The organism is Actinoplanes sp. NPDC023714, from assembly GCF_040639855.1.
Lineage (GTDB): Bacteria > Actinomycetota > Actinomycetes > Mycobacteriales > Micromonosporaceae > Actinoplanes.
Map to the genome: position 1 here is coordinate 1 of NZ_JBFAAR010000014.1, position 56,826 is coordinate 56,826.

A 56,826-nucleotide genomic window follows, 5' to 3' on the forward strand; every position below is an offset into this window, starting at 1 on the left:
GCGAGGTCACCCGCAGTCTCAAACGCTACATAACCCGCCAAATCTGGCGCATCCTCGAAGCCACCGCTTGACACCAAACCTCACAGATCTTGTGAAACCCCAGAGGACCGGGTCCGCGGAACTTCACAAGATCGCGGGGAGAGCGAGGGCAGAGGGCCGCGAATCAACAAGATCGCGGGAAGAGGGCGCCGCGAAATCACTTCACGCAGGCGCTGCGCTTCAGGCCGGGGACCTCGATCGGCGACCTGCCCGGCGCCTTGGCCTTGCCGGCGATCACCGCGGCGAGGGCGGTGAGCGAGAGTTTGCTCGACGAGTACGTCGCGATCAGCGTAGGCGACCGGGACAGGCCGAGCAGCGACGGCGCGTCCATCATCACGGTGATCGCCGCGGAGTCGTCCAGGTCGACCTGCGAGTCCCCGTACCCGACGAGTCTGATCTTGGCGCCGTTGTCGGCCTGCACCTTCACGCCGGCGTCCTGCAGGGCCCGGACCAGGTTCACCCGGGCGAGCTCGCGCGAGGCGGGCGCCGTGACGGTGACCCCACCGTTGATCAGCGGACCGGAGCACTTGCCGCGGAGCACCGTGATGGAGGCGGCGTCCAGCGCGCCCACCGACCGGGCGTGCGCGGCCGAACCGATCACGTCGAGGCCCGGCTGGTTGCGGATCTCCGTACGGAACTTGAGGGTGAGGATCCGGGTGACCGCCTCGACGAGGCGTTCCCGCTTGAGGCTGCCGCTCTTCAGGCCGGCGACGATGCCGTCCCGGGCGCCCGCGATGTCCGGCGGCATCAGCAGCATGTCGTTGCCGGCGTTCAGCGCCCGCACCGCGGCCTCCCCGGCCGGCCACTTCTTCGCCGGGGCCATGTTCATGGCGTCGCTGATCGCGACGCCGGTGAACTTGAGCTGCTTGCGCAGCACGTCCGTCATGATCTTGTGGGAGAACGTGGCGGCCGTGCCCTTGTCGACCGCCTCGAGGTCGAGGTGCCCGGACATCACCACGCCGGCGCCGGCCTCGATCCCGGACCGGAACGGCGGCAGGTCCTGCGACTCCCAGTCCTTCCGGCTCTGCTTGATCACCGGAAGCTCGTCGTGGCTGTCCCCGCTGGTGTGCCCGTGCCCCGGGAAGTGCTTGAGGGTGGCCGTCACGCCGGCGCCCTGCAGGCCGCGCACCGCGGCGGTGACCTGGGTGGCGTTCGCCTTCGCGTCGGAGCCGAACGAGCGCGAGCCGATCAGCCCGCCGCCCTTGGCCGACAGCGTGTCGGCGACCGGGGCGAAGTCGACGGTGATGCCCATGGCGGCCAGTTCCTCGCCGGCCGCGCGCCAGGCCACCTCGGTGAGGCTGGGCTGGCCGGCCGCGCCCGCCGCCATCGCCGACGGCAGCAGCGTGACGCCCTCGGTGATCCGGGTGACCACGCCGTACTCCTGGTCGGTGCCGATCATCAGCGGCGCCGCGGCGGGCAGTTTGAGGGCGGCCTGCTGGAGGCCGCGGGTGAGCTCGCGGACCTGCTTCGGGTTCTCCACGTTGGTCGTGGGGTTGGTGTCGCCGGTCGGGTCGTCCGGGGTGAAGCCGACCAGGATGAGGCCGCCCAGCCGGTACTTCTCGATCATCTCGGCCGGGGTGTTCACGCCGGCGAGGGTCTGGTTGCCGGACGCGGCGGCCTTGTCCACCGAGGTGGCGTAGCTGCCGTAGGCGTAGGGCATGAGCACCTGCCCGGCCAGGTCCTCGTCGCTGAGCCGGGTCACCACCTCGGCCGCGCGCGCCTCCGGATCGGCGTTGATCACCAGACCGGCACTGGCCGACGGCTCGGCGAGCGAGGGCGACGCCGCGGGCGCCGACGTCGCGGTGGTTGCCGTCGGCGCCGGCTCATCGTTCCCGCACGCTCCGGTCAAGAGCAGCAAGGGTACGGCCACAGCGGCGCGGAGCAGGTTTTTCACGCCCGCCATCGAACCAGCTCATGGCGAGCGTCGCCACTTTATCCCCGAGAACCACCGGTAGCCGGTGTGTCACCAGTCGCGGTATTCGCCCGTTTACCCAGATCGCAGCGCGGGTCCGGCCCGCCCGGGCCGTCCCAGATCGCGGCGGGGTCCGGCCCGCTCGGGCCGTCCCAGATCGCAGCGCGGGTCCGGCCCGCCCGGGCCGTCCCGCGGGCCGCGGTCAGCCGACCCGGGTGAGCAGTGTCACTGGGGCACCGTCGCCGGCGTAGCGGTAGGGCTCGAGCTCGGCGTCCCACGCCGTGCCGAGCGCCTTGTCCAGGGCATGCGCCAGCGCCTCGGGCGCCCGCACCGAGGTCATGATGGAGCGCAGCCGGTCCTCGCCGATCTGGATGTCTCCGGAAGCGCCCATCACCCCATGGAAGAGGCCACGGCCGGGGACGTGCATGAACCGCTCGCCGTCGACGCCCGCGCTGGGCTCCTCGGTGACCTCGAAACGGATCATTGGCCACTGCCGGAGGGCAGCAGCCAGCTCGGCGCCAGTACCGGCCCGACCGGTCCAGCTGCACTCGGCTCGGCGCATGCTCGGATCGACCGGTTGCACGGTCCATTGCAGGTTGACCGGCGCGGTCAGGACGCGCGCGATCGCCCACTCGACATGCTGGCACACGGCGAGTGGAGTCGAGTGGACGTATACGACGCCACACGTTGGCACGGTGACCTCCCGGAGACCGAGGTGCGTCTTCCCCTACGACCTCGACCGCGGTTGATCGTGTCCCATGATGCCGGGTGGTACGGATGGTGCGCCAGAGAATCCGCAACATCGACTATGGGACTCGCCGTAGTGGCATACCCAGTGCAACGCCCGTACCTGCTCTGACGGTATGGTCCACCAGCCGTCGTGTAGAGTTGCCACGGCATTTTTTCTGCTCTTTCAGCTTTCCTCCAAGGAGTTCCGCCGTGGCGAGCAACACCTCAAAGACCGCCCGCGCATCAGTCCGCGCCGGCCAGGGATCGGGCGGCGCCCTCAGCGTTCTCGGTGAGTACAAGTACCTCATCCCGCTCGCCGGCGGCCGCTTCGCGTACGTGCGCAACCTGACCAACGGCAAGACCACCCACCTCGCGACCGACTCCGACGCCTTCGTCGAGGAGATCCGGGTGCTGGCCGCCGCGGGTCACGGCGCCAAGATCCGTGCCGAGATCAACTCGCTGCACGCCGTCAGCCCGGAGCACGGCTGGGACGCCACCGAGAAGCGTCTCGCCGACGCCGGCGTCTTCGAGGGCTGAGCACCACACGCTGAAAGGCGCCTCCCGGTTTCGACCGGGAGGCGCCTTTTCGCACTTACTGAAGATCGGGACAGGCTGATTCAGGACAGGCTGAGCCTCCCGAAGATCAGGACAAGAATTCCACCCAGCCACTGTCAAGGTCGTAGATCGCGCCGACCACGTTGAGCTTGCCGGCCGCGATCGGCTCGGCGATCGTCTCCACCTTCCGCAGCCGCTCGGTGGTCCGGATCACGTGGGCGCGGATCGCCTTCTCGGCGGCGTCCTCGTCGTCCAGCCCGACCTCGCGGACCGCCGGCGCCAGCTGCTCGACCAGGTATCCCACCTCGTCGTCGGAGACGGTCCCCTCGCGCAGGGCCTGCACGGTGGCGTTCACGGCCCCGCAGCGCTTGTGCCCCACCACGACCACCAGCGAGACGCCGAGCGACGCCACGGCGAAGCCGGCCGAGCCGATCAGCGAGCGGTCCAGCACGTGCGCGCCGGAGCGGGCCACGCAGATCGAGCCGAACGACTGGTCGAAGATCGCCTCGAGCGGCACCCGGGAGTCGATGCAGCCGAGAACCAGCGAGTGCGGCTGCTGTCCGCTCGCGGTCGCCGCCGCCAGGTTCACATCGTGACCGTAGCGGGGGTTCCCGTACACGAAACGCTTGTTGCCGGTGATGAGCTTGCTGTAAGCCTCGGCGGGGGTGATGACCTGGGCTTCTCGGATCGCAGCCATGTACAGATTTTCGCTGTTGACGGCCGCCGGGAAAGTGATTGCGAGGTAACTCACTGTCCAGCCGGGAAGAGCCGAAAGTCTTGACGAAACATGCTGGTAATACCCGTGATCGGGGGTGATGATTATTACCCGTGGGTACTACGGGGCCGTGACATCCACGGAGGTGCCCATGTCCGAGCGCTCGGAGATCACCCTCGCCGACGGCGTCAGGTTGCACGTGACCGTTTCCGGCCCTGCCGACGCGGCGGTTACCGTCGTGCTGCTGCACGGCTGGTGCCTGGACCGCCGGATCTGGCGTGACCAGATCGCGGCGCTCGGCGAGATGGGCCACAAGGCTCCCCGGGTGATCGCCTACGACACCCGCGGGCACGGCCGCTCCGGCCACACCCGGCTCGACTCGGCCACCCTCGACCAGCTCGGCGACGACCTCGCCGAGGTGCTGCGGCGGTTCGCGCCGACCGGCCCGGTGGTCCTCGCCGGTCACTCCATGGGCGGCATGACGATCATGGAGTACGCCCACCGGCACCCGGACGACTTCGCCTCCCGGGTGGCCGGCCTGCTCTTCGTCTCCACCACGGCGGAGGGCCACACCCACACCCGGTACGGCCTGCCCGATCGCGTCGCCACGCTGCTGCGCGCCGGGGAGACGATCGGCGCCGGGGTGCTGGCCCGCTCCGGCGCGTGGCGCCCGCACCGGGTGATGCTGCCCGCCCTGCGCCCGGCCATCCAGTGGCTGCTCTTCGGCGACGACTGCGCCGGCGAGGCGCTCCAGGTGACGCTCGGCGGCATCGGCCGGGCTTCGCTGCGCTCGATCGGCGGCTTCCGCGAGTCGGTCGGCGCCCAGCAGCGCCTGGACACGCTCGCGGCCCTCCCCGACGTGCCGACCACGATCCTGGTCGGCGACCGGGACCGGCTCACCCCGGCGGCCTGCGCCGAGTCGATCGCCGGCGCGCTGCCCGGCGCCCGGCTGGAGGTGCTGCCCGGCGCCGGCCACATGCTGCCGCTGGAGCGGCCGGATCAGGTCTCCGGCGCGCTCGTCACGATCGTCCGGCGGGCCGCCCGGGAGGCGAAGCGGGCGCAGCGCGCCGTGCGGAAGACCACAGCCCGCTGCCGCGAGGCGGCTTAGTCGTTTCCCGTTTCGGCCGAAATGCCTGCCCGGCGACGCTCCGGCGGCAATCCTGGGAGATTCGGTGCCCGGGGCCGTTCGACGCGATCCGGCGCGCAGGAGTAAGTTCGATTGCCCCCTTCGCGCGAGCGCTGGTGGTGCGCGGAGGTTTGCCCCTTGGCGCGGGCATGAGAGGGAGAACAGCCGACTTGAGCGACGCCACCGTCCTGCAACAGGAGATCGCGGTCGAGCAGCAGCACGTCGACCGGGTCTACGCCCGGCTCGGCGAGCTGCGCCGGGACGCCTCCCGGGCCGAGAAGGAGGGCTACCAGCTGGCCGGCGTGGGCACCTTCGGCGCCCTCGTCGAGCGCGACGCGATGGTCTTCCACGCGGCCCGGCGCCGGCACGCCCTCGACACCGAGTACGAGGGGCTCGTCTTCGGCCGGCTCGACCTGAAGACCGAGGCGACCCACTACGTCGGCCGGATGGGCATCCGCGACGCCGACTCGAAGCCGCTCGTCGTGGACTGGCGCGCCCCGGCCGCCGCGGCGTTCTACCGGGCCACCCCGGCCGACCCGCTCGGCGTGGTCCGCCGCCGCATGATCCAGTCGAGCCGCGAGCGGGTCACCGGGATCGAGGACGACCTGCTCGACCCGGACGCCGCGCCGGACGGCATGCGGGTGGTCGGCGACGGCGCGCTGATGGCGAGCCTCGCGAAGGCGACCGGCCGAGGCATGCGCGACATCGTCGCCACCATCCAGCGCGAGCAGGACGAGGCGATCCGCTCCCCCGCCTCCGGCATCACGATCGTCACCGGCGGCCCGGGCACCGGCAAGACCGCGGTGGCGCTGCACCGGGCGGCCTACCTGCTCTACTCGGACCGCAGCCGGTTCGCCGGCGGCGGCATCCTGGTGATCGGCCCGTCCGGCGTCTTCGTGGACTACATCGCGACCGTGCTGCCCTCGCTCGGCGAGGACACCGCGACGCTGCGCTCGCTCGGCTCGCTGGTGCCCGGCTACGACGCCACCCGCGTCGACCCCGGCGAGGTCGCCGCGGTCAAGGGCTCGCTGCGGATGCGGCGGGTGCTGGAGCGCGCCTCGCACGACGCGGTGCCCGGAGCGCCCACCGAGCTGCGCCTGCTCTACCGCGGCACCCTGCTGCGGCTCGACGCCGCGGCGCTCGACAAGATCCGCCGGCAGGCGCTGCCCCGGGGCGCGCGCCGCAACGAGGTCCGCGGCACCGGCTTCGACCGGATCTTCGACGCGCTCTGGGCCCAAGCCCGCGACCACAAGGTGACCGGGCTGCCGGAGAAGCGCGAGTTCGAGGCCGAGCTGGCCGACCGCACCGACTTCCGCGAGTTCCTGAAGGCCTGGTGGCCGCGCTTCACCCCGATGCGGGTGCTGCGCTGGCTCGCCGACCGGGGACGGCTCCGGGCGTACGCGAACGGCCTCCTCTCCCGGGACGAGATCGCCACTCTCCAGGGGTCGTTCGACGCCCTGGAGGCCGAGGGCCCGACCATCGCCGACGTGGCGCTCCTGGACGAGCTGGACGACCTGATGGGCCGCCCCCGCAAGCCGGCCCGGAAGACCAAGAACCCGTTCCACGTCCGGGACGGGATCCAGGAGGTCAGCACGTACGCGGACCGGCAGGCGGCGGCCCGCGCTCAGCAGGTCCAGCGCGAGGAGGACTACCGGGAATACGCGCACATCGTCGTGGACGAGTCGCAGGACGTGTCCCCGATGCAGTGGCGGATGATCGGTCGCCGGGGTCAGTACGCGTCCTGGACCATCGTCGGCGACCCGGCACAGACCGCGTGGGCCGGCGACCCGGCCGAGCTGGACCGCTCCCGCGACCGCGCGCTCGGCACCCGCAAGCGCAACAGCTACGCGCTGACCACGAACTACCGGAACTCGTCGGAGATCTTCGCGGTGGCCGCCTCGGTGATCCGCACGATCATGCCGGACCTGCCGCTGCCCTCGGCCGTACGCAGCACCGGCGTCGAACCGGCCGACGTGGTGACCTCCGCCGCGGCGCTGCCGGAGGCGGTCCGCGAACTGGCCGAAAAGCAGCTCGCCGAGGTGGACGGCACGATCGGCGTGATCATGCCGGTACCCCGGCAGCCCGAGGTGGCCGGCTGGGTGGCCGGCCTGCCCGAGCGGGTCCAGGTGGTGACCGCGCTGGAGGCCAAGGGCATGGAGTACGACGCCGTCGTCCTGGTGGAGCCGGCCCAGATCGCGATCGACCCGGCCGGCGTCCGGACCCTCTACGTGGCGCTCTCCCGAGCAACCCAACGCCTCACCACGGTAGGCACCACCCCCGACTGGCTGTAGCCGCCCAGCCCCTCCCCCGCGATCTTGTGAAGTTCCGCAGGCCCGTTCCTGCCGAACTCCACAAGATCGCCGCAAGGAGGGCGCCGCAAACCGGGGCGCCGCAAGCCCCTGCCGGCTGGAGCCGCGCGCCCCTCGCCGCGATCTTGTGAAGTTGTGCAGGACCGTTCCCGCGGAAATCCACAAGATCGCGGAACAAGTGGGGCGGCAGACGAGTGGGGCGGCAGACGAGCGGTGCGGGGTGCGGGCTGAGGCCGGTTACGGGATGGGGACGGCCACCGCGTTGTAGGGCGTCTCCGGCGTCGGCGGGGTGGTGAAGCGGGCGTTCGGCAGGTAGAAGCGCTTGCCGTACTCGGCGATCGTGGTCGGCACGTCGAAAGCGGGGTTGCCGGTCCGGGACACCACGGTGCCCGCGGTCCCTGCGCGGTCCAGCTCGACCTTGGCGATCACGTTGGCACGGTTCTGCACGGCGTACAGAATCCTGCCCTTGATCCATAGCCCGTCGCCGTTCACGAGCGTCTCGGTGGCGCCCAGATCGATCTTGCGGGCCACCCCGGAGTACGACACCCGGAACAGCGAGCCGGTGTTGGACTGCACGATGATGAGCGCTCGTCCGTCCGGCGTCGTGGTGATGCCGTTGGCGTTGTTCCCCTCGGCCAGCGTGAAGTCGCCGGTGAGCGGCACCGCGACCGCCCGCTCGGGGAGTTTGCCGTGCCGGCCGAACGGCAGCTTGAAGAGCACCGCGTTGCGCGAGTCGGTGAACCAGGCCGCGTCCCGGGTGACGATCACGTCGTTGATGAAGGCCGTCGTCCCGGCCGGCTGGAGCTGGTAGGACTTCAGCACCTCACCGGTGCGCAGGTCCAGGACGCGGGCGTCGCCGCCGGCGCCACCGGCCACGAAGAGCCGGTCGCCGGCGACCTTGAGGCCGAGCGACGCGGTCCCCGGGCCCTCGCTGAACGTGCGGCCCTTCCCGGTGCGCAGGTCGACCCGGTAGATGTCGCCGTCGACGCGGGAGCCGAAGTACGCGAACGGCTTCGAGCCGATCGCGATGCCCTCCGGCTGGAAACCGCTCGGCAGGGTGATTGTGCTGGGAAACGGGTGGTGCGATGGCTTGGAGTGGGCCGCCGCGGCGGGCGTGGCGGCTACGGTCACCGCGAGAGCGGTGCCGAGGAGGGCGTTCGCAAAGGTACGGCGAAGCACGAAACTTCCTTTCCGTTGCGGACGGAGTCATAGAGATTCCAACCCGGCGAACCGGCGGGCACAACCGGTTGCAGTCAGTTGCAATGTGAACATCTTTTAGCGACGGGCCGCCGGACGACGGAAGGTGAACGACATGGGAGCCGGTCACGACCACGGCGCCCGGGCCCGGCACAGCGGCGCCCGGCACCGCCGATCCCTGTGGTGGGCGGCGGTCGTGCTGACCGCCGTCATGATCGTCGAGGCGGTCGCGGCCGGGCTCACCGGTTCCCTGGCGCTGCTCTCCGACGCCGGGCACATGTTCACCGACGTCCTCGCCATCGCCATGACGCTCGCCGCGATCACCGCGGCCGGCCGGGCCGGCCGGCACTCGGGCCGGACGTTCGGCCTCTACCGCCTCGAGGTGCTCGCCGCGCTCGCCAACGCGGCGCTGCTCACCCTGGTCGCCGGGTACGTGCTGGTGCAGGCGGCGCGCCGGTTCACCGACCCGCCCGAGGTGCCCGGCGGCTGGATGCTGCTGGTCGCGGCCGGTGGCCTGGTCGCGAACCTGGCCGCGTTCCGGCTGCTGCACGCGGGCGCCCGGGAGAACATCGGGGTGCGTGGCGCATACCTGGAGGTGCTCGGCGACCTGCTCGGCTCGGCCGGCGTCATCGTGGCGGCGCTGGTCATCTGGCTCACCGGCTGGCAGTACGCGGACCCGATCGTCGCCGTGATCGTGGCCCTGATGATCCTGCCGCGCACGTTCGCCCTCGGCCGGTCGGCGATCCGGATCCTGGTCCAGGCCGCCCCGGAGCACGTGGACGTCGGCGCGGTCCGCGAGCGGCTCGCCTCGCTGCCCGGCGTCACCGACGTGCACGACCTGCACGTCTGGACGCTCACCTCGGGCATGGACGTCGCCTCCGCGCACCTGCGGCTGGAACCGGCCGCCGAACTCGGCACGGTGCTGAACGTGGCCCGGGAGGCGCTGCACGAGGACTTCGCCATCGACCACGCCACGCTCCAGATCGAGCCGGCCGGCGTGGGCGGGCACTGTACCCCGACCGGCTGGTGAGGGGTGGCGATCATCACACCCGGCGCGCGATGATCGACGTATGTCAACGACGGTCGTCCACCAGCCCCGCGTGATCTGGGATGCCGCCCGGGCCTTCGTCCAGGCCGCCGCCGGTCCGCGCCACCACGAGTTCGCCTCCGAGGTCCACCACCTGCTCGGCCCGGAGCTCTACGACCCCCTGATGCGGACCCACGACGTCCTGGCCGGCCAGCTCGACCGGACGCCGTACGACCTCGAGGCGGGCAAGTGGCGGGTCCGGCTCGAGGAGTTCCTCCGCGTGCATCCCGAGCTGACCGATCGGGTCCGGGATCTGACCAGCCGGAGCCTGGAGTCGTAAAGCGGGACAACTGTTTCTTTTGCGATCAGCCACGGCGGATGCGCAAAAAGATAACAATGCGAGACATGAGTGACGGCCGGGTCATGGTCTTCGCGCCGGCCCCCCAGCTGACGGTGACCATCGAACAACACCACGATGAGCCCGAACTGCACGTCCATCCGGGTGGCCAGGGCATCTGGCAGACCCGGATGATCACGTCGCTGGGCGCGCACGTGACGCTCTGCGCCGCCGCCGGCGGCGAGGTCGGCCGCGTGCTCAGTCCCCTGCTCGCGGAACTGCCCGGCGTGACCCTGCGCCTGGTGATGCGCGAGCACGGCAGCGGCTGGTACGTGCACGACCGCCGCGGCGGCACGCGTCAGGAGATCGCCGAGCGGCCGGGCACCCCGCTGTCCCGGCACGAGCTCGACGAGCTCTACAACCTGACGCTCGCCGAGGGCCTGCGCGCCGGGATCGCGATCCTGAGCGGGCCGGCACACCCCTCGGTGATCAAGCCGGAGGTCTACGGGCGGCTCGCGGCCGACCTGCGGGCCAACGGCTGCCGGGTGATCGCCGACCTGTGCAGCAACCACCTCGCCGCGGTCCTGAAGGCCGGCATCTCGGTCCTGAAGATCAGCCATGAGGAGCTGATCGCGGACGGGACCGCGCCGGACGGGTCCACCGCCTCGCTGGTCAAGGCGCTCCAGCACCTGCACGACGAGGGCGCCGAGACGGTGCTGGTCTCCCGGGCCGACGAGGGCGCGCTCGCGCTGATCGAGGGCGAGATCTACTCGGTGGCGCTGCCCCGGCTCACCCCGGCCGAGCACCGGGGGGCCGGCGACTCGATGACGGCCGGCGTCGCTGCGACCCTCGCCAACGGCGGCCCGATGGAGGAGGCGGTGCGCACCGGCGCGGCGGCGGGCGCCCTGAACGTCACCCGGCACGGGCTCGGCACCGGGCACGTCGACGCGGTACGGGTCCTCACCGAACGAGTCGAACTGACTCCGATGAAGAAGGCATCATGAGCTCGAACCCGGGTAGGCAGCCCTCGATGAGAATTCTGATCACCAACGACGACGGCATCGAGGCGCCGGGCATCCGCTGGCTGGCCCGCGCCGTCGCCCACGAGGGCTACGACGTGGTCGTGGCGGCCCCGCTCAGCGAGGCGAGCGGCAGCAGCGCCGCGATGACCGCGGTCGTGCACGAGGGCAAGATCGTGTCCGAGCCGCGCGAGCTCAACGGGGCGAAGCACGTCCCGGCGTACGGCGTGGCCGCGTCCCCGGCCTACATCGTGCTGCTCGCGCTCCGGGAGGCCTTCGGCCCGCCGCCGGACCTGGTCATCTCCGGCATCAACCGGGGCGCCAACGCCGGCGCCGCGGTGGTGCACTCCGGCACCGTGGGCGCCACGCTCACGGCCTCGCACGCCGGGCTGCGCGGGCTGGCCGTCTCGCTGGACGTGCTCACCCCGGCGGCCGCGTCGGCGGAGAGCGGCGGCGCGGCCATCGCGGCGCTCGACCGGATCGACGACGAGCAGCACCACTGGGGCAGCGGGGCCGACCTCGCGGTGCGGATGATCCCGTCGCTGCTGCACACCCCGCCCGGGACGGTCTTCAACCTGAACGTGCCGGACCTGCACGTGGACGGCATCCGAGGGCTGCGGCAGGCGCACCTGGCGCGGTTCGGCCAGGTGCAGATGAGCATCGCCGAGGCCGGCGAGGGGTTCGTCCGGACGGCCGTGCAGGCCGCCGAGGAGGAGTTGGAACCGGGCAGTGACCTGGCCGCTCTCGCCGAGAACTTCGCCGTGGTCACGCCCATCCGGGCCCCGCACGAGGACACCGACATCAGGATCAACGTCGATTCGGTCCGCGTGCACGGCCCGGCCATCTGATCGGCGGGGGCGTCACGCCCCCGCGGCGGTCACCGCGTCTTCGTGGGGCTGCGGGTTGCCGAAGAGGCCCAGCAGGCCGGTGACCCACAGCTGCCGGTGCGCGAAGCGGCTGGGCCGCGTGACGACGAGCTTGACGCCACTGACCCCGGCGAGCTGGAACGCGGCCACCAGGGCGCTGATCCCCACGGAGTCGATGAAGGTCACATGCTGCATGTTGAGTTCGATCCGGCCCGGGCTGGCGTCGGCGAGTTGCGCGCCCACCGCCTCACGGATCTCGTACGCGTTCTCGACGTCGATCTCGCCGCGCGGCGAGACCTCAACGGCACCGTCGGCCAGCGTCGACGTCGTTATCGACAGCGTCACGCCTCTTCCCTCCACCCGCCCGGCTCCTCCGGGCGTTGTTCCTCTGTTCGCAGGTCATCCAGGCCGGTTGACGAGAACCGCAGGACTTCCCCCGGAAGGTTCGGTGAATCCGAACGAAAGGTTAGGCCCCGAACCTGTCAGTCGCCTGAGTGGCCCGTGTGAACGTGGTCAACAGTACTGCGCCCCGTCAAATCGTTTTCGAACCGTGATGACGTCCACACCGGACGTTTGTCCCGCCCCGACCTGGGGCACCATGGCCCTCAGGCCGACGCAGGAGGTTACCGATGTCGTGGAACAGGAAGAATCGGGCGGAACGTACCGCCGAGCAGGCCTGGGAGTACCTCACCTCGGCGATGACCGCCGCCGAGTCGGGCGCCGGGAAGGCCGGGCGCAAGGGCCGCAAGCTGGCCGGACGCGCCGCGAGCCAGGCGGGTGACCGGGTGAGCTCGGTCACAGACGAGGCCTGGGCCCGGGCGAACGCCGCCGCGAGCGCGCTGGCCGGCAACAGGCCGTCCCGGCCGTGGGGGCTGATCGTCGCGGTCGGCCTCGCCGGCCTCGCCGCAGGCTGGGCAGCCGCGAGCACGGCGCGGGCCGCCCAGGAGCGGCAGGCCGAGAACGAGGAGCTCGAACTGGCCGAGACGGCAGTCGTCGTCACCCCTACGTACGACGAGCGCTGACCAGCGGAAGTGTCCTCCGGCACACGGGCGCGAAGCCGACTGTCGCCACCTCCCACGAAGTGGCGTTGATCTGTACAGTTGAGCGGCATTCGGCTTCCTCCCGCGGCACCCTGGCTGGGCCGCCCGATCAGATAAGGTCCCACTGGTGCTCAGTGCCGGAGATCTCCTGGACAACCGGTACCGGTTGGACGATCGCATCGCGACCGGCGGGATGGGTGACGTCTGGCGCGGCACCGACGTGGTGCTCGGCCGCACGGTCGCCGTGAAGGTGCTCCGCACCGCGATGCTCGAGGACCCGGAGTTCGCCACCCGGTTCTACGGCGAGGCCCGGATGATGGCCACCTTCCGGCACCCGGGCGTCGTCGAGGTCTACGACTACGCGAGCGACGGCGACTACGCCGGCCCGGAGAAGGTCGCCTACCTCGTGATGGCGTTCGTCGAGGGCGAGCCGCTGTCGAGCCGGGTGAAAGAGGGGCCGATCCCGGTCACCGAGACCCTGTCGATCGTGGCGCAGGCCGCCGACGCGCTGCACGCCGCGCACGAGGCCGGGATCGTCCACCGCGACATCAAGCCCGGCAACCTGATCGTGAAGCCGACCGGCGCGGTCATCCTGATCGACTTCGGGGTCGCCCGGTCCAACGCCCTGACCAGCGTCACCGGCCTCAACGCGATCGTCGGCACCGCCCTCTACATGGCTCCCGAGCAGGTCGCCAAGGGTGACCTCACGCCGGCCACCGACGTCTACGCGCTGGGCGCCGTGGCCTACCACTGCATCGCCGGGCACCCGCCGTTCGACGGGGAGAACGCTCTTCAGGTCGCCCTGCGCCACCTGGAGGACGAGCCGCCGCCGCTGCCCGAGCACGTGCCGGTCGAGGTGCGTCACCTGATCGCCCGGGCCATGGCGAAGCAGCCGGCCGACCGGTTCCAGAGCGCCGCCGAGTTCGCCGAGGCGGCGTTCGCGGCGGCCGGCCCGATGGACTGGAAACGGCTCACCGGCACCGCCATGGTGGCGCCGCTCAGCCCGGCCGCGCCGACCCGGCAGGTGCCGAGGCCGCGCAACTTCCCGCCGCAGATGCCGGTCTCCCCGGCGCCCGCCCCGGTTCCGATGACCGCGGCCCGGTCGTCGCAGCCGCTCGCCCAGCGCGGGCTGATGTTCGCGATCCTGGCGCTGTTCGCGCTGGCCGGCACGCTCGGCGTGGTCTTCCTGCTCAACCAGGGCGACGACAAGTCGCCGGTGACCTCGCCGACGAAGCAGAACGAGAACGTGATCGAGGAGACCCTGCCGCCGGAGGCGAGCGAGGAGGCCGAGCCGTCCGAGGTGGCCACCAGCTACCGGCCGTCGCGGCGGCCGCAGCGGTCCGCGTCGGCGAGCCCGTCGCCGTCCCCGTCGTCCGCGTCCCCCTCGCCGGAGCCGAGCGAGGCCGAGACGACCAAGCCCACCACGGCGCCGACCACGACGCCCGCGACGCCGACCACGACGCCGGCGACGCAGCCGACCACCGACGACCCGGAAGAGCCGGAAGAGCCGGAGCCCACGAACACCACCACTACGCCGCCCGGCGGGGCCGAGCCGACGTCGTAATCCTCATGTCGTGAGGGCCCGGGCCGATGGATCGGGGCGCGGCTGCAACCGTGCCGCTACCGGGGAAGGCCTTCACATGACAGAAGCTCCACCGTGGGCTCAGCATCATCCCGCCGACGCGCGGCCACCGGAGGTGCGGCAGCCCTTCGACGGCCTGGTCCCGCCCTACGGCTCGCCCGCGAACAAGCACGGCCAGCTGCTGGTCCGGTTCCCCGGTGAGGTGCACCTCTCCGGCCGGCCGCCGGCGCCCTCCTGGCGTCCCGTGGCGGCCTGGACGTTCTTCCTGAGCGTGCTCGGCGTCATCCCGGCGATGCGCCGAGCCGGCCGGGCCCGCCGGTTCGGCCACGAGCGGTCCCGCTACTGGATCGCGTTCGGCGCCACCCTGGTGATCGGGGCGGCGTTCTGGTCGGCGGTGGCCTACGGCGTGGCGTGGCCAGCCTACCGGCACTTCGAGGAGAAGTCGCTGACCGCCTCCCTGGAGGAGACGATCCTCGGCGACGGGCGGATCGCGAAGTCGGTGGGCGCCACCGTGGCCGACCCGTCGTGCACGCCCGAGGGCGACCGGAACGCCGACGGGCTGCGCACCTACGTCTGCTCGTTCACGAAGGTCGACGGAGCGAAGACTTCCGTCTTCGTCTCCGCCGACACGAACGGGAACTGGGAGCTGGACGACTGAGCTGGACGACTGAGCTGGACGACCGAGCGTCAGAACGTGATCGGCACGCCGTTCCGGACGAGCTGCCAGTTCTTGACGAAGAAGTCGGCCGGGTCGATCGAACCCTTCGCCTGCGCCCAGTCGATCAGGAGCTGGCGGATCTCCTGCTGCGCGTTGTAGACCTGGGTCTTCACGATGCCGGGGAAGCTGCCGCCGCCGGAGCGCCGGTAGTTGTTCACCGCCACCACGAACTGGGCGTCGGCCGCCACGTCGGCGCCGCCGATCTGCAGGCGGGTGATCCGGCTGCCGACCGGCCTGCTGATGTCGATGTCGTAGTCGACGCCGGAGAACACGTCGTAGTTGTAGTCCGGCACCGCCGGGTCGCTGATCGTCTCGGTGTTCACCGGGGCGTCCGGCGCCAGCGTCACGAAGAACTTGGCCGAGTACTCCAGGTAGGCCTTCACCTCGGCGCCGGTCATCACGACGGCTTCCAGGGTGTTGTCGTAGATGTAGAGCCCGGCCACGTCCTTGATCTTGACGTCGCCCTGTGGGAAGACCGCGGTCCGGCTGAACGGCGCGGCGATCGACAGGACCGGCAGGTTCGCGTACTGGCCGCCCGCGAGCGCCGCCGTGACGGTGTCGGTCTGCACCTTGTTGATGTAGTCGAGGATCGGGGTGTCCTCGTACCGGGAGGAGGCCGCGGAGAGCGTCTCGGTCGAGGTGGCGACGACCTGGTTGACGTACTTCACGGTCTTCTCGTGCTGCTTGCGCACGGCCGCGAGCACCTTCGGGTCGGCCTCGACCGTGTTGGTGTTCAGCGACGCGGCCGCGGCCTTGGTGATCTTCCACCCGCCGCGGTCGCGGACCAGGTCGAAGTCCATCCTGGTGAGGCGCTGGCCCCACTTCGACGGCTCGGAGAGCAGCACCTGCTTGCCGGTCTTCAGGTTGGTGACGAACCGCTCCGGCACCTCGCGGTGGGCGTGCCCGAAGAGGATCGCGTCGATGCCTGGGACCTGCTCGGCGATGAGCGCGGTCGGGTTCTCGTTGGGCAGCTCGTCGCCGTAGCTCGAGGTGCCGCTGTCGCCGCCGTGCGCCGAGATCAGCACGATGTCCGCGCCGCGGGCCCGCATGATCGGCACCCACTTCGCCGCCGTGGCGATCATGTCGAGGAACTCGATCTTCCCCTCGACGTTGGCCCGGTCCCAGATGGCCGAGCCCGGGTTGGTCAGGCCCAGGATGCCGACGCGCAGGGTCGGCGCGTGCCGGCCGAGCGAGACCTTCTTGATCACGTACGGGGTGAAGGCCGGCCGGCCGGACTTCGCGCTGACCGCGTTCGCGGCGAGGGCCGGGAAGCCGAGCTGGCGGATCCAGAGGTTCAGCAGCGGCAGGCCGTAGTTGAACTCGTGGTTGCCGAGCGTCACGGCGTCGTAGTGCAGGACGTTCATGGCGCGGGCCATCGGGTGCTTCTCACCGGTCGTGGTGATCGGCTCCTGCTTGGCGTAGTAGGTCGCGAGCGGCGTGCCCTGGATCGTGTCGCCGGCGTCGAGGACCAGGACCGGGCCGGTCGCCTCGTCGCGCAGTTTGTTCACGAGCGCGGCGAGCTTCGCCACGCCGACGTCGTTGTGGGCGCTGTCGTCGTACTCCTTATCGGAGTAGTAGTCCCAGTTGTAGACGTTGCCGTGGGTGTCGGAGGTGCCGAGCACGGTGAGCCGGAACGTCGGCGACGCGGGGGGCTTGCGTCCACCGGCCTGTGCCGCGTCGGAGAAGACGAGCGGCGCGGCGACGGACGCCGCCGAGGCGGCGAGCACGCTACGGCGCGATACGCCGGAGAGAAGGGTCATTCCCCGGACCCTAAACGTTCGATAGGGCTCCGGTCGATCGATGCCGTGTTGCATGAAGATCAAATCTGCTCCAACGACGGGATACCGAGCAGGGACATGCCGATGTGGAGCGCCCGGGCGGTCCGGTCGGCGAGCGCGAGCCGGCTCGCCCGCACGGCCGGCTCCGCCCTCAGCACCGGGCACCTCTCGTAGAAGACCGAGAACGTCGCGGCGAGGTCGTGCAGCCAGGACGCGAGGCGATGGGGTTCCCGCAGCTCCGCCGCGCTGCGCACGGCGGGTTCCAGCCCGAGCAGCGCGAGACCGAGGGCACGTTCCGCCGGGTGCGAGATCAAGACCTTTCCGGGTACGTCGTCCGTCCGCTTGAAGATCGACCTCACCCGGGCGTACGCGTACTGGAGGTAGGGCCCGGTGTTGCCGCTGGACGCCAGCATCCGGTCCACGTCGTACACATAATCGCCGCGCCGGTCGCCGGAGAGGTCGGCGTACTTGATCGCGGCGAGGCCGATCTCCGGCGCCGAGGCCCGCGCCACCGCCTCGTCGAGCAGGCCGGCCAGCTTGATCGTCTCGCCGGACCGGCTCTTCAGCATCTTCCCGTCGGCGCCGAGCACCGACCCGAACCCGATGTGCTCGGCGCTGACCGATTCCGGCAGCCAGCCGGCCATCCGGGCCACCGCGAACACCATCCGGAAGTGCTCCCGCTGCGGCGCGCCGACGACGTAGAGCAGGTCGGTCGCGCCGAGGTCCCGGACCCGATGCCGGATCGCGGCCAGGTCGGTCGCCGCGTAGCCGTAGCCGCCGTCGGACTTCCGTACGATCAAGGGGGTTGACCCTCCCGGCGGGAAGACGCAGAGCGCGCCGCCGCTCTCCACCAGCAGACCCCGGGCGCGGAGATCGGCGACCACCCCGGCCAGGGCGTCCTGATAGCCGCTCTCACCCGCGAAGTCGTCCGGCCCCAGGGTGATCCCGAGCCGGTCGTAGACGGCCAGGAACGCCCGCTCGGACCGCTCGACCAGCCGCCGCCACAGCTCCCGGGTCCGCGGATCGCCGGACTGCAGCGCGACCACCCGCAGCCGGGCCCGGTTCCGGAACTCCTCACTCGCGTCGAACTTCGCCCGCGCCCGCTGATAGAAAGCGGTCAGGTCGTAGTCGTCCTCCCCCTCGCCGACGAGGTGCTCGATCAGCATGCCCATCGGCGTGCCCCAGTCGCCGAGGTGGTTGACCCGCAGCACCTCGTGCCCCTGCCACTCGAGGATCCGGGCCAGGGCGTCGCCGATGACCGTGGAGCGCAGGTGCCCGACGTGCATCTCCTTCGCGACGTTCGGGCCGGAGTAGTCGACGACGATCCTCTTCGGAGCGCCCACCGGCTGGACGCCCATCCGCTCGTCGTCGATCGCGTCGAGCGCCTCGGTGAGAGCCTGATCGGAAACGGTCAGGTTGAGGAATCCCGGCCCGGAGACGACGATCTCGGCCAGGTCGGCGAGATCCGCTTTGGCGGCCACCTCGGCGGCGATCTCCCGGGGCGGCCGGCCCAGGGTCAGGGTGCCAGGCGTGCGGGCCAGCGCGAGCGGCGCCCCGGACTGGAAGTCGGCGTGCGGGGAGGCCCGGACGGCCGGGTCCACGGGGGTACCGGCGACCGCTTCGAGGGCGGGCGCCAGCCGGTCGGACAGGAGTTGTTCGAGATTCACGGTCGGCCTCATCGGTTCGCGGGAACGAGGAGGCGGGTCGATCGACCGGCGCGCGGACTCCCACCGGCGGGATGACCCGCCGGGGAATGCGCATGGCTTCAGCGGCGGTCCGGGGAACGCCGGCGTCGCACGCTGAAGCAGAACATGCGGCGACTATAACGACTGCCCGCCGAGCCCGCCCGCGAGTTCCCGCCACCCGAATCGCGTGTTGACTTCAGGTCCGCATCGCACCCCCACTCAACACGCGTTGGCGGCACCCCCGGTGCGTGTTGAGTTCGGGTCCGGATCACACCCCAACTCAACACACAGCGGCCGCCCAGACCTCGCGTGTTGAGTTGAGGTTCGATTCGCACCCGAACTCAACACACAGCGACCGCCCAGACCTCGCGTGTTGAGTTGAGGTTCGATTCGCACCCGAACTCAACACGCACGGACGCCCCAGACCTCGCGTGTTGAGTTGAGGTTCGAATCGCGCCCGGACCTAACACGCAACGGCGGCACCCCGGGTGCGTGTTGAGTGGGGGTTCGGATTGCACCTGAAGTCAACACGCGGGAGGGGGCGTCAGTGGTCCTGGTGGGCGATACGGGTTAACTGCGGCCACAGCAGGATCAGGAAGACGATCGAGCCGGCGAAGGCCACCCAGAACGGCGCGGCGATGCCGTAGTGGGTGGCCAGCACGCCGCCGAAGGCCGAGCCGATCACCAGGCCGCCGTAGACGCAGATGGTGTTCACGCTGCCGACCCGGCCCTGGAGGTGGGACGGGACGGCCCGCTGGCGGACCGTGGTGGAGGTGGTCCCCCAGACGAACGCGTGCGCGCCGAAGACGAAGAAGACCGGCAGCGCCACCCAGGGCGACGTGGTGAGGGCCAGCGCCAGGTGCACAAGCGTCTCGATGGTGAGGCCGATGCGCATCAGGTTGCCGAGGCTGATCCGGGCGGTCAGCCAGCCGTAGCAGGCCGTGCCGAGCATGCCGCCGACCGCGCCGACCGTGGTGATCAGGCCGAACCCGACAGCGCCGAGTCCCAGCCGCTCACTCGCGTAGAGCACCAGCACCGACCAGGCCGCCCCGAACGTCAGGTTGAAGATCAAGATCGTGAGGCAGAGGGTACGGACGGCCGGATGCCGGACCACCCAGCGGACGCCCTCGGCGATCTCGTGGCGGACGCTCCCGACGGTCCCGGCGGCGTCCGCGTGCCGGCCGTGCGGCGGCAGCGCGACCCGGGACACCAGCAGCATCCCGGCCATGACCAGCACCACCTCGGTGACCAGCGGCCAGACCCGGCCGGCCGCGAAGAGCGCCGCGCCGATCGGCGGGCCGGCCAGCTGGTTGAGCGTGATGAAACCGGTCTGCAGCCGGGCGTTGGCGATCACCAGGTCGTCGCGGCGGACCAGCATCGGGGTGAGCGTCGAGGTGGTGTTGTCGGCGAAGACCTCGGCCGTCGAGATGAGACCGAGACCGATCAGCGCGCCCGGCACCGTGAGCTGCCCGGCGCCGAGCAGGGCGATCAGTGCCGCCAGCACGACGAGCCGCAGCGCGTTGGCGGTCAGCACGATCCGGCGGCGGTTGTGCCGGTCCGAGAGCACCCCGGCGTACAGGCCGAAGAGGAGCGGCGGCGCCCAGTTCAGCAGCGCGGCCATCGAGATCAGGATCGGGTCGGCGGTGAGCGACGCGACGAGCAGCGGGCCGGCCGCCGCGGCTATGCCGTCGCCCAGGTTGGTGGTCCAGGAGGACGCGAGGAGCCACCGGAATCCGATGCCGAGCCGGGCGGGGAGGAAGGTCTGGACGAGCGTGCTCACAAGGGGAGCACCTTACGTGCCGGGAGGCGTGACTACGATCGAGATATGTGGGACCTGACCGGCGCCGGGGTGCTGCGGCTGCCGTCGGGGCGGCTCGTCCGGGGCCGTGGCCTGCGCGACGCCATGCCGTCCGGGCATCCGCCCCAGCTCGGAATCTATCTGCTCGGCGCGGCGCCGCCCGAGTTCGGCTGGGAGAGCCACTGGGTGCGATGGCCCGACTTCCGGTTGCCGGCCGATCCCTCGTACCTGAGAGAGGTTTTGATCGAAAGCCTGCGCCGCAGTGAGGATGAGCGGGTCGAGGTGGCCTGCGGCGGCGGCCGGGGACGGACCGGGACCGCGCTGGCCTGCCTCGCGGTGCTGGACGGAATCCAGCCCCGCGAGGCGGTGACGTTCGTGCGGGGCAACTACCATCCCCGCGCCGTCGAGACGCCCTGGCAGCGGAGATTCGTCGAGCGCTTCGGCTAGGGGTGGGGTCAGCCCTCCTCGGAGAGGACCTTCTGGACCTCGGTTCGGAGGTCCTCCACCTCATCGAGGATGTTGTGGTGCTCGCTCGAGGTGTACCGCAGGATCGATCCGGCCTCCTGCAGGCTCGGCTTCGCGCCCGGCTGCACGGCGATGTTCAGCTTCGTCTTCCACACCCGCTCGGCGGCCTTGGTGGCCGCCGCGTCGATCTGGGCGGAGAGCCACTTCTTGTCGGCGTCGGTGAGTGCCACGGGGATGTCCTCCAGATGCCAGGAAGCCGTCGAGGCTTCGTGCTTGGTCTCGTACGAGGCGCTGAAGTGCGCGTGCTCGGTGTGCGGGCTGGCGCCGGAGTACGAACGCTGCCGCCAGCCGTTCGACGCCTCCCAGATCCGGCGGTTGTAGATGATGTAGCGCAGCCGCTTCTCGGCGCCGCTGCGGCAACGGCGCAGGATGTGCTGGACGACCATCTCCATGGTCAGATTCGGCGTACGCAGATCATCGTCCGCGTCGAACGCGTGCACCTCGTGCTTGGCGTCCGCGTCCCGGATCGGCACCCGGCCGACCTCGTCGTCGTTGTGATCGGACACGCTGGCCTGATGTGCCCGGTCGCCGATGGTGCCGTCGCTGGTCTTGTCCCGGCCGGGGGCTATCTCGTTCAGCTCGGTGCGCAACCGCACCAGGCAGGGCACCAGAACCCAATCAGCCATCGGGGGGTCCTCTCTCCTCAGTGACCGATCCCCCGCGTGCGCACCCATACTTACCGCTGGAACGCCCTCGCAAAACGCTCTAATAGGTGAATCGGCCCGGATACACCACGTCGGCGAGCTCGTTCTGGCCCTCGGCGTTCGGGTGGAAGTAGTCGATCTCGTTCACCAGGTCGAGGGTGAATCGCACCTCGTGCGCCCGGCCGCCGTCCCAGCGGCACCGTTTCCCGTACGCCTTGCAGGCCTTGCGCAACTGCTCGTTGTAGGCGTCGATCCGGTCCCGGACGGCCCGCCGGCGCTCCTCGTCGGCGGCCGCCTTCGAGGTGGGGGCGGCGAGCATGGACGGGCAGATCCGGCCGTCGCTCCAGACCCGCGCGGCGTCCTCGTCCCGGCTGCCGACCTCCCAGAGCCGGTAGAGGTCCGGGATGCTGACCATCAGCACCCGGCTCTTCGGCAGGCCCTTCTTCAGCCTGCTGAGCCCCCGGTCGATCTCCTGGCGGAACGTGCGGACCGCCGTCATGTTCTCCACCCGGCCGGCGCAGGCGTCGTTCGCTCCGATCAGGATCGTCACGTACTGCGCCTTCGCGTCCACGGCCCGGTCGGCCTGCCCGGCCAGGGCGTCCGCCTCGGCCCCCGGCTCGGCGAAGTTGTCCGCATTCCCCTTGATCTTCGGGTTCTCGTCGAGGATCCGCCGGTAGTGGCTCTCCACGGCCCTGCCCGCGCCGGTCGACCAGGAGTTGCGGCCGCAGGCCACGAAGGCGAGACAACTGCCGAGCCCCGCGGTGATCGAGTCGCCGAGAGCGGCCATCGAGGACGGATAGCGGCTGCTCGCCGGCGAGGACCGGGCGCTCTTCGAGGGCTCCGGGGCGGCCTCGCCCGCGCCCTCACAGGCGATCGCGACGGCGGCGAGAACCGCCAGGACCGGGACCTGCCAGCGACGAAGCATAGTTCCCGAACGATATGACAGCCCTGCCGCCGATGCCCAGATCCCACCGATTTATGGCACGACGCCGGGAGCGATGCAACAAAGACGCACATCGCCCTTTCAACCGGCCTGAGCCGGACAAAATCAAGTTGTTGACATCGACGCTGAATGTTGCGAGTGTGCGAACACCACGTTTCGTGTGTGTTCTTGTGAACAAAGCTTCCAGGAGAGGCTCGATGTCACCATCCGCGCACCGTTCCCGTCGTTCGTTCACCGCCCTGCTGGGCACCCTAGTCCTTTCGCTGACGTGTGTGAACGTTCCCACATCGGCCTCAGCAGGCCCTAAGCACTCCCCCGACACCTCCTGCGCGACCACCGGCTCGGTCGACTTCGGCGTGGATCTGGCCGGCTCCGGCTGGAAGTTCACGACCGGCGACGACACGGCCTGGTCGGATCCGGCGTTCGCCGACTCCGGCTGGCGGGACTGGAGCGTCCCGGACAACTGGGGCGACCACACCGACCTGTCCGGGTACGACGGATTCGCCTGGTACCGCAAGACCTTCACGCTGCCGGCCCGCCCGACCGGCGTCGCCGACGCGAACATCATCGCGGCGCTCGGCAAGATCGACGACGCCGACCAGGTGTTCCTGAACGGCACCGAGATCGGCCGGACCGGCGGCTTCCCGCCCAAGTTCGACTCGACGTGGGAGGTGCCGCGGGAGTACTACCCGGCGGACGGCCTGCTGCGCTGGGGCACGACGAACACCATCGCGGTCCGGGTCTACGACGGCACCGGTGGCGGCGGCTTCTACCAGGGACCGGTCGGCCTCTACTCGAAGGCGCGGCTGCGCACGCTCGCCGGCATCACCGGGACGGCTGCCACCCGTACCCAATTGGCCCATGCATGCGCCGTGCTGAACAAACAGCACCGCGCCGTCGCCGCAGGCGACTGGCGCGCCTACTCCTCGACGCTGGCGTCCGGATTCTTCCACCAGGGCGACACCGCCGACCGCCGGATCACCGAGCTGAAGGCGCTGCTCAAGAACGGCAGGGTCACGCTCACCGACAGCCAGGCCGAGGTGTTCGTGGACGGTCAGGGCCGGCTCGTGGTCGACACGATCCGCACCTGGACCGGCCTGCCCACCACCCGTGAGCTGCTCTACCTCGACCCCCGCAAGGACGTCGAGCTGGGCGACCACGCCCGGTTCTTCCGGGACGACTACGCCTCCGCGGCGATGCAGCGGCGCGTGCAGTTCAACGTCTACCTGCCGAAGAACTACACCCGAACCACGGCCGAGCGGTTCCCGGTCGTCTACATGCTGAACGGCTTCAACGGCAGCAACATCGAATGGGAGGCCCGGGACATCGACGCCGTCCTGGACAAGCTCGGCGTCAACGCCATCGTGGTCTTCCCGGACGGGCAGAGCGGCTGGTACGTCGACACCTCCGAGGGCAACTTCAAGTCGATGATCGTCAAGGAGATCGTGCCGATGGTCGACCGGGTCTACCGGACGATCCCGGACCGCGAGCACCGCGGCATCAGCGGCGTCTCGATGGGCGGGCAGGGCGCGTTCACGATCGGCCTCACCAACCCCGGCCTGTTCAGCTCGATCGCCAGCCACATGGGCGCGCTCAGCTTCGCACCGCTCATCGGCACCACCGAGGAGCGGGCCGCGAACGCCGGCCTGCGCCCGCTGACCCTGGTCGCCGGGATGTCCGCGGCCGACCTCAACCGGCACCGGTTCTACCTCGACGGCGGCGACTCCGACGAGTACCGGTTCGGCGTGGCCGCCCAGCAGATGAGCACGCTGCTGGCGGGCAAGGGCGTGAAGCACGACTACCAGCTCGGCGCCGGCAACCACAGCGACGCCTACTGGATGCCGAAGCTGGACCGGTCGTTCGGGCTGCACGCCGAGCAGTTCGCGGCCCACCCGGTGAAGCAGCCGAAGGAGCCGAAGAAGCACAGGGACGCCTACCGCTGGCCGTGACGGCCGCGCTCGCCCCGCCCTCCCCGCCCTCCCCGCTCTCCCCCGATCTTGTGGATCCGCACAGCACCGGGCCTGCCGGAATCAACAAGATCGGGGAGGAGAGGGCCCAGCGACGCAGCGGACCGCCCCTCCACCCCCGATCTTGTGAATCCGCACAGCACCGGGCCTGCCCGAATCAACAAGATCGGGGACGAGAGAGCCCAGCAACCCAGCCAACCGCTCCCCCACCCCCGATCTTGTAAAACCACACAACACCGGGCCTGCCGGAATCAACAAGATCGGGGAGCAGGAGAGGGAGAGGGAGGGGATGGGGGCTCAGCGGTGCAGGAGGTCGTGGGTCGCGGAGATCGTGGCCCACGACTTCGGCGCTACCGGTGCTCCGCGAAGAGCCGCGACCGACGCGATCACCGGCTTCGACGGGGTGTAGAGCCACGCCGAGAAGAGCGCGTCCAGATCCTGCCCCGAGATCTTCTCGGCGAGGGCGGTGAACTCCGGGGTGGTGGCGTTGCCGTACCGATGGGTCGCCGCCCAGGTCCGCAGGATCTCGAAGAAGTCGTCGTCGCCGACAGCGACCCGCAGCTGGTGCAGGGTCATCGCGCCGCGGTCGTAGACGGCGTCGCCGAACAGCTGGGCCGTTCCCGGGTCGGCCGGCGCGGTGGTCCAGATGTCGGCGTCGGCGGGGTAGGTCGCGTACAGATAATCGAAGATCTCCTGCGCGGTGCCTTCGTCGTTCTTCTCGGACCAGAGCCATTCGGCGTAGCTCGCGAAGCCCTCGTTGAGCCAGATGTGCTTCCACTCCTCGACGGACACCGAGTCACCGAACCACTGGTGGGCGTTCTCGTGCACCACGACCGAGGTGTTGGAGCCGCGGCGGAAGAAGGCCGACGAGTAGTTCGGCCGGGTCTGGGTCTCCAGGGCGAAGCCCAGCGTGCCGGGCGGCGTGACGACGCCGCCGCGCGCCTCGAAGGGGTACGGCCCGAACACCTCGCTCTCCCAGTCGGTGATCTCGGCGGTGCGTTCCACACTGGCCTGTGCCGCGTTCCGGAAGTCGGGTTCGAGCAGCTGCGAGTAGGCGTTGTAGATCAGCTGGCCGGACGAGGTGGTGTCGGTCGTGATGTCGTACTGGCCGACCGCGAGGAACGTCAGGTAGGTGGCCTGCGGCTTGAGCGACCGCCAGCTCCACCGGGTGTAGCCGAGCGTCTCGCGTACGGGCGGGCGCGGCTGGACGCCGTTGCTGATCGCTTCGAGGCCGTCCGGCACCGAGACCGAGACGTCGAAGGTCGCCTTGTCCGACGGGTGGTCGTTGCTCGGGTACCACCACCAGGCGATCTCCGGCTCACCGACGGCGAGGGCGCCGTCCGGGGTCCGGATCCAGGCGGTGTACCCGGCGCCGACCTCGGTGGACGGGACGCCGGCGTACTGCACGACGATCGTGAGGTCGCCGCCGTTGGCGACCGGGCGGGCCGGGGTGACGACGAGTTCGTGCTCGCCCTGTGTCGTGAACGCGGCGGGCCGGTTGTTGACCCGCACCGACGAGACGTCGAGCAGGAAGTCGAGGTTGAACCGGCTCAGATCCTGGGTGGCCTTCGCCAGGATCGTGGTGGTGCCGGTCAGCCGGTCGGTGGATGGGGTGTAGCGGAGCCGGATGTCGTAGTGGGAGACGTCGTATCCGCTGTTGCCGTAGTCGGGGTAGTAGTCGTCTCCGAGGCCGGGGCCGCCCGGCGCCTTGGCGTGGGCCGCCGCCGGGGCGCCCACGAAGATGATCATGGTGGCGACGAAAGCCGCAAACAGTCTTCGCATCCCGCCAACGTATCGAAGAATGTTTATCTACTGAACAGCACGGCGCACTCCACGGCCCGGCGCCAGTTCGCGTACTCGCGGGCGCGCGGCTCCGGGTCCATCCGCGGCGCCCACCTGCCGGCCCGGTGCCGGTTCGCCCGGAGATCACGCAGGTCGGACCAGTAGCCGACGGCGAGACCGGCCGCGTACGCCGCGCCGAGCGAGACCGTCTCGGCCACCATCGGCCGGTCCACCGGGACGCCGAGGACGTCCGCGACGAACTGCATGAGCAGGTTGTCGGCGGTCATGCCGCCGTCGACGCTGAGCGCCGTGAGCGCGAGCCCGGAGTCGGCGTTCATGGCGTCGACCACCTCGCGGGTCTGCCACCCGGTCGCTTCGAGCACCGCCCGCGCCAGGTGACCCTTGGTGATGTACGAGGTCAGCCCGACGATCACGCCGCGCGCCTCGCTCCGCCAGTAGGGGGCGAACAGCCCCGAGAACGCCGGCACGATGTAGCACCCGCCGTTGTCCTCGACGGTCGCGGCCAGCGTCTCGATCTCCGACGCCGTGCTGATCAGCCCGAGGCCGTCGCGGACCCACTGGACGAGCGAGCCGGCCGTGGCGATCGACCCCTCCAGCGCGTACGTGACGGGTTCCGTGCCGATCCGGTATCCCACCGTCGTGATCAGCCCGTGGCTCGACCGGATCGGCGTCGTGCCGGTGTTCATCAGGAGGAAGCCGCCGGTTCCGTACGTGCACTTGGCCTCGCCCGGCGCGAAACAGGTCTGCCCGAAGAGCGCGGCCTGCTGGTCACCGACGGCGGCCGCGATCGGCACCCCGGGCAGCACGGCGTCCGCCGTTCCGTACACCGAAGCGGACGACCGGATCTCCGGCAGCATGGCCCGCGGGATCCCGAACAGCGCGAGCAACCCGGGGTCCCAATCCAGAGATTCAAGATCCATGAGCATCGTACGACTGGCGTTCGTCACGTCGGTCAGATGCCGCCCACCGGTCAGGTTCCAGATCAGCCAGCTGTCCATCGTCCCGAACAGGACCTCACCCCGCGCCGCCCGGGCGGCCAGGCCGTGTTTCCGCAGCAGCCACTGGATCTTGGTGGCGGAGAAGTAGGTGGCGGGCGGCAGGCCGGTCCGCTGCCGGACGAGGTCCGCGTCGAGCCCGGCCACGAGACTCTCGGTCCGGGTGTCCTGCCAGGAGATCGCCGGCGCGACGGGCTGCCCGGTCGCCCGGTCCCAGAGCACCACGGTCTCCCGCTGGTTGGCGATCCCGACGGCCGCCACCTGCTCCGTCCCGATCCCGCTCTCGCGCAGCGCCTTCGCGATGAGCCGCTGCACGTCCCGCCAGATCCGCGCGGCGTCGTGCTCCACCCAGCCCGGCTTCGGGTACGACGGCGGGTGCTCGCCGCGCACGGCCGCCACGACCGTCGCCTTCCGGTCGAACAGGATGCACCGCGTCGACGTGCTCCCCTGATCGATGGCCATCACATACCGCTCGCTCATGCCCCCGCCAGGTCTCTCGAGATCGACCGCGCGCTCGCCACCACGTGCTCGACCAGCGCCGGCCGCGCCTCCCGCCGGGTGTCGCAGAGCGTCTCCACCGGCCCGGAGATCCCGATCGCGCCCACCACCAGCCCGCCGCTCGTCCGCAGCGGCGCCGCGATCGCCGCCTCGCCGGCGCGCCATTCCTCGACCGCGAGACCCCACCCCCGCGCGCGGGTCTCACCCCACTGCCGGGCCAGATCTCGGCGGTCGGTCGAGGTCCTTCTCGTGTACGCGTCGAAGCCGCCCGCGGCCACGTCCCGCGCTTCGACGGGGTGGTAGGCCAGCAGCACCTTGCCGAGGGCCGTGGCGTGCGGCGGCAGGAGCAGGCCGGTGTCCATCGACTGCGCCGAGTCGTCCGGCCGGAACACGTGGTGCACGACGAGCACCCGGCGGTCCCGCAGCACCCCGATCCGCACCTCCTGGCCGCTGCGCGCCGCGAGCGCGTCCGCCCAGTTCAGCGACCGGGCCCGGAGCTCGTTCACGTCGAGGCCGGCCGACCCGAGCTCCAGCACGCCCCGGCCGAGCCGGTAGCGCGCGGTCCTCGGGTCCTGCTCGACGAACCCGACGTGTTCCAGCGTCCGCAGGATGCTGTGCGCCGTCGACTTCGGCAGATCGAGCGCCAGGGCCACCTCACCGACCCGCAGAGGGTCGGCGGCCAGCAACCGGAGCACGGCGGAGGACCTCTCGATCGACTGGATGAGCCCCGGCACGTGCGACATTGTCGCACGCGGTGCGTTGCCGGACCTCCGGGCTCTCCCTAGCGTCGCAGCTCGGGACGTCGATTCAGGAGGTAACGTGGCGCACTTCGTCGGCGCGATCGATCAAGGCACCACCAGCACCCGTTTCATGATCTTCGACCGGGCGGGCCGGGAGATCGCGCGCCACCAGCTGGAGCACCGGCAGATCCTGCCGGCCGCCGGATGGGTCGAGCACGACGCCACCGAGATCTGGGAGAACACCCTCAAGACGATCGCCGTGGCGCTGGCCGGCGCCGGACTCGGGCCCGGCGACCTGGCCGCGATCGGCATCACCAACCAGCGGGAGAGCGTGCTGGTCTGGGACCGGGCCACCGGCGAGCCCTGCCACAACGTGATCGTCTGGCAGGACACCCGCACGGACGCGCTGGTCGCGCGCCTCGACGCCGGCCTGATCCGGGAGCGGACCGGGCTGCCGCCGGCCACCTACTTCTCGGCGACCAAGGTGCAGTGGCTGCTGGAGAACGTCGACGGGCTGCGCGAGCGCGCCCAGAACGGCGACGTGCTGTTCGGGACGATGGACAGCTGGCTGATCTGGAACCTGACCGGTGGGCGGCATCTGACCGACGTGACGAACGCCAGTCGTACGATGCTCATGGATCTTGAATCTCTGGACTGGGATCCGGAGCTCCTGCGATTGTTCGGGATCCCGCGGGCCATGCTGCCGGAGATCCGGTCGTCCGCTTCGGTGTACGGAACGGCGGACGCCGTGCTGCCCGGGGTGCCGATCGCGGCCGCCATCGGTGACCAGCAGGCCGCGCTCTTCGGGCAGACCTGTTTCGCGCCGGGCGAGGCCAAGTGCACGTACGGAACCGGCGGCTTCCTCCTGATGAACACCGGCACGACCCCGGTCCGATCGAGCCACGGGCTGATCACCACGGTCGGCTACCGATTCGGCACGGACGCGCCCGCCTACGCGCTGGAGGGGTCGATCGCCGTGGCCGGCGCGGCCATCCAGTGGCTGCGCGACCAGCTCGGCGTGCTCGACTCGGCGGCGGAGAGCGAGGCCCTCGCGGCGTCGGTGGAGGACAGCGCCGGCGTCTGCTTCGTCCCGGCGTTCTCCGGGCTGTTCGCGCCCTACTGGCGGCCGGACGCGCGCGCCGCGATCGTCGGCCTGTCCCGCTACCACACCGCCGCGCACATCACCCGGGCCGCGCTCGAGGCGATCTGCTACCAGACCCGGGACGTGGTCGAGGCGATGGCGCAGGACTCCGGCACCACCCTGGACTGTCTCCAGGTCGACGGCGGCGTCACCGGCAACGCGCTCTGCATGCAGTTGCAGGCCGACATCCTCGGCGTCCCGGTGAGCCGTCCCGCCGTCGCCGAGACCACCGCGCTGGGCGCCGCCTACGCGGCCGGGCTCGCCGTCGGGTTCTGGAACTCCGTCGACGACCTGCGCGAGAACTGGCACGAGGACCGGCGCTGGCAGCCGTCCTGGTCGCCGGAACGACGCGAACAAGGCATCACCCGCTGGAAGGCGGCCATCGACCGCACCCTCGGCTGGAATGTGGGGAATCTTTGATGAACACCGGAACGATGTCGCCGCAGGCGCGTACCAAAGCCCTGGCCACCCTCGCCTCGGAAGAGCTGGACGTGCTCGTCGTCGGCGCCGGCGTGGTCGGCGCGGGCGCCGCCCTCGACGCCGCCACCCGCGGGCTCTCGGTCGGGCTGCTGGAGGCCCGCGACTTCGCGAGCGGCACCTCCAGCCGATCCAGCAAACTGATCCACGGCGGCCTGCGCTACCTGGAGATGCTGGACTTCTCGCTGGTCCGCGAGGCCCTGCGGGAGCGCGGCCTGCTCATCCAGAAGCTGGCGCCGCACCTGGTACGCCCGGTGCCGTTCCTCTACCCGCTGCAGAAGCGCGCCTGGGAGCGGCTCTACGTCGGCGCCGGCATCGCGCTCTACGACACCCTCGCACTCTCCGGCGGCGCCGCCGGCCTGCCCATGCACCGGCACCTGTCCCGCAACGAGGCGCTCAAGGCGTTCCCGTCGCTGCGCCCGGAGTCGCTGATCGGCGCGATCCGCTACTACGACGCGCAGGTCGACGACGCGCGGCACACCATGTTCCTGGCCCGGACCGCCGCCGCGCACGGCGCCCACGTCGCCACCCGCACCGAGGTGACCGGGTTCCTCCGCGAGGGTCGCCGCGTCGCCGGCGTCCGCGCCCGCGACCTGGAGACCGGCGCCGAGCTCGAGATCCGCGCCCGCACCGTGATCAACGCGACCGGCGTGTGGACCGGCGACAGCCAGGAGATGCTCACCGGCGAGCGGGGGCAGTTCAAAATCACCGCCAGCAAGGGGATCCACCTGGTGGTGCCGCGCGACCGGATCTCCGCCAAGAGCGGCATGATCCTGCGTACGGCTTCCAGCGTGCTCTTCGTGATCCCATGGGACCGGCACTGGATCATCGGGACCACGGACACCCCGTGGACGCTCGACAAGGCCGAGCCCGCCGCGTCCTCCCGGGACGTCGACTACCTGCTCGACGAGGTCAACAAGGCCCTCGTCACGCCGCTGACCCGCGACGACGTGCAGGGTGTCTACGCCGGCCTGCGCCCGCTGCTCTCCGCCGACGCCTCCAGCACCGCGAAGCTGTCCCGCGAGCACGCGGTCGGCAACCCGGTCCCGGGCCTGGTCGTGGTGGCCGGCGGCAAGTACACGACGTACCGGGTGATGGCGAAGGACGCGGTCGACGCCGCGGTCGGCGACCTCCCCACCCGCGTGCCGGCGTCCTGCACCGACCAGGTGCCGCTGCTCGGCGCCGACGGCTACCGGGCCGCCTGGAACCGCCGCGGCCAGCTGGCCCGCCGCGCCGGCCTGCACGTGTCCCGCGTCGAGCACCTGCTCCGCCGCTACGGCACCCTCGCCGACGAGCTGCTCGCCCTGATCGAGGCCGACCCGGCACTCGGCGAGCCCCTCACCGGCGCCACCGACTACCTGGCCGCCGAAGTCGTCTACGCGGTCACCCACGAGGGCGCGCGCCACCTCGAGGACGTCCTCACCCGCCGTACCCGGATCTCCATCGAAACCGCGGACCGCGGCGTCGCCGCGGCCCGGACCACCGCCGAGCTGATCGCCCCCCACCTCGGCTGGACCGCCGACGAGACCGAGCGCGAAATTACCCGCTACGAGGCCGTCATCGTCGCCGAACTCGCAGCCCAGCAGGAGCTGGACGACGAGAGCGCCGACGCCCGGCGCCGCGACGTCCCCCTCGCCACCACGGCCGCCTGACAATGGCCCTTCGCCGGGCGGTGAGCGTCTCCGATCAGGTCCGCGACCACACGGAGAGCTCACCGCCCGGTGTGGACACCACCTTGAGCCCGTCCGGCCCGGCCAGGGTCCACGCCTCGAACTCCGCGTCGGCGGGGACCGTCAGGCGCGACTCCCCGACGAAGTCGATCAGCAGCCCACCGAGTTCGTCACCGGTGGCCGACGTGACCACCCGGCCGACGAGCGCGACCTCATCCTCCCCACCCGGCGTGATCTCAAGGGTCCGATCCGCGTCGGCGAGCGTGAAAGCCGTCTCGATACGAATCTCGTAGCCGCCGCTGAACGTCAGTGCCACGGTGTATCCGAAATCCTGGGCGACGACCATCTGCCCTGCGAATCCCAAATCCATGATCACCATCCTTGGGGTATGGGATAGGACCCGTCGGGCCGGATCGGAATGTGCGTGGCCGAGTTCGGCCCGGATTCTCCTGATCCTTACAGAAACATACGTATCCGTCGAGATTCTTGGATTATCACCCGGCCGATATCAGCGTTACCGGCCGACCCCGGCTTTTGATGGACGGTGCCCTGCCCGTTGTCGGCGGTCCGCGACGACCAGCCGGGCTTCACACCGGCCGGATTTCCGGCCGTCGAGTCGGCGGCGCCGGACGCGGCCGCGTCGCCCCGCGTCTCCATCGGAGCAACCCGGTCGTCTCCGGACGCCCGGACCGCGAGGTTGCCGACCGCCGCCGTGGCCAGGCCGACGCCGGTCACCACACCGGCGGCCGAGACCGCGGTCAGCGGCACCCCGGCGATCGCGCCGACGCCGGTCGAGCTCAGGGCCACACCGGTGCCTCCGCCACCGGCGCTGATCACCGCGAGGCCGACGCCGGCGGCCGCAAGGACCACCGATCCCGGATTGCTGATGATCGCGTTCCCGATCGAGGCGGCGCCGTTGACGACGTGCGCCGCGGCATCGTGCACGACATCGCCGAATTCGTCGAGCCAGCCGGACTTCTCCGGGGCCAGGCTCGCCTTGTCCCGCAGCGTCCGGGCCGTCATCGCCGCGGCCGACCGGACCTGAATCCGCGCGTTATCCAACGTACTCACGGCCGACACCCGGAAGGCGTCATCGCATAGTCGTCCAGCGCACCGGCTCCAGCTTGCAGGGCGTCGGCCGCCGTGAACCACCGTCCCGGCTCGGAGGCGAACCTCTCCCGGAACCGGTCGGCGGCCACCCCGGTCCAGGCCCCGATGTCGATCAGCCGGAGACCGTCGCCCGCCTCGCCGGCGCTCTTCGCCCGTCCCCGCAAGGTCACGGCGTCGGCGGCGACCGCGTCCGGATCTCCGGGCACCAGCGACCGGGGATCGGACGTCCCGCCCAGCTCACTCATCCACCGCCTCCAGTGCCGGGTCGGTGGTCAAGGTCCGGGCCGCGGCCTCGTCCGTGGCACGATAGACGGCCGCGGCCCGGGTCAGCACGTCGCTGATCAGCCGGGCGTCCTCGACGAGCAGGTCCAGCCCGTCGTCCCATCGGCCGCAGTAGTCGCGGACGGCGCCGGACAGTTCTTCGTCGCCGTACCGAGCCGCCGAGCGCTGGAGATCCTCGAGGCCGGTCCGATCGTGAGCGGCGGCGGTCTGCGCGATTCCGGCAGCGGCCTCGTCGATCGCGGCGAGGTCCACATGGAACACCGGTCCGTCCATGTCTTCTCCTCGCGTCTCTTCTCCTCGCGTCCCGAACGCGTGCTCGGTGGAATACCGCATCGGCACCGGCGGGGTTCAATGTCTCGGTTCTTCCGGCACATCTGAACTCGCTGCTTCACCAGGGGGTTCTCTTCGGGCAGGGATGCACTTCACCTTCGCCTTCTTCGGAGAGAGGCCGTCATGTACGAGCAGCAGTGGCAGCCGTATACGCCCGTCAGCTCAACTCCTCCGCCCTCGCCCCCGCCGGCTTCCTGGTCGTTCGAGGGGGCGGCTCTGCAGCAGACCTCGGAGTGGCCCCGGCCCGGATCGGGGTGGGTCAGTCATCAGGAGCACGCGGCGATCGCGGTGACGCTGCGGTACTCGCCGCTCACGCTGCTGCTCGGGCTCTTCACGCCGGTGCTGGCCGTGGACGGGCAGCCGGTGGCGGCGGGCTGGAAGCGGCCGATCGTGGTGCCCGTGGTTCCGGGGCGCCATCACCTGCACGTGCACGTGCCGTACCTGATCCCCCGCCGGATCGGCAAAGCCGATCTGGACGTGGCCGTCCTGCCGGGGCAGACCGCCGCGCTGGAGTACCGGGCTCCGACCATCGCCTGGATGCGTGGTGCGCTGGGCGGGCCGCCGCAGAAGTATCCCGGCACGGTCGCCACGATCGTGCTGCTGGTGTTCACGATGTTGATGGCGTTCTGCGCGGTCGGCAACGCGATCGTGGCGGCGTCGGCCGAGACCCGGTCGGTTCCGGCCTGGGCGCCGACACCCGGGCGGACGATTCCGTCGCTGCCGCCGGTCTCCTCGTCCTCGTCCTCCTCGTCGTCCTCTGGAGGGCCCGCGCTTCCCTCGTTCGCCGCCGCGGACGAGACCTCGGCGGTGCGGTTCGAGGGGTGGCCGTTCGGCTTCCGTACCCCGGCCGGCTGGGACTGTGTGGACGCGAAGGTCGAGGTCGACGACGCCGAGGCGTTCATCTGCTCCGGCTCCGGCGGCGACGAGCGCGTCGGCGTGATGCTCCGGTCGTGTGCCCCGCCGTGTGATGAGGCGAGCACCGCGCGGATGACGAAGGACTGGTTCACCGCCGTACCGGAGCGGGTCGACGATTCGACCCATTTCCTGGAGTCCGAAGAGGGCGACCGCTATCAGCTGGAATTGGACCACTTCTTCGGTGGGCCGAAATGGCAGGTCGGAGTGGTCGGGACGGCGCCGGCCGAGTCCCGTGACGCGGTGCGCAAGGTCGCGGACGACATCCTGCGCCAGGCCTCCTGACATGTCGTCCTTTTCAGCTTTTTCCGCTTCTTCCGCCGATGGGCCGGATGGATGGGTCGACGACTGGCAGGACTCGCTCGAGGAACGCCTCGCCCGCACCCGCGCGCTCGCCGCGAAACTGCACGCGCTCACCGGCCGGGCGGCAGCGGCGGGCGGCATGGTCGAGGTCGCCGTCGACAGCGCCGGCGCGCTCGTCGATCTGTATCTGTCCGAGGAGGTCCGCCGGCACTCCGCCCGATGGATCGCCGAACAGGTGCTGGCCGCGTCCGACGCGGCGCGGGCCGACCTGGCGCGGCGGGCGGTCGCGGCCGCCCGCGAGGACGGCGACGACGAGACGCCGGAGGGGCGGGTGCTGCTGACCGCCTTCACCGATCGGCTGGGCAGCCGATGAGAACCGATCGGCTGGGCAGCCGATGAGAGCCGATCGGCTCGGCGGCCGATGAGAGCCGACCCGGATGATCTGCGGCGGCACGCGTCTCATCTGGACGGCGTGCTCGCCCGCGCCCGATTCGCCGGAGATGACACCCGGATGACGGCCGACGCCTACGGTCACCTCTGCGTCATAGTGCCCATTCTTCTCGAACAGGTCAGAACCCCGCTCATCGAAGCCATCGAGACGGCGGCGCGGGCGGTGGGTGACAGCGCCGAGGCGGTCCGGCGGGCGGCGGACGACTACGAGCACACCGACGGGACGAACGCCACCGACCTGAGCGGCCGGGTGCCATGACATCGCCGGGTGCCATGACGTCGCCGGGTGCCATGACGTCGCCGGTGACCGGGATCGGCATCGCCGAGGACATCGAACTGATCGCGGACGGCGTACGGAACGGCAGCTGGATCGACGGCACGCTCGGTGTCACCGGCGCCGGCCTGGACGCGCTCGCGTACGTCGCCGACCCGATCGGCATGCTGCTCCAATCCGGGGTGGCCTGGCTCATCGAGCACGTCCGTCCCCTCACCACGGCGCTGGATCAGCTCGCGGGTGACCCCGTACAGATCCAGGGAAACGCACAGAGCTGGCGCCGGACCGCCGAAGATCTCCGCCTGCGGGCCGATGAAATCGGCTGGTCCACCCGGCTGCATCTGTCCGATTGGGATGGTGTGGCGGCCGACGCCTGCCGCCGGCGCGCGGAGCGGGAGCAGCACGCGACATCGGCCCTGGCAGCCGCCGCCGACACCCTCGCCGCGGTGATCGAAGGCGCGGGCGCGCTTATAGCCGCCGTCCGCCTGCTCGTCCGCGACGCGATCGCGTTCCTGGTGTCGAGGCTGGTCGTCTACGCCGCCGAGGCGATGTTCTCCCTCGGCCTGGCGACGCCGCTGGTGGTGGGGCAGGTGACCGCGGCGATCAGTTCATGGGGCGCCCGGATCGCCGAATTCCTGCGCGGCCTGCTCCGCAGCCTCGCCAACCTGACCCCGATCACGCACGGCCTCGCCGAGCGCATCGCGGAGATCAGGAGACTCTTCACGCCGGCGCATGCCGACACGACCGCCGCGGACGCTCTCAACCGGGTCCGGCGGCGCGGTGCGGGCCCACGGCTCTTCCGCCGGATGGACGTGGCCTACGAGATAGCCGCCAAATACGACATCGACATTTCCGGTCTGCGCATTTCGCTGGGCACCGTGCAGGAGCGGGTCGCCTGTGGTGAGACATTCCGTGACGGGTCCATCCAGCTCTATCCGCCCGGTTTCCGCAGCGAGGAGGACCTGGCCAGAACCCTGGTCCACGAGAAGTTCCACCACGACGAGCTCGCTGCGGGAAGGCCTTTCCCCGAGAATCGGGAAGAGAAGGACGCCTTCGAAGACCGAGCTTATGCGTACGAGGATGAATGGTGGGACAATCAGCCAATCCGCCCGGAGCCGAGGACCCGATGACCGCCACACACGATCAATGGCTCGACGCGTTCGACATCGCCTATCGAGCGGTGCCCGGCCCGTACGATCTCGCCTGCCCCAACTGCGGACATCATCGCCTCAATGTCGTCTTCACCGGTGACCGGGATCGGCTGATCGGCTATGCGGCCTTCTGGTGCGACCACTGCCTCCAGGGGATCGTCACCAGCCGCACGCACATCCCCGAGGAAGCCGTCATCAGGGACATCCACCTCCCCGCCGAGGAGCGGGAGCCGAAGATCCCGAACTTTCGGCTCGCCACCTGAACCACCGCCCGCGCGGCGGGGTTCCTCCGGTTAGGACGTTCACCGGAGGCGAGGGGCAGGACATGGTGATCGCGCACGGCGGCGGGTCCCGATGAGCGCCGGCCCTCTGGTGGCGGAGGCCCACGATTCGACGCGGTGGCACACCGGGCTCGGCCTGGTCGGGGACGTCGCCGACATCGCCGAGGGGATTCGCAACGACAGCTGGGTGGATCCGATCCTCGGCGGCGTCGGCGCGAGCCTGGACCTGCTCACCCTCGCCATCGATCCGCTCGGCGGGCTCATGGCCTGGGGTGTCGCCTGGCTCATGGAGCACGTCCAGCCCCTCAGGGAAGCCCTCGACCACCTGGCCGGCAACGCCGACGAGGTCGCCGCGCACGCCGCCACCTGGGCGAACGTCGCCGCCTTCACCGCCTCCACCCGCGAGGACTACGCCGGCCACCTGAGCGCCGAGGTGTCCGGCTGGTTCGGGGCGGCGGGTGACGCGTACCGCGACCACGCCCGCCTGCACCTGGAAACCCTCGACACCCTGTCCACCGCGGCGCGGGGCATCTCCTACGCCGTCGAAGGCGCCGGCCTGCTCGTGGCCCTCGTACGCGGCATCGTCCGCGACCTGATCGCCGAGTTCGTCGCCACCCTCGCCGTCCGCCTGCCACAGTGGCTCGCCATGGAGGGCCTCACCCTCGGCATCGCCACGCCGGCGGTGGCGAGCCAGGTGTCCGCCCTGGTCCTCAAGTGGTCGAACCGCATCCAGCACTTCATCCGGGGCCTGCTGAACAGCCTCCGCCGGCTGCACCCGAAGCTCGACAACCTCACCGAAGCCATGACCGCCCTGATCACTCGCTCGGCGAGGCAAGCGCGATCCGATCCTTTGCGACCGCTGGGTCCGAGTGAGTTCCGGGCCGACTTCCCGCGCGGCTCGCACTTCATCGACGACGGCCACGAAATCTCCGAGCGTGCCGCGGACGCGTACCGGCGGATCCGCCACAGCCCGGAGGACACACCTCAGGTCGCCGCGAACACCGGCATCGACCCGCGCATCATCGAAGGGATGCGCCAAAACCTGTTCGTCCAGCAGCATGACGTCGCCCTCGGCCCGAATCGGGTCGAACGTGGATTCTTCACGCCGGATGAGCGCACCGCCGCGCTGTGGGACGGCGCTCGAAACGGGACGCTCGACGCGGACGACCTGTCGGCGTTCCGGAGTCTCGCTGCTCATGAGTACGTCGAGAACCGGCTGATGGAGGCGGGGCTCCCGTATCTTTCGGCACATCCGGGCGCCTTCGACGCCGACGGTGACCGCATCTTGAGTCGCGACCATCCCTCGGCACACGATCTGGCACCCAACGCCTGGCGGACCGACGGGCCGCTGCGGCATTGGCGACTCTTCGGCATCGACAGCTCAGGGATCCACATGGCCGACGACCTCTCTAATCTGGACGAGATCGTCGACACGGTTCTGCGAGGATTGGGACGATGACACCTGACGAAGCCGTGGACGCGATGGCCGCTCGACTGAGCACCATCGATTGGGAACGTCATGGCGACAAAGCCTGGTCGAAAGCCGCCCTGCTCAAGGAATACTTCCGCCGCGCGTCGCTCTGGGCCGCCGCGTTCCACTACGACACGGGTGGCCCGTTCTTCGACATCGCCGCGCAGGTCGACCCGGCTATCCGGGCCGACCAGCAAGTCATCGACGCGCTCGTCGAGAAGATCGCCGCCGGGCGGGGCGGCTGGAACGTCAAACAACTGACACCGTTCCTCCTGCACTGGGCCGCCTTGCGCGCCACGCCGGGTGTTGCCCTCCCCCCGGACCTGGAAGATCCGTTCGAGCCGCTGATCCTGCTGTTCGAACGTGGCGGCGGCTTCCATACCGAGCACGGCGAGGTCAACCTGGAGTGGAAATCCGTGTCCATGTCCGGCTGGCGCGACCGGGCCGGAAGCCCGCCGCTGCGGAGCCTCACCCGCGAGGCGCTCGACGAGATCGACCGCAAGGGTTCGATCGCCCAGTTCGGCCGCGTCATCGGCCCACTCGACTAGCCCTCACGATCTCGAGACCGGCGCGCGGTGATGTCGGCCTCGACGCCGTAGTGGTCGGACAGGAAGGTTTGGCGACCGTCGGGCAGGTGGATCGGGTCCTGGAGGACTATCCGGGCTTGGGCTGTGATGCCGCCCCTGGTCAGGATGTGGTCGAAAGCGGGCGGGGACGGGAACTCCGGGGTCGGGCGGTAGGTCGGGCGCGCATCACCGGCCAGCGGGTCAATAAGTCCGGAAATATCCAGAAACTTCTGGAGCCGCCGCCGTGACACGTTGAGGTCCCCCACGACCACGAGCGGACCCTCCAACCCGGACGCCACGCCGGCCAGGAACTCCAGCTCACGGTCTTGGATCCGGGCGGCGTGGGCGGACAGGTGGGTATTCACCACGGTCACCCCGTCGACCGAGGCGATCTGCACACCCTTCCGCATGATGAGTTCCGGTCGCAGCGGGGCGCTGAAGGGATAGCGCACGAACCGGCTACCGACGATCGGCCGCTGGGAGAGCATCACGAGCCCACCCCGCAGCAGAACACCACCAAAACCCGAGAAATGCGCAAATGTACGGCTCAACAGCCTCGCATTGCGCCGGAACATGACCTCCTGCAAACACACCACGTCATAGCAATCCAGAAGCGGAGCGAGCGCCCGCAACCGCGCCCGCACATCACCCCTGAACAACGTGTTGAAGGTCAGCAGCCTCACTTCTTGATCGAGGATCCACTCACGATCGGCTCGCCCGATCCGAGATAAAAAATCCCGGGATATCCGGACGTCTCGAAGCCCTTATTCGGATTTTTCCGAAGCGTCGAATTCTTCACGCTCATCCTGCCCGACCGGTCGTTGCTCACGAAGAATACCGCTCCCCCACCCTCGACAGCGGTGTTCCTCTCGATGACCGTCCCGTTCAGGGTCAGCGCCATCGTGAGCCCATCCATGTAGATGGCGCCGCCACTGCCACCGCCCGGTGTTCCCGCCTTGGCCGGATTCTGCCCGTGACCGATTGCGGCATTTCCCGAGAAGTGGCTGTTGAGGATCGTCCAGGACACTCCGATGCTGCTGAGCGCCGCCCCGTTCGAGCATTTCCCGCCGGTGAAGGTGCTGCCCACGACGTAGACCGGATCGTCGCCGCCCTGGTCGAGAACGCGCATGGCGGCGCCACCGAGATCGGGGCCGGTGGAATCGCAGCGGTTGTCGGTGAAGCGCGAGTTCACGACCTTGACGTGGCCGCCGCGTACGAAGACCGCGCCGCCGCCCCCGCCCTCGGTGTCGTCGCCGGTGCTGTTCCCCCTGGTGAACGCCATGTTCTGGATGGTCAGGCGGGGCGTGTCCTGGTCGTTGCAGTGCGAGGTGGTCCAGACCTGGGCCTCGTCGCAGGTGTTCATGTAGAGGATCCGGCGCTTGCCGGCGCCGCTCAGCGTGACCTTGCCGCCGCCGTCGAGGACCACCTTCGCGCTGGTGTTCCGTACCTTCGCGGTCTTCGTCATGGTGATCGTCACGGGCGCCGGGCCGCAGTCGAACGCGATGATCCCGCCGGCCGCGACGGCCTTCACGACGGCGGCCGAGGTGCAGCTCTCCGGGGTGCCGTCGCCCACCGTGCGGTCCGGTTCGCCGCTGTCCACCGCCTTCGCCGCGGCCGGAATGGAGGCTTTCCCCTTCGGATTCCCCGGTTTCGGCAATTGCCTGGAAGCAGAAGCAGAAGCCGAAGCCGACGGAGAGGCGGAAGGAGAAGCCGACGGAGAAGGAGAAGCCGGCGACGACGACGCGGAGGAGGAAGAAGAAGAAGCGGGCGAGGGAAGAGAACGAGCCACCGGCCCACCACTCTGGCAGCCACTCAGCAGACCGAGACTGATCAGACCAGCCAGAACCCCTCGTCGCATCACCGGCCGATAGTACGGTTCAGCTCGCGCCACAGGAATTCCAGCGTGAGCGCCTCCTTCGTCGCGGCCTGCTCGTTGTCCGCCGCGGCACCGTGACCGCCTTCGACGTTCTCGTACAGAAATGTCTCGTGCTTTTGATCCCGCAGCAGGGCCAGCATCTTCCGCGCGTGCCCGGGATGCACCCGATCGTCACGGGTCGAGGTGATGAACAGAATGGGCGGATAGGTGCGGTCGGGCCGGACGTTCTGATAGGGCGAATACTCCCGGATGAACGCCCAGTCGTCCTCGACGTCCGGATCCCCGTACTCGGCGATCCAGGACTTTCCGGCGAGCAGTTTCGTGTAGCGGCGCATGTCGAGGAGCGGCACGCCGGCCACGACCGCGCCGAACAGATCCGGATAGCGGGTGAGCATGACGCCCATGAGCAGGCCGCCGTTGCTGCCGCCGGTGACGCCGAGGCGTCCGGGGGTGGCGATCCCGCGGCTGACCAGGTCACGGGCGACCGCCGCGAAATCCTCGTACGCCCGGGGCCGGTTCTCCCGCAGAGCCGCCTGATGCCACGCCGGGCCGTATTCGCCGCCGCCGCGGATGTTCGCGAGCACGAACGTACCGCCGCGGGCGAGCCATCCCCGCCCACGGACGCCGCCGTAGTTCGGCGTCATCGGGATCTCGAACCCGCCGTATCCGGTGAGCCAGACCGGCCCGCTGTCGTCCGGCCGGCCGACCACGAAGTACGGCACCCGCGTCCCGTCGTCGGAGACCGCGAAGAACTGCCGGACCGTCATGCCGTCCGTCGCGAAGAACGACGGCGCCCGTTTCAGGACCGTCACGTCGCCGCCCACGCTCCCGAGGCTCAGCGTGGCCGGCTGCAGGAAGCCCTCCGACGCGATCAGGTAGGCGTCGCTGTGGTCCGGATCCGTGTCGACGATCCAGGTGGTCCCGAACTCGGCGGAACTGGGCAGCGGCTGCTCGCTCCACCCGGACCCGCCCGGCGTGAGCGCCTGCACCCGCGTCACCACGTCGGTCATCGTGACGAGCAGGAGATGGTTCAAGGTCCAATGGTACGAGGTGAGCGACGTGTGCTCGTCCGGCTGGAAGAGGACGGTGAAGTCCTGCCCGCCGGCGAGGAAGTCGTCGAAGTTCGTGGCGATCAGGGCGCCGGCCGGGAATCCGAGCCACGGTGACCGGAGCCGGACCACCATCCACTCCCGGTGAACGTCGAAGCCGGCGTCCTCGGGGATCGGGATGCGCACGAGACGGTCCCCCGTACGCAAGAAGTATCTCGTGCTGAAGAACTCGACCCTCTGAACCACGAAGTCGCGCACGAACCCCTCGGCCGGGTCACGCACCGCGGTGATCAGCACGTCGTCGGGGTCGCCCTCGAACACGGTCTCGGCCTCGGACAGCGGTGTCCCGCGCCGCCACGCCTTCGCGATCCGCGCGTAACCCGACGAGGTCAGCGAGCCGGGCCCGAAGTCGGTGGCCACGAAGATGTGGTCGGCGTCGATCCAGCCGACGTCGGTCTTCGCCTCGGGCAGCACGAACCCGTCCTCGACGAACACCCGGTTCACCATGTCGAACTCGCGCACCACCGCCGCGTCCGATCCGCCGCGGGCCAGCGAGACGAGGCACCTGTCGTAGCCGGGCCGCAGCACCGTGGCGCTCTGCCAGGTCCAGTTCTCGCCCTCGGCCTCGTTCAGCGCGCCGACGTCGAGCAGCACGTCCCACTCCGGCTCGTCCCGCCGGAACTGCTCCAGCGTGGTCCGCCGCCACACCCCGCGCGGGTGGTCGGCGTCCTTCCAGAAGTCGTAGTAGTACCCATCCCCGCGCCAGGCCGGGAAACTGATCCGCTCCTTGCTGTCCAGCACCTCCCGGACGGCATCCTTGAGCCGCGCGAACTCCTCACCACCCAGCGAGGCGAGCGTCTCCGCGTTCCGCTCGGCCACCCAGCGGGAGGCCTCCGGAGATTCAAGATCTTCAAGCCAGAGGTACGGGTCGATCACCGCTCGACCTTCGCACCTCAGCCGGGGTGCTGCCAAGGCCAGGAGAGAGCCAGAACGGCTGGGGCACTTGGAGAGGATCACTTCTGATCATCCGTACGATCATCGTCCTTTCGGAGGATAACGATCAAGGAAACGACTGCGGTAGCTACGGAGAGAAATTGGTCGAGAGCTTGGACAATAACCAACCATTGGTTCACAACGACCCCTTGCAGCTTTTCTCGGCCACCGACCCCCGGTCGCCCGAGAAACAATGTTGAGCTGCGAAAACGTCGAGGTCGAGCGTCCGGGAAGGTCCAGGAAGAGACGGGAGGAGGCGGAACGTGAAGAGGAATGAAAAGGAGGCTATGGCGTCGCGGCGAACCTATTCGTAGGCTGTCCCGGAACACCCAACGCCGGAAGTGGGAGGTCGATAGCACTGACCGCTACTGCCATTCCTGATCTTTCCGGCGTTCGCTCATGGCGAGATTTCGCCAAGTACCTCGACTTCTTGAAGACCCGATCAGGGCTATCCCTGGCGGAGATCCAGAAGCGGACGCGCCCCGGAACATCAGCGGAGCGGGAACTGACCCGCAGCACGATCAGCTCCGTGCTACGTGGCGACCGGAAGCCGCAGAGACCTGTTCTCGAAAGCCTGCTCATCGCCTTGGATGAGCCTCCTGAGCAGCGCGAACAAATCTTGGAGATGTGGGAAGCACTCAGTGCGGTCTCACAGGATCAAGACAGCGCGCTGCCCTGTTTCGCCGACATGTCGCCTCGTGAACTCGGCGTTCACGCCGCAATCCAGTCGGGCGACTCACCCGACGAGCTGCCCGGTTATGTGCCGCGGCACTTCGACCCGGATCTGCGCTCCTTCATCAGAAACGGCGTAGACCGCGGGTGCTTCGTAGTGCTCATCGGACGGTCCTCGACGGGCAAGACGCGGTCGTTGTACGAGGCGGTGCGGGCGGTGGTTCCGCAGTGGTGGCTGGTCCAGCCCTCCACCACCGAGGAGATCTATCGGCTGCTCGAGGAACGGACCGAGCGCACGGTGGTCTGGCTGGATGAGATGTACCGGTTCTTCGACTCGTCACCGCCCCTGACCAAGGCGCTGATAGTGAAGCTGAGGAATGCCGGTCTCATCGTGGTGGGCACCATCTGGTTCGACGACTTCAGAGCTCGCACCACCGGCATGGCAGCTCGCCATGCGCCCGAAAGCGGCCTGCTCGAGTGCGCCGATCAGATCGACGTCGCACAGACTCTCCGCGACGTGGAACGACGAGCCGCCGAGACACTCGCCTCCACGGACAGCCGAATTCGTGCCGCCCTCCAGGTCAAGGACGCTGAGCTGACTCAGGCGCTCGCAGCAGGACCGGAGTTGATACGCAGCTGGAGCCATGCGCCGCCGTATGCCCGGGCCGCGATGACCGCGGCGGCCGATGCCCGGCGCCTCGGGATTTTGACTCCGTTGCCGTCGGATCTGCTGGTCGACGCCATGGCCGGATACCTCACTCCGGCCGAACGCGTCGCTCCGCCCAGCTACTGGCTTCGGGAGGTCGAGTCCTACGCCGAGCCGCCCGTTCACGAGACCGTGGCGGCCCTCTCAAAAGTGGCGGGCCGGCGGGCCGGGACTTCGGCCGGATACGTCGCCGCCGACTACCTGGCACAGCATCTCCACCATGAGCGACGTACCGAATGTCCACCGGGCGCTCTGTGGGAAGCATTGATCGATCGTCTGGAGAACGCCGAGGACATCCGCCGGCTTCGGGACGCGGCTGCATCACGGATGCGCTACCGGCTCCAGGAGCGGGCCCTCCGGCGGCTGTCCGAAGCCGGAGACGAGCAGGCCTCCGCCGAGCTGGCATGGCTGCTTGCCCGCCAGGACCGGCTCGACGCCGCAGTAGCGGTCCTGGTCGGATGGGCGGAGAAGAGGCCTACCGACGAGGAGGCCGCCGCGGCGCTGGACGACATGCGCTCTCTGCTCGCCCGAGCGAGACCCCTTCGCAACACCGATCGACGCTCCCGGCTGCGACTGGCCGAGCTGCTATACGACCGCGGGGAAAGCGAGGATCTGCGTACGAAGGCCGAGCAGGGTGATGCCACCGCCGCTGATGAGCTGGCGCTGCTCATGGCCGATCGGGGCATGCTGACGGAGTTGCGCGAGCGTGCTGACGGCGGCCATCGCCTCGCGCTGGATCTGCTGGCCGAGTTGCTCGCCGGTCACCGACGCACCGACGAGCTCGCCGCACGGGCCGCGGCCGGCGATCACGCGGCGGAGTTGTGGCTCGGCAAGCTCCAGAACAGTGATCAGGAATCCGTTGACGCCGTGGAAGCGATCCGCGAGTCGCGGGAGTCCCTGGCGGCGCGTGAGCCGCACGCCGCCGAGCGCCTGACCTCTCTACTTTTCGACCTGCGCCACGAGGAGGCGCTGCGCGTCGAGGTCGACGCCGGAACACAGTTCGCGGCCGATCGACTGCTTGCACTTCTGATGGCCGCCCGGAGCGACGACGAGGCGGCAACCGATGACGTCCTGCGGCTGCGCGCTTTCGGAATGCATGCCGACGGAACCTTGGCCTCCACGGAAGGACACGACCATGGCTGACGGCCTGACCGCCACTGAGAGCGCCATCCTCATCGTGCTGATGGCCGAGGCTCGCGAAGTCCTCAACACCGAACTTAGGGATTTGTACGGGCTGGATGTGCGTAAGCCACAACGAGAGAGACTGAAGAGGCTCAAATACATCACGAGCACACCGAGCGGACGCACGAATGCACTGGCGCTGTCCGAGGACGGCTGGGCACTGATCAAGGAAAGTGATCTGGGCTTTCCCGGTGCCGGGGCGCCGGGCGCGGCTCTCGCGGCACTGCAGCACCATCTTCGTGACCGTGTCCTGGATCGCGCCGGCTGCGCCAACTTCGTCGAACTGTTCGCGCTGAGCGACATCCGATCGGGCCGGGCGGATCGCGGATCCGCCGAAGCACTCCGCCTCCGCATCGTCGGCTCCTACAATGCCCTCGCTGACGAGCCGCAGGCCTGGGTCAGCCTGCGCCGCCTCCGGCCGTTCTTCCCGGACCTGAGCAAGTCCGATCTGGATGACGGTCTCCGCCGGCTTCACAAGGAGGGCGGCGTCAATTTCATCCCTGAGCCGGATCGAAGGGTTCTCACCGAGGCCGATGCCGAGGCGTCCCTCCGGCTCGGTAATCAGGACACTCACCTGCTGGCGATCGGCGTGTGATGGATGACCAGGAACGTAAGACGCTCGCCGCGCTCAGGCTGGATTGGGCGCCGACTCCCGACGACCTTTGGCGGCCCTTGCCTTTCCACGTAGAAGGGCTTCACGAACCGGCGGTCCGCGAGGTGCTGGCGGGATTCGCGGAGGCCGCGAAGAGCCCGGCGGGCAGCCCCATCGGTCTCGTTCTCCAGGGCCAGGGTGGATCCGGCAAGACTCATCTCCTCGGTCCCATCCGACAACACGTGCAGGAGGAGGGTGGCTACTTCTTCCTGACGAGCACGCTCGACGCCGACACTTTCTGGGACAGCGTCCTCGAAGCGATGCTGGATGGTTTGTCTCGGCGCGTTCCCGGTAGCCGTCAGACACAACTCAGCCTTCTGTTGCGGCGTCTGTCGGCACTCGTCGGCGCGCCACGGTCCGCCCGCCGCGCCGTCATGGGCGAGACCGATCTCAGCCGTCGAGCTCTCGATGCGTTCATCGTCGGGCTCGGCGAATTCGACCGTCAGGTCGCGCGCAGAAGTCAGGAGACAGCACGCGCTCTGGCTCTGAGCGCCTCTCCGGACATCGGTCATCGGGCCATTGCGGACGACTACTTCACGGGCCAGGGAGAGATTGAGCCCGGCGAACGAGCGGCATGGGGTTTACGTCGGGATCCCCGTTCGGCACAACTAATCGTTCAGGATCTGTCCTGGTTGCTGGCCCTCACCGGACCTTCGGTCATCGCTATCGACCAGATCGACACTCTGATCGCCCAGTACTCCCGCGAAACCGACCCGGCCCTCGCCAAGCTGATGAAGCTGAAGCCCGACGAGGCCATGAGGTTGGCGAAACTGGCCGACGGTCTGATGACGCTCCGCCAGATCACACGCCGCACCCTCACCGTGATCGCCAGCCTGCCCAGCACCTGGGCTCTGATCACGTCCAACTCCGCGGATACCGTGGCCGACCGTTTCCGCTACACCCCACAGCTCACCAGACTCAAGGATGACGATCTCGCCCGGGCGATCGTCGAGAAGCGCTTCCGGCCCAAGTTCGACGAGATCGGCTTCGAAGTGCCCTTCGACTCATGGCCAGTCCACCCGGAAGCGTTCCTGGACGCCGGCCAGTTCACGCCACGGGAACTACTCAAACGAATCGACGATCACATCCGTCAATGCATTGACAACGACGAGGTCGATCTTCTAGAGCGCCTGGACGACTCGGCCGCCCCAACTCGGAATGGCTCCCGGGCGACGCCGGCGCCCGCATCCGATGCCGACCTTGCGCACTTCGACGCGCGTTTCATCGAGCTCAAGCACGCGGCGGACGACGTCACTCCGCTCGAACGCGACTTCGAGGATGAGAAGATGCCCGCCCTTCTCGCCGCAGGATTGACCGCCTGGATCCTGGAGCGTGGCGACGGTGGAGCATTCAGCGTCGATCCGCCACCGAGCCCCAACGCCCCACTGCACGCACGACTCAGCCTGACGCTGGACGAGGCCACCGACGACCAGGTCCACTGGTGCTTCCGTGGAATCAGTGACGAACACCATCACGTAGCCGCCCTCAGCCGCATCCGCAAAGCGACGGTAACGGCGGCGGCGAGTCCCGGTAACGAACGACGTCGCCTCTTCCTTCTGCGGAACACCGAGTGGAATCGCGGCGTGAGGACCCAGGAAGCGCTCAGCCGGGTCACCGCGACTCTCTCCATGGACAGCGAGGACCTGAGCATCCTGTACGCGCTTCAGGTCATGCTGGCCGAGACCACCATGGAGCTCCAGGACTGGCTGGTCCGGCGACGGCCGACCCGCGACGTGAAGTTCCTGGAGAAGGCACTGGCCGGGGTCGATAAGTGGGTACTGAAGGAGATCGCTCCCCCCGCTGGCGACCCCGAGGGACCGACCTTCATCGTGGGCCACGACTACGAGGACGAACATCCCGTCCGCCTCCCCTTGGAGGCGTTGCGAAAGCACACCACCATCTTCGCGGGCTCCGGGTCGGGCAAGACGGTGCTCATCCGGCGCGTAGTGGAGGAATGCGCGCTCCAGGGTGTCTCCGCCATCGTGCTGGATCCGAACAACGACCTTGCCCGGCTGGGCGACGGCTGGCCGCAACCACCGAGTGAATGGCTGCCCGGGGATGCCGAGAAGGCAGCGGACTACCTCGCCGGCACCGATGTCGTCGTCTGGACGCCACGGCGCACGTCGGGCCGGCCGCTGAGCTTTCAGCCGCTGCCCGACTTCGCCGGCGTGCTCGACGACGATGACGAGTTCAACGAGGCGGTCGAAGCAGCCGTCGCGTCGCTCGAGCCGAGGGCCATGCTCACCGGCCGTGCGAGCAAGGCCCATCTGGGCCGGGCCGTCCTGCGCAAAGCCGTCGAGCATTACGGCAGACGTGGAGGAACCCGGCTGCAGGGACTGATCGACACCTTGGCCGACCTACCGGACGGTCTCACCGACCTCAACGACGCCGACAAGATCGCAGCGGGACTCGCACAGACCTTGACCGCCGCAATGATCAATGACCGCCTCTTCGGCGGCGAGGGAACACCGATGGATCCGGGTGTCCTGCTCACCCCGCCGGAAGGCAAGCGTGCCCGGATCTCGGTCATCAGCCTGATCGGCCTGCCGTCGGACGACTCGCGGCAAAGCTTCGTGAATCAACTCCAGATGGCCCTGTTCGCTTGGATCAAGCGGAATCCCGCGGGCGACCGTCCGCTGCTGGGCCTGTTCGTGATGGACGAGGCACAGACGCTGGCGCCATCGGGCGCAATGACCGCGTGTACCCAGAGCACGCTGGTACTCACGGCCCAGGCCCGCAAGTACGGGCTCGGGCTGATCTTCGCCACCCAGGCGCCGAAAGGCCTGCACAACCGTATCCCCGGCAACTCGGCGACACAGCTCTATGGGCTGTTGAACAGTCCGATCCAGATCGAGGCGGTCCGCGAGATGGCGAAGGCCAAAGGCGGCGATGTCCCCGACATCTCGCGGCTCAGCGCCGGCCAGTTCTACGTCGCCTCCGAGGGCTATGCACCCCGCAAGATCAAAGCTCCGATGTCCTTGAGCCATCATCCACGCAGCCCGCTTACTGGCGAGGAGGTACTTGCCCGCGCCCGGGCCTGAACCGTACCGAAGGCTGCTGACGCGGGATACCGAGGCCCGGACGTCGGCGGTAGCTTGTCTCGATGAGAGCAGTGCAGATAGCTCAACACGCGGCCGACCTGACCCGGGCCACCGCGTTCTACAGCGCACTTCTCGGCGCCGAGCCGGTCGCCTCGTTCGATCCGCCGGGGCTGGTCTTCTTCGACCTGGACGGGCAGCGGCTCCTGCTCGACGCCGGCGCGCCGTCGGCCCTGCACTACTACCAGGTCGACGACCTCGACGCCGTGATCGAGCGCCTGCGGGCGGCCGGCGCCACGGTCGAGAGCCCACCGCACGTGATCTTCACGCATCGGGACGGCTCGCTGGGGCCGGCCGGGACCGAGGAGATGCAGGCGTTCGTGCGGGACACCGAGGGCAACATCGTCGGGCTGATCGCCTTCCGCCTGAACCGAAGTCAGCCCGCCTGAGCCGGCCTCTCGATCGCGGCGATGTTCGCCGCCTCATCCGGGTCCGGCTCGGTCGTCTCGAGGAAAGCCTGCAGAACCTCCACCGCCACGTCCGGCGCCAGCCGTTTCAGGCTCATCGCGAGCACGTTGGCGTCGTTCCACAGCCGCGCGCCCCGGGCGATCCACGGCTCCCACGCCAGCGCCGCCCGGACGCCGGGCACCTTGTTGGCCGCGATCGCCGTCCCGGTGCCGGTCCAGCACATCACCACACCGAGGTCCGCCCGCCCGTCGACGACCGCCTGCCCGACGAAGCGCCCCAGATCGGGCCAGCTCTCCGAACCCTCCGGCGTGACGACCTCATGCCCGGACAGGGCCGTGAGAACGGCGTCGACAGTGGCGTTCGCATCATCGGCGGCGAAGGCTATGCGCATACCCGCCACTCTGCCAGCTTCCGGTCGATGGCCGCCCGGATCCGCTCCCGCGCCTCGTCCCGGGCCACCCCGGACATCAGCAGATCGTCGTAGGGCGTGTCCTCGTGCCGGATCAAGGCGACCACGGCCCGGGTGACCGCGTCCGGATCGAGGGCCTGTCCGGCCGCGCTCCGCCCCACCCGGCCACTCCCCCGCACACTGGCGTGCCGGCTGATCTCCACCGCACGATCCGGCGGGCATCCCGGGAACAGCCGCCCGATCTCCTCGGCGAGTTTCACCTGGAACACCTCGTCGGCAGCGGACCGCCGTTCCCGATCCCGTTCGCGGCGGCGGGCCCGGGCCTCCTCGTCGGTGAGGCACTCCTGCTCGGCCCGTTCCAGCGCGGCCCGCTCGACGAGGAGGCCGCGCCGCTCGTCACGCCGGCGCGAGCGGTTGAAGCGCACCACGACAGCCGACAGACGGCTGGCCTTCTTGGCCCGGCGGGTCAGCGCCGCGTCCCCGGCGGGCAGGAAGACCAGATGGTCCATGTCGGCGCAGAACAGGCATATCGGGCCGCCGCTCTCCACCACCTGCATGCCGGTGACCTGGCCACAGCCGGTACAGGTGGAGTCCTGGAGCATGACGACCAGGTCCGGCGGCTTGTTCAGGCGCGTCAACTGCGCGTCCGTGAGGCCGGAACCCGTCCAGTTCGTCCGGTAGGCCCGTTCCAGCGCCGGTGATCCGGACGCGGTGAAACGCAGCGGGTGACGGTCCCGGGCGGCCGCCACGTAGTCGATCTCGACGGGGTTCAGGTTCTCCGCTCGTACCCATCGATGGAAAATCTCGAGCGCGTCGGCCAATCGATCCGGGGAGACGGCCGCGATCGCTTCGAGGTGTGGCGCGCGCCCCTGCCGCCAATCAGTCAGGAGTCCCGGCGGAAGCCAGCCCATCGCGGTGAGCACGTCGAGCGGGCCCACCGATCGCCGCTTCGCCAAGGTCTGCTCCGCCGCGGTCACCACGCGTCGTTCCAGCTTGGTCATGGGCTGCACGGGGCGATGCTACGCGGCGCAGGTCTACAGCACACTCGTCATCAACCGCCAGAAGCCGGCCACCTCCAGCCCCACCGCCACATCCACGTTCGCCGGCAGCCCGGTGCGCCCGTGCAGATCCACCACTGTCGCCCCGCGCGTGTGCACGCCGGCCAACTCCACCACCACCGGAGCCGGGATGAGAGTCACCAGCGACGGGTCGATCACCGCGGCCACCGCCACCGGATCGTGCACCGGCGGATCCTCGAAGCCGAACACCCGGAGATACGTTCCGGCGAAGAACGTCATCAATTCCGCACAGATCGCCCCGATCCGGCTGCCCTTATCGCGGAACCCGGCGATCACCGAGGGCGTCGCTCGCGCCTGATGCGTCACGTTCAGGCCGATCATCGTGATCGGGAGCCCGGATCGCAGCACGATGTCGGCCGCCTCCGGATCGGTCACGATGTTGAACTCGCCGTAGGGCGTCGTGTTCCCGCGCTCCGTCGATCCGCCCATGAAGACGATGCGCTTGATCAAAGGCAAGACCGAGGCATGGGTACGAAGGAGCATCGCCACATTCGTGAGAGGGCCGGTCGCGATGAGTGTCACCGGTTCAGGAGAGCCGGTCACCAGCCGGCGCATCAGTTCCACCGCATGGACATCGGCGGAGGGAGGCATCGGGACGTCGAGTTCCGGTCCATCCAGGCCGGTGGAACCGTGGATGTCGGCGGCCACCTCGAGATCGCCGACCAGCGGCCGCTCGCACCCGGCCGCCACCGGCACGTCGGTGACCCCGGCCAGCGCCAGGATCCTCAGCGCGTTGCGGGTCGTCTTGTCGAGTGTCTGGTTGCCGGCGACGGTGGTGACGCCGAGCAGATCGAGCCGGTCGTCGCCGGCCGCCAGCAGCAGGGCCAGCGCGTCGTCGTGGCCCGGATCGCAGTCCAGGATCACCGGAATCCCCATGCTCCGACGATCCCGCATTGATCCGTGCCGGTCAGTGAGCCGTATCACCGGGCAGTCACGAGTCGAGGAGGGTTCCATGTTCGGGTGGCGACGGTTGTGGAGTGCGGCGCTTCTCACCGCCGGTCTGATCCTGCTGCCCGGCAGCGCGGCCCTGGCCGACGTGCCGGTCCCGCCCGAGAACCTGCTCACCGACCGGGGCCGCGGCGACATCTCGGAGGCCGACGAGGACTTCGTGATCAAGGTGCGGCTGGCCGGCCTCTGGGAGATCCCGGCCGGCGAGATGGCGCAGGAGAAGTCGGACAGCACCCGCATCAAGCGGATCGGCCGGAGCATCGCCGACCAGCACAACGAGCTGGACGAGCTGACCCGGAACGCCGCGGAGAAGCTGAACATCGACCTGCCGGACAAGCCGAACAAGGATCAGCAGGGCTGGCTCGACGAGATGGACGAGGCCGACGGCCCGGACTTCGACGGCATCTACATCGACCGGCTCCGGGCGGCCCACGGCAAGATCTTCCCCGCCATCGCGACGATCCGGGCCAGCACCCGCAACGACACCGTGCGCAAGCTCGCCCAGCAGGCCAACCAGTTCGTCATGACCCACATGACCCTGCTGGAGTCCAGCAACATCGTCGACTTCGAGTCCCTGCCGACCGCCCCGCCACCGGCCGCCGCCGCGGCAGCGGCCACGAAGGCCCCCGCGGCAGCCGCCGTCCTCTCCGCCGACGAGTCCGGCCTGGGCGGCTCCAACATGCCGCTGCTGCTGGCCGCCCTGGGTGGCGGCCTGGCCGTGGGCATCGTCATCACCCGGCAGGTCCTCGTGAACCGCCGTCCCTCCTATCGACGCCGGAACCGCTACTACGCCGACTGACCTTTCACCGGCCGCCGGTCCGGCCTCTCGCCGCGGGCGGCCCCGCCGAGCGCGTGCACCAGCACGTTGCGGCGTTCCAGGACCGGCGCCGGGATGCCGGTCGGCATGGCGCTGCCGATGCGCGTGGCGCGTCTCGGGCCGTGCGGGCCCAGGTCGGCCATGGCCGCCTGCCACGCCGCGGCGTCCTGCCCGCGATGGGCGATCTCGAGGTCCTCCAGGATCTCGGCGACCACCGCCCAGTCCTCCGGCGGCAGCGTCCACGTCACCACGGCGTCGAGGAGGGGAAGAGCGTCCCCCGGCGTGGTCACAGGCCTGCCGCGATCGTCAGGAGGACGCTCGCGGTCACCACCGCGAGGACCCCGAGCAGCAGCCAGATGCCGAACAGCGCCCGCCGCCACCGCCGATAGACGTCCATCAGACCCTCATCCCCTCGCCGGCCAGGATCCAGGCCGCCAGCGTCTCGATGCTCGGATGCACGGCCCCGCCGCCGAACGTGGCGTCGGTGAGGAAGAACCGGGCGTCCGGGAACTCGTGCTTCACGGCGCGCACCAGGTTGCCCTGGTCGAGCGGCCCGCCCAGCCACGCGCGGATGGACTCGTCGTCGCCCGCGTGCGCCTCGGTAATCTCGGGCGCGACCAGGTCGGCCTTGCTGACCGCGACGGCCAGCCGGATCCGCCGGGTGTCGATGTTGATCTGGTGCAGGGTCTGCACGGTCTCCTGGAAGATCACCTCGGGGGCGCTGACCGCCCGGTACGGCTCCAGCCGCCGCCGGCGCTCCTCCTCCAGCCCGTCCCAGAGCGCCGGCACCGACAGCGGGTCGAGCACGAACAGCAGCGTGCCGCCGCTCCGGAAATACTTCAGGTCGCGGATGTTCTCGCTCTTCTGGAACGTCTCCCCTGCGGCGTCGAACATCTTGAGCAGCACCCCGCCGCCGTTCAGCCCGAGCCGCAGGGAGATCGCGTGCTGGCTGGCCGTCGCGGTCTTGGTGACGTTGCCGCCGCGCCGGCGCAGGTCGGTGACGGTCCGCATCCAGGTGCGGCTGTAGTCGTCGGCCGGCTCGGCCCGGCCGCCGGCGCGCTCGAGCAGGGAGCCGGCCGCCAGGGCGACGCCGCCGAGCAGCTGGGTCTTGCCGGCGACGGGCGAGCCGAACACCGGGAGGACCAGCTCCCGCGTGCTCATGGCGCCCTCGTCGAGGTCGTTGCCGCAGTGCGGGCAGACCGCCTGCATCCGGTGGCTGCCGAACATGAGCAGGGTGGTCATCCGGCGGCCGCACCGGCAGGTTCGGTGGATCATGCCGTACCGGCCGGGGCGCACGTCGTGCTGGACGGTCTTGCAGCCGCCCGGGCACCGGTAGCTCGGATACGGCACCCGCTCGTGACAGGCCGGGCAGGTGCTCCTGCTGATCCGGCGCAGGTAGAGCACCGCCGAGTCGACCAGGCGCAGGGCGTACAGGAGAGCGAACGCCCCGGCTCCGAGCAGCGCCAGCACGACGGCCTGCGCCACGAACGCGACCAGCAGCAGCACGGCGGCCACCAGCGTCCCGGCGCCGAGCGCGACGAACTGGGCGACGCCGAGGATGGCGTTCCGCCGGTCCGTGACGTCGTCCTCGGGCGGGTGCACGTGGCGCTTCGCGATCCGCGCGCCCTCGGCCTTGAAGCTCTCCCGTTGCCGCTGCAGCGCCACGTCGGCGGTGTTCCGGACGTCGCGCCAGGCCTGGCCGAAGAGGTACTGCTCGTAGGCCGGCTCCCGCTTGCTCGCCTCGTCCCACTCGTGCACCGGCTGCGGCGGCGAGAGCGCCTGCGCCTGTTCCTCCTTGCCGATGCCGAGACCTGCGGCAACCCCGCTCGTGTACGCCGTGAGCGACCGTCCCGCCTGGACCAGCGTCCCGGCGAGCACCACGAACGGGAACGCGATCAGCCAGAAGCCGATCCGCCAGTACCGGTCGGTGTCCCGGACCGGCGGCGTATAGGTGTAGTAGGTGTACTGGCCGGTGTTGCGCCGCGTCGCCGCCATCAGAGACCCCGCCATCCCGCTTCGGCGCTCTCGGCGGCGCCGCGTCCTTGTCCGAACAGGCCGCGCACCCGGCCCAGCATCCCGGCCGGCCGCTGTTCCATCCAGCGGCCGATCCACTCGACGATCCCCGGCCGCGCGTCGAGGGAGATCATCTCCAGCAGGCGGCGCTGGGTGCGCCCGTTCCACCGCCCGACGCTGCGGCGCAGCACGGTGTCCAGTTCGGACGCGGCGGCCCGGACCGCGGGCGCCGGGTTCATCCGGGCGACGCCGGCCAGGGTCACCAGCGCGGTGGCGGCCGTCTCGAAGTCGCCCTCCCGCCGGCCCAGCGTCCGCGACAGCCCGGCGCAGTACGCGTGCCGCGCCCCGGGCAGGTGGACCAGCAGCCGGGCGCGCGCCACCGCGGAGAGCTCGCCGAACCGGGCCGCGATCACCGCCTCCACCAGGCGCTGGTCGTCGGCGTCCAGCCGCGCGAGCCACTTCCGGAAGCCGTCGATCGCGTCCGCGTCCGCGAGGCGCTTCACCCAGCCGGCCAGCTCCCTCATCAGGTCGATCCGGGCCCGGGCCGGCCCGGGCAGTCCGTTGTGGACGGCCGTCGCCCGCAGCTCGAGACAGAACCGCGCGTACGCCTCGACGCCCTCCTCGTCGCCGTCGGCCAGGACGGTGTCCCCGATCCGCCGGGTCACGGCCGGGGCCGCCGCCCGGTCGCCGAGCACGGCGAGGACCCGGCGCGCCTCGGCGAGCGACCACGCCCGGTCGCCGAAGAGCAGATCGAGCAGCGGCTCGTCCGGTGGGCCGGTGCCGTCGAGCACCGCCGCGAGACCGTCCACGGCGTCCCGCCGGCCGGACCGGACGCCGGCCACCACGACGGCCCGGCGGGTCCGCGGTCCCGCCTCGTCCAGCGCGGGGCCGAGCAGGTCGGCCAGCCCGCCGTCGAGCGCCGCCACGATCCGGTCGAGCTCGTCGTCGCCGACCGCCTCCAGGTAGCGGGCCACGCCGGCGCGCAGCGACGGGTTCCGGGCCAGCGCGGCCCGGAGCGGGCGGTCGTCCGGGAAGAGCAGGACGGCCGGCCCGACGATGCGCTCGCCGGCCCGCTCCAGGGCCGCCGGGTCGAGGGTGATCCCGGCCGCCTCGGCCCAGTCCAGCAGCCGCACCGTCACGGCGGCGGGCAGGCCGGGCAGCTCCTCGGCGAGCCGCTCCTCGGCGCGAGCGCGGGCCCGGGGCGAGGTCAGGGGCAGGTCGGGCACGGCGGGGAGGCCGTCCGACCGTACGCTCGCCAGGAGGATCTCCACGGCCCGGACCTCAGCGGCCTCCCGCAGCCCGGCCGACCCGCAGGCCGCGGCGGCCTCACCCACGTCCCGCAGCGCCCGCAGACAGTCCTCGCCGGACTCGGCGCCGAGCAGGGCCAGCACGGCCCGGCCGACCTCCCCGACGACGGCGGGCCCGAGCCGCGCGCCGTTCCGGCCCAGCCACGCGGCGACCGCGACCGGCTCGTCCCGGGCGCTCTCCGGCCCGCGGGGCCAGGTCATCATGGCCGCGACCGCCACCGGCAACCAGTCGTCGAGGGACTGCTCGCTGCCGTCCGCCCACCGGCCGGCGCGGGACCAGGCCTCGGCGGCGTCGGCCGGGTCGAGCCCGGCCAGCACGCGGGCCAGCGGATGCGCCGCGACGGCACTGACCCGCCCGGTCGTGAAGTCGAACAGGTGGTACGCCGTGAGCTCGTCCCCTCCGAGATCCGCGTCCCCGGCCGCTCCGATCACGTCGACCCGGCTGTAGCGCGGGTCGCGCTCGTAGGTGGCGAACGACATCCGGGCGGCGGTGGCCGGGGGCAGCAGATGGCTGAGCGCGGCGATCCAGCAGGCCACCTCGTCGCAGTCGGCGCCGACGATGACGACCTTGCGGCGGTGCGTGCGTACCGCCTCGTCGGCCGCGGTGAGCAGCGCCGGCAGGTGCCCGGCGTCCGGCCGGTCGCGCAGGAAG

At 70.1% G+C, this 56,826-nt stretch carries 52 protein-coding genes (1 of these 52 only partly in view); 26 read left to right on the top strand and 26 right to left on the bottom strand.

From position 1 onward, the window contains the following. Positions 1-196 precede the first annotated feature (196 nt). A complete protein-coding gene (locus AB0G10_RS39065; RefSeq protein WP_360934093.1) occupies positions 197-1,942 on the bottom strand; it encodes a glycoside hydrolase family 3 N-terminal domain-containing protein in 1,746 nt (581 codons plus the stop codon). Positions 1,943-2,153: 211 nt separating this feature from the next. Further along, a complete protein-coding gene (locus AB0G10_RS39070; RefSeq protein WP_127547232.1) occupies positions 2,154-2,645 on the bottom strand; it encodes a DUF3145 domain-containing protein in 492 nt (163 codons plus the stop codon). 245 nt (positions 2,646-2,890) lie between these two features. Here AB0G10_RS39070 and AB0G10_RS39075 point away from each other — a divergent pair, with 245 nt between their 5' ends. Beyond that, positions 2,891-3,217, top strand: coding sequence for a hypothetical protein (locus AB0G10_RS39075; RefSeq protein ID WP_360934097.1), 327 nt, complete (start codon positions 2,891-2,893; stop codon positions 3,215-3,217). Between the two features lie 106 nt (positions 3,218-3,323). Here the strand turns inward: AB0G10_RS39075 and AB0G10_RS39080 are convergent, their stop codons facing one another. Continuing rightward, positions 3,324-3,932, bottom strand: a complete 609-nt coding sequence (locus AB0G10_RS39080) for a carbonic anhydrase (protein ID WP_360934100.1) — start codon at positions 3,930-3,932, stop codon at positions 3,324-3,326. Positions 3,933-4,101: 169 nt separating this feature from the next. On the opposite strand from AB0G10_RS39080, the gene AB0G10_RS39085 reads away from it, so the two are divergent. Further along, positions 4,102-5,058 carry an alpha/beta hydrolase gene (locus tag AB0G10_RS39085; protein WP_360934102.1) on the top strand — a complete coding sequence of 319 codons (957 nt, stop codon included), beginning with the start codon at positions 4,102-4,104 and terminating at the stop codon, positions 5,056-5,058. A 188-nt stretch (positions 5,059-5,246) separates the two neighbouring features. Further along, positions 5,247-7,367: an AAA family ATPase gene (locus AB0G10_RS39090; RefSeq protein ID WP_360934105.1), complete on the top strand. Its 2,121-nt coding sequence runs from the start codon at positions 5,247-5,249 to the stop codon at positions 7,365-7,367. Between the two features lie 255 nt (positions 7,368-7,622). Here AB0G10_RS39090 and AB0G10_RS39095 read toward each other — a convergent pair whose 3' ends face one another. Beyond that, a complete protein-coding gene (locus tag AB0G10_RS39095) occupies positions 7,623-8,564 on the bottom strand; it encodes a superoxide dismutase (RefSeq protein WP_360934108.1) in 942 nt (313 codons plus the stop codon). A gap of 133 nt (positions 8,565-8,697) precedes the next feature. Here AB0G10_RS39095 and AB0G10_RS39100 point away from each other — a divergent pair, with 133 nt between their 5' ends. The 4 genes from AB0G10_RS39100 to AB0G10_RS39115 are packed head-to-tail and all read left to right on the top strand — an operon-like array spanning position 8,698 to position 11,813. Next, complete coding sequence (locus AB0G10_RS39100) at positions 8,698-9,612, top strand: cation diffusion facilitator family transporter (protein ID WP_360934111.1); 915 nt, start codon at positions 8,698-8,700, stop codon at positions 9,610-9,612. A 40-nt stretch (positions 9,613-9,652) separates the two neighbouring features. Continuing rightward, complete coding sequence (locus tag AB0G10_RS39105) at positions 9,653-9,949, top strand: hypothetical protein (protein WP_360934114.1); 297 nt, start codon at positions 9,653-9,655, stop codon at positions 9,947-9,949. Positions 9,950-10,005: 56 nt separating this feature from the next. Then, complete coding sequence (locus AB0G10_RS39110) at positions 10,006-10,950, top strand: PfkB family carbohydrate kinase (RefSeq protein WP_360934117.1); 945 nt, start codon at positions 10,006-10,008, stop codon at positions 10,948-10,950. Between the two features lie 26 nt (positions 10,951-10,976). Beyond that, on the top strand, positions 10,977-11,813 hold the full coding sequence (locus tag AB0G10_RS39115; RefSeq protein WP_360934119.1) for a 5'/3'-nucleotidase SurE: 837 nt from the start codon (positions 10,977-10,979) through the stop codon (positions 11,811-11,813). 12 nt (positions 11,814-11,825) lie between these two features. Here AB0G10_RS39115 and AB0G10_RS39120 read toward each other — a convergent pair whose 3' ends face one another. Further along, a complete protein-coding gene (locus AB0G10_RS39120) occupies positions 11,826-12,176 on the bottom strand; it encodes an STAS domain-containing protein (RefSeq protein WP_360934122.1) in 351 nt (116 codons plus the stop codon). A 284-nt stretch (positions 12,177-12,460) separates the two neighbouring features. On the opposite strand from AB0G10_RS39120, the gene AB0G10_RS39125 reads away from it, so the two are divergent. From AB0G10_RS39125 to AB0G10_RS39135, 3 genes are all read left to right on the top strand, one after another. Continuing rightward, positions 12,461-12,853 (top strand): hypothetical protein, encoded by a 393-nt coding sequence (locus AB0G10_RS39125; protein ID WP_360934125.1) that lies wholly within the window; start codon positions 12,461-12,463, stop codon positions 12,851-12,853. A gap of 145 nt (positions 12,854-12,998) precedes the next feature. Further along, positions 12,999-14,435 carry a serine/threonine-protein kinase gene (locus AB0G10_RS39130; protein WP_360934128.1) on the top strand — a complete coding sequence of 479 codons (1,437 nt, stop codon included), beginning with the start codon at positions 12,999-13,001 and terminating at the stop codon, positions 14,433-14,435. 76 nt (positions 14,436-14,511) lie between these two features. Continuing rightward, positions 14,512-15,111 carry a hypothetical protein gene (locus AB0G10_RS39135; RefSeq protein WP_360934131.1) on the top strand — a complete coding sequence of 200 codons (600 nt, stop codon included), beginning with the start codon at positions 14,512-14,514 and terminating at the stop codon, positions 15,109-15,111. 29 nt (positions 15,112-15,140) lie between these two features. On the opposite strand, the gene AB0G10_RS39140 is transcribed toward AB0G10_RS39135, so the two are convergent. From AB0G10_RS39140 to AB0G10_RS39150, 3 genes are all read right to left on the bottom strand, one after another. Continuing rightward, complete coding sequence (locus AB0G10_RS39140) at positions 15,141-16,931, bottom strand: 5'-nucleotidase C-terminal domain-containing protein (RefSeq protein WP_360934134.1); 1,791 nt, start codon at positions 16,929-16,931, stop codon at positions 15,141-15,143. Between the two features lie 59 nt (positions 16,932-16,990). After that, positions 16,991-18,616 carry an arginine--tRNA ligase gene (argS, locus tag AB0G10_RS39145; protein WP_360934136.1) on the bottom strand — a complete coding sequence of 542 codons (1,626 nt, stop codon included), beginning with the start codon at positions 18,614-18,616 and terminating at the stop codon, positions 16,991-16,993. Positions 18,617-19,178: 562 nt separating this feature from the next. Continuing rightward, complete coding sequence (locus AB0G10_RS39150; protein ID WP_360934139.1) at positions 19,179-20,414, bottom strand: MFS transporter; 1,236 nt, start codon at positions 20,412-20,414, stop codon at positions 19,179-19,181. A gap of 45 nt (positions 20,415-20,459) precedes the next feature. Between AB0G10_RS39150 and AB0G10_RS39155 the strand changes: the two genes are divergently transcribed. Continuing rightward, positions 20,460-20,879 carry a protein-tyrosine phosphatase family protein gene (locus tag AB0G10_RS39155; protein ID WP_360934142.1) on the top strand — a complete coding sequence of 140 codons (420 nt, stop codon included), beginning with the start codon at positions 20,460-20,462 and terminating at the stop codon, positions 20,877-20,879. Between the two features lie 8 nt (positions 20,880-20,887). Here AB0G10_RS39155 and AB0G10_RS39160 read toward each other — a convergent pair whose 3' ends face one another. Both AB0G10_RS39160 and AB0G10_RS39165 read right to left on the bottom strand, forming a co-directional pair. Next, positions 20,888-21,583 carry a hypothetical protein gene (locus tag AB0G10_RS39160; protein WP_360934145.1) on the bottom strand — a complete coding sequence of 232 codons (696 nt, stop codon included), beginning with the start codon at positions 21,581-21,583 and terminating at the stop codon, positions 20,888-20,890. Positions 21,584-21,662: 79 nt separating this feature from the next. Continuing rightward, complete coding sequence (locus AB0G10_RS39165; protein ID WP_360934147.1) at positions 21,663-22,526, bottom strand: GDSL-type esterase/lipase family protein; 864 nt, start codon at positions 22,524-22,526, stop codon at positions 21,663-21,665. Between the two features lie 290 nt (positions 22,527-22,816). Here AB0G10_RS39165 and AB0G10_RS39170 point away from each other — a divergent pair, with 290 nt between their 5' ends. Next, the gene (locus tag AB0G10_RS39170; protein ID WP_360934150.1) at positions 22,817-24,493 is read left to right on the top strand and encodes an alpha/beta hydrolase-fold protein; all 1,677 of its coding nucleotides are present in this window, start codon (positions 22,817-22,819) and stop codon (positions 24,491-24,493) included. A 315-nt stretch (positions 24,494-24,808) separates the two neighbouring features. Here AB0G10_RS39170 and AB0G10_RS39175 read toward each other — a convergent pair whose 3' ends face one another. From AB0G10_RS39175 to AB0G10_RS39185, 3 genes are read right to left on the bottom strand one after another with little or no spacing between them, the layout of a single operon-like run. Next, on the bottom strand, positions 24,809-26,293 hold the full coding sequence (locus tag AB0G10_RS39175; RefSeq protein WP_360934152.1) for a M1 family metallopeptidase: 1,485 nt from the start codon (positions 26,291-26,293) through the stop codon (positions 24,809-24,811). 23 nt (positions 26,294-26,316) lie between these two features. Next, the gene (glpK, locus tag AB0G10_RS39180; protein WP_360934155.1) at positions 26,317-27,789 is read right to left on the bottom strand and encodes a glycerol kinase GlpK; all 1,473 of its coding nucleotides are present in this window, start codon (positions 27,787-27,789) and stop codon (positions 26,317-26,319) included. Beyond that, positions 27,786-28,541 carry an IclR family transcriptional regulator gene (locus AB0G10_RS39185; protein ID WP_360934158.1) on the bottom strand — a complete coding sequence of 252 codons (756 nt, stop codon included), beginning with the start codon at positions 28,539-28,541 and terminating at the stop codon, positions 27,786-27,788. The genes glpK (AB0G10_RS39180) and AB0G10_RS39185 overlap by 4 nt, the downstream gene beginning before the upstream one ends. A gap of 85 nt (positions 28,542-28,626) precedes the next feature. Between AB0G10_RS39185 and glpK (AB0G10_RS39190) the strand changes: the two genes are divergently transcribed. Both glpK (AB0G10_RS39190) and AB0G10_RS39195 read left to right on the top strand, forming a co-directional pair. Further along, the gene (glpK, locus tag AB0G10_RS39190) at positions 28,627-30,108 is read left to right on the top strand and encodes a glycerol kinase GlpK (protein ID WP_360934161.1); all 1,482 of its coding nucleotides are present in this window, start codon (positions 28,627-28,629) and stop codon (positions 30,106-30,108) included. Then, positions 30,108-31,817 (top strand): glycerol-3-phosphate dehydrogenase/oxidase, encoded by a 1,710-nt coding sequence (locus AB0G10_RS39195; protein WP_360934164.1) that lies wholly within the window; start codon positions 30,108-30,110, stop codon positions 31,815-31,817. The genes glpK (AB0G10_RS39190) and AB0G10_RS39195 overlap by 1 nt, the downstream gene beginning before the upstream one ends. A 34-nt stretch (positions 31,818-31,851) precedes the next feature. On the opposite strand, the gene AB0G10_RS39200 is transcribed toward AB0G10_RS39195, so the two are convergent. The 4 genes from AB0G10_RS39200 to AB0G10_RS39215 all read right to left on the bottom strand — a co-directional run bounded on the left by AB0G10_RS39200 (position 31,852) and on the right by AB0G10_RS39215 (position 33,500). Next, positions 31,852-32,205, bottom strand: a complete 354-nt coding sequence (locus tag AB0G10_RS39200) for a DUF6188 family protein (RefSeq protein WP_360934167.1) — start codon at positions 32,203-32,205, stop codon at positions 31,852-31,854. An 86-nt stretch (positions 32,206-32,291) separates the two neighbouring features. Beyond that, a complete protein-coding gene (locus AB0G10_RS39205) occupies positions 32,292-32,906 on the bottom strand; it encodes a hypothetical protein (protein WP_360934170.1) in 615 nt (204 codons plus the stop codon). After that, on the bottom strand, positions 32,903-33,190 hold the full coding sequence (locus AB0G10_RS39210) for a putative T7SS-secreted protein (RefSeq protein WP_360934173.1): 288 nt from the start codon (positions 33,188-33,190) through the stop codon (positions 32,903-32,905). The genes AB0G10_RS39205 and AB0G10_RS39210 overlap by 4 nt, the downstream gene beginning before the upstream one ends. After that, on the bottom strand, positions 33,183-33,500 hold the full coding sequence (locus tag AB0G10_RS39215) for a hypothetical protein (RefSeq protein WP_360934176.1): 318 nt from the start codon (positions 33,498-33,500) through the stop codon (positions 33,183-33,185). The genes AB0G10_RS39210 and AB0G10_RS39215 overlap by 8 nt, the downstream gene beginning before the upstream one ends. Before the next feature lie 180 nt (positions 33,501-33,680). Between AB0G10_RS39215 and AB0G10_RS39220 the strand changes: the two genes are divergently transcribed. From AB0G10_RS39220 to AB0G10_RS39250, 7 genes are all read left to right on the top strand, one after another. Then, on the top strand, positions 33,681-34,754 hold the full coding sequence (locus AB0G10_RS39220; RefSeq protein WP_360934179.1) for a hypothetical protein: 1,074 nt from the start codon (positions 33,681-33,683) through the stop codon (positions 34,752-34,754). Position 34,755: 1 nt separating this feature from the next. Next, positions 34,756-35,145 (top strand): YbaB/EbfC family nucleoid-associated protein, encoded by a 390-nt coding sequence (locus AB0G10_RS39225; protein WP_360934182.1) that lies wholly within the window; start codon positions 34,756-34,758, stop codon positions 35,143-35,145. Between the two features lie 48 nt (positions 35,146-35,193). Beyond that, entirely contained in the window at positions 35,194-35,481 is a 288-nt protein-coding gene (locus tag AB0G10_RS39230; protein WP_360934185.1) for a type VII secretion target, read from the top strand. Between the two features lie 14 nt (positions 35,482-35,495). Continuing rightward, on the top strand, positions 35,496-36,626 hold the full coding sequence (locus AB0G10_RS39235; RefSeq protein WP_360934188.1) for a hypothetical protein: 1,131 nt from the start codon (positions 35,496-35,498) through the stop codon (positions 36,624-36,626). Next, positions 36,623-36,910 carry a hypothetical protein gene (locus AB0G10_RS39240; RefSeq protein ID WP_360934191.1) on the top strand — a complete coding sequence of 96 codons (288 nt, stop codon included), beginning with the start codon at positions 36,623-36,625 and terminating at the stop codon, positions 36,908-36,910. Before AB0G10_RS39235 ends, AB0G10_RS39240 begins: the two co-directional genes overlap by 4 nt. A gap of 91 nt (positions 36,911-37,001) precedes the next feature. Next, positions 37,002-38,387 (top strand): hypothetical protein, encoded by a 1,386-nt coding sequence (locus AB0G10_RS39245; protein ID WP_360934194.1) that lies wholly within the window; start codon positions 37,002-37,004, stop codon positions 38,385-38,387. Further along, the gene (locus tag AB0G10_RS39250) at positions 38,384-38,947 is read left to right on the top strand and encodes a hypothetical protein (protein ID WP_360934197.1); all 564 of its coding nucleotides are present in this window, start codon (positions 38,384-38,386) and stop codon (positions 38,945-38,947) included. The genes AB0G10_RS39245 and AB0G10_RS39250 overlap by 4 nt, the downstream gene beginning before the upstream one ends. Here the strand turns inward: AB0G10_RS39250 and AB0G10_RS39255 are convergent. From AB0G10_RS39255 to AB0G10_RS39265, 3 genes are all read right to left on the bottom strand, one after another. After that, complete coding sequence (locus AB0G10_RS39255; protein WP_360934200.1) at positions 38,944-39,648, bottom strand: endonuclease/exonuclease/phosphatase family protein; 705 nt, start codon at positions 39,646-39,648, stop codon at positions 38,944-38,946. The genes AB0G10_RS39250 and AB0G10_RS39255 overlap by 4 nt on opposite strands. Beyond that, the gene (locus tag AB0G10_RS39260) at positions 39,645-40,565 is read right to left on the bottom strand and encodes a hypothetical protein (protein ID WP_360934203.1); all 921 of its coding nucleotides are present in this window, start codon (positions 40,563-40,565) and stop codon (positions 39,645-39,647) included. Before AB0G10_RS39260 ends, AB0G10_RS39255 begins: the two co-directional genes overlap by 4 nt. A gap of 257 nt (positions 40,566-40,822) precedes the next feature. Continuing rightward, positions 40,823-42,826, bottom strand: coding sequence for a prolyl oligopeptidase family serine peptidase (locus tag AB0G10_RS39265; protein WP_360934206.1), 2,004 nt, complete (start codon positions 42,824-42,826; stop codon positions 40,823-40,825). A 487-nt stretch (positions 42,827-43,313) separates the two neighbouring features. Here AB0G10_RS39265 and AB0G10_RS39270 point away from each other — a divergent pair, with 487 nt between their 5' ends. From AB0G10_RS39270 to AB0G10_RS39285, 4 genes are all read left to right on the top strand, one after another. Continuing rightward, the gene (locus AB0G10_RS39270) at positions 43,314-45,404 is read left to right on the top strand and encodes a hypothetical protein (protein ID WP_360934209.1); all 2,091 of its coding nucleotides are present in this window, start codon (positions 43,314-43,316) and stop codon (positions 45,402-45,404) included. Next, positions 45,397-46,038 (top strand): hypothetical protein, encoded by a 642-nt coding sequence (locus AB0G10_RS39275; protein ID WP_360934212.1) that lies wholly within the window; start codon positions 45,397-45,399, stop codon positions 46,036-46,038. Before AB0G10_RS39270 ends, AB0G10_RS39275 begins: the two co-directional genes overlap by 8 nt. Next, positions 46,038-49,136 carry a DUF87 domain-containing protein gene (locus AB0G10_RS39280; protein WP_360934214.1) on the top strand — a complete coding sequence of 1,033 codons (3,099 nt, stop codon included), beginning with the start codon at positions 46,038-46,040 and terminating at the stop codon, positions 49,134-49,136. The genes AB0G10_RS39275 and AB0G10_RS39280 overlap by 1 nt, the downstream gene beginning before the upstream one ends. A gap of 62 nt (positions 49,137-49,198) precedes the next feature. Next, complete coding sequence (locus AB0G10_RS39285; protein WP_360934217.1) at positions 49,199-49,582, top strand: VOC family protein; 384 nt, start codon at positions 49,199-49,201, stop codon at positions 49,580-49,582. Here AB0G10_RS39285 and AB0G10_RS39290 read toward each other — a convergent pair. The 3 genes from AB0G10_RS39290 to AB0G10_RS39300 are packed head-to-tail and all read right to left on the bottom strand — an operon-like array spanning position 49,570 to position 51,965. Next, complete coding sequence (locus AB0G10_RS39290; RefSeq protein ID WP_360934219.1) at positions 49,570-49,992, bottom strand: RpiB/LacA/LacB family sugar-phosphate isomerase; 423 nt, start codon at positions 49,990-49,992, stop codon at positions 49,570-49,572. The two genes, AB0G10_RS39285 and AB0G10_RS39290, sit on opposite strands and share 13 nt — an antisense overlap. Further along, on the bottom strand, positions 49,983-51,011 hold the full coding sequence (locus tag AB0G10_RS39295; RefSeq protein WP_360934619.1) for a DUF2293 domain-containing protein: 1,029 nt from the start codon (positions 51,009-51,011) through the stop codon (positions 49,983-49,985). Before AB0G10_RS39295 ends, AB0G10_RS39290 begins: the two co-directional genes overlap by 10 nt. Before the next feature lie 33 nt (positions 51,012-51,044). Next, positions 51,045-51,965, bottom strand: coding sequence for a nucleoside hydrolase (locus AB0G10_RS39300; protein WP_360934222.1), 921 nt, complete (start codon positions 51,963-51,965; stop codon positions 51,045-51,047). 76 nt (positions 51,966-52,041) lie between these two features. Here AB0G10_RS39300 and AB0G10_RS39305 point away from each other — a divergent pair, with 76 nt between their 5' ends. Next, positions 52,042-52,836 carry a DUF4142 domain-containing protein gene (locus AB0G10_RS39305; protein ID WP_360934225.1) on the top strand — a complete coding sequence of 265 codons (795 nt, stop codon included), beginning with the start codon at positions 52,042-52,044 and terminating at the stop codon, positions 52,834-52,836. Here the strand turns inward: AB0G10_RS39305 and AB0G10_RS39310 are convergent. The 3 genes from AB0G10_RS39310 to AB0G10_RS39320 form a co-directional block, all read right to left on the bottom strand. Next, a complete protein-coding gene (locus tag AB0G10_RS39310; RefSeq protein WP_360934228.1) occupies positions 52,824-53,144 on the bottom strand; it encodes a CATRA system-associated protein in 321 nt (106 codons plus the stop codon). The two genes, AB0G10_RS39305 and AB0G10_RS39310, sit on opposite strands and share 13 nt — an antisense overlap. A 106-nt stretch (positions 53,145-53,250) precedes the next feature. Beyond that, on the bottom strand, positions 53,251-54,849 hold the full coding sequence (locus AB0G10_RS39315; RefSeq protein WP_360934231.1) for a hypothetical protein: 1,599 nt from the start codon (positions 54,847-54,849) through the stop codon (positions 53,251-53,253). Continuing rightward, on the bottom strand, positions 54,849-56,826 hold the 3' portion of the coding sequence (locus tag AB0G10_RS39320) for a GTPase-associated protein 1-related protein (RefSeq protein WP_360934234.1). The gene runs 449 nt beyond the window's last position; the window shows 1,978 of its 2,427 coding nt (coding positions 450-2,427); the start codon falls outside the window, past its right edge; the stop codon is at positions 54,849-54,851. Before AB0G10_RS39320 ends, AB0G10_RS39315 begins: the two co-directional genes overlap by 1 nt.

Excerpts from the sequence above, each read along its gene's own strand:
- AB0G10_RS39195 (WP_360934164.1), top strand. The coding sequence starts at position 30,108 with ATGAACACCGGAACGATGTCGCCGCAGGCGCGTACCAAAGCCCTGGCC.
- AB0G10_RS39220 (WP_360934179.1), top strand. The coding sequence starts at position 33,681 with ATGTACGAGCAGCAGTGGCAGCCGTATACGCCCGTCAGCTCAACTCCT.
- AB0G10_RS39295 (WP_360934619.1), bottom strand. The coding sequence starts at position 51,011 with ATGACCAAGCTGGAACGACGCGTGGTGACCGCGGCGGAGCAGACCTTG.
- AB0G10_RS39225 (WP_360934182.1), top strand. The coding sequence starts at position 34,756 with ATGTCGTCCTTTTCAGCTTTTTCCGCTTCTTCCGCCGATGGGCCGGAT.
- AB0G10_RS39285 (WP_360934217.1), top strand. The coding sequence starts at position 49,199 with ATGAGAGCAGTGCAGATAGCTCAACACGCGGCCGACCTGACCCGGGCC.
- AB0G10_RS39115 (WP_360934119.1), top strand. The coding sequence starts at position 10,977 with ATGAGAATTCTGATCACCAACGACGACGGCATCGAGGCGCCGGGCATC.
- AB0G10_RS39125 (WP_360934125.1), top strand. The coding sequence starts at position 12,461 with ATGTCGTGGAACAGGAAGAATCGGGCGGAACGTACCGCCGAGCAGGCC.
- AB0G10_RS39250 (WP_360934197.1), top strand. The coding sequence starts at position 38,384 with ATGACACCTGACGAAGCCGTGGACGCGATGGCCGCTCGACTGAGCACC.
- AB0G10_RS39230 (WP_360934185.1), top strand. The coding sequence starts at position 35,194 with ATGAGAGCCGACCCGGATGATCTGCGGCGGCACGCGTCTCATCTGGAC.
- AB0G10_RS39210 (WP_360934173.1), bottom strand. The coding sequence starts at position 33,190 with ATGAGTGAGCTGGGCGGGACGTCCGATCCCCGGTCGCTGGTGCCCGGA.
- AB0G10_RS39305 (WP_360934225.1), top strand. The coding sequence starts at position 52,042 with ATGTTCGGGTGGCGACGGTTGTGGAGTGCGGCGCTTCTCACCGCCGGT.
- AB0G10_RS39065 (WP_360934093.1), bottom strand. The coding sequence starts at position 1,942 with ATGGCGGGCGTGAAAAACCTGCTCCGCGCCGCTGTGGCCGTACCCTTG.
- AB0G10_RS39290 (WP_360934219.1), bottom strand. The coding sequence starts at position 49,992 with ATGCGCATAGCCTTCGCCGCCGATGATGCGAACGCCACTGTCGACGCC.
- AB0G10_RS39085 (WP_360934102.1), top strand. The coding sequence starts at position 4,102 with ATGTCCGAGCGCTCGGAGATCACCCTCGCCGACGGCGTCAGGTTGCAC.
- AB0G10_RS39110 (WP_360934117.1), top strand. The coding sequence starts at position 10,006 with ATGCGAGACATGAGTGACGGCCGGGTCATGGTCTTCGCGCCGGCCCCC.
- AB0G10_RS39135 (WP_360934131.1), top strand. The coding sequence starts at position 14,512 with ATGACAGAAGCTCCACCGTGGGCTCAGCATCATCCCGCCGACGCGCGG.
- AB0G10_RS39155 (WP_360934142.1), top strand. The coding sequence starts at position 20,460 with ATGTGGGACCTGACCGGCGCCGGGGTGCTGCGGCTGCCGTCGGGGCGG.
- AB0G10_RS39245 (WP_360934194.1), top strand. The coding sequence starts at position 37,002 with ATGAGCGCCGGCCCTCTGGTGGCGGAGGCCCACGATTCGACGCGGTGG.
- glpK (WP_360934155.1), bottom strand. The coding sequence starts at position 27,789 with ATGAGCGAGCGGTATGTGATGGCCATCGATCAGGGGAGCACGTCGACG.
- AB0G10_RS39105 (WP_360934114.1), top strand. The coding sequence starts at position 9,653 with ATGTCAACGACGGTCGTCCACCAGCCCCGCGTGATCTGGGATGCCGCC.
- AB0G10_RS39165 (WP_360934147.1), bottom strand. The coding sequence starts at position 22,526 with ATGCTTCGTCGCTGGCAGGTCCCGGTCCTGGCGGTTCTCGCCGCCGTC.
- AB0G10_RS39275 (WP_360934212.1), top strand. The coding sequence starts at position 45,397 with ATGGCTGACGGCCTGACCGCCACTGAGAGCGCCATCCTCATCGTGCTG.
- AB0G10_RS39080 (WP_360934100.1), bottom strand. The coding sequence starts at position 3,932 with ATGGCTGCGATCCGAGAAGCCCAGGTCATCACCCCCGCCGAGGCTTAC.
- AB0G10_RS39100 (WP_360934111.1), top strand. The coding sequence starts at position 8,698 with ATGGGAGCCGGTCACGACCACGGCGCCCGGGCCCGGCACAGCGGCGCC.
- AB0G10_RS39200 (WP_360934167.1), bottom strand. The coding sequence starts at position 32,205 with ATGGATTTGGGATTCGCAGGGCAGATGGTCGTCGCCCAGGATTTCGGA.
- AB0G10_RS39300 (WP_360934222.1), bottom strand. The coding sequence starts at position 51,965 with ATGGGGATTCCGGTGATCCTGGACTGCGATCCGGGCCACGACGACGCG.
- AB0G10_RS39175 (WP_360934152.1), bottom strand. The coding sequence starts at position 26,293 with ATGCGAAGACTGTTTGCGGCTTTCGTCGCCACCATGATCATCTTCGTG.
- AB0G10_RS39215 (WP_360934176.1), bottom strand. The coding sequence starts at position 33,500 with ATGGACGGACCGGTGTTCCATGTGGACCTCGCCGCGATCGACGAGGCC.
- AB0G10_RS39235 (WP_360934188.1), top strand. The coding sequence starts at position 35,496 with ATGACGTCGCCGGGTGCCATGACGTCGCCGGTGACCGGGATCGGCATC.
- AB0G10_RS39160 (WP_360934145.1), bottom strand. The coding sequence starts at position 21,583 with ATGGCTGATTGGGTTCTGGTGCCCTGCCTGGTGCGGTTGCGCACCGAG.
- AB0G10_RS39315 (WP_360934231.1), bottom strand. The coding sequence starts at position 54,849 with ATGGCGGCGACGCGGCGCAACACCGGCCAGTACACCTACTACACCTAT.
- AB0G10_RS39140 (WP_360934134.1), bottom strand. The coding sequence starts at position 16,931 with ATGACCCTTCTCTCCGGCGTATCGCGCCGTAGCGTGCTCGCCGCCTCG.
- AB0G10_RS39280 (WP_360934214.1), top strand. The coding sequence starts at position 46,038 with ATGGATGACCAGGAACGTAAGACGCTCGCCGCGCTCAGGCTGGATTGG.
- AB0G10_RS39240 (WP_360934191.1), top strand. The coding sequence starts at position 36,623 with ATGACCGCCACACACGATCAATGGCTCGACGCGTTCGACATCGCCTAT.